At 38.8% G+C, this 57,671-nt stretch carries 51 protein-coding genes (1 of these 51 running past the window's edge); 30 read left to right on the plus strand and 21 right to left on the minus strand.

What is annotated here, in order from left to right; all coding sequences use genetic code 11:
- Positions 1–113: 113 nt before the first annotated feature.
- The 10 genes from H5968_RS10710 to H5968_RS10755 form a co-directional block, all read right to left on the minus strand.
- Positions 114–2,021 carry an FAD/NAD(P)-binding protein gene (locus tag H5968_RS10710; protein ID WP_222620644.1) on the minus strand — a complete coding sequence of 636 codons (1,908 nt, stop codon included), beginning with the start codon at positions 2,019–2,021 and terminating at the stop codon, positions 114–116.
- A 94-nt stretch (positions 2,022–2,115) separates the two neighbouring features.
- On the minus strand, positions 2,116–2,679 hold the full coding sequence (gene ssuE / locus H5968_RS10715; RefSeq protein ID WP_187039945.1) for an NADPH-dependent FMN reductase: 564 nt from the start codon (positions 2,677–2,679) through the stop codon (positions 2,116–2,118).
- Between the two features lie 34 nt (positions 2,680–2,713).
- Entirely contained in the window at positions 2,714–3,883 is a 1,170-nt protein-coding gene (gene ssuD, locus H5968_RS10720) for an FMNH2-dependent alkanesulfonate monooxygenase (protein WP_187039946.1), read from the minus strand.
- 166 nt (positions 3,884–4,049) lie between these two features.
- Positions 4,050–4,889: an aliphatic sulfonate ABC transporter permease SsuC gene (ssuC, locus tag H5968_RS10725; protein ID WP_096572905.1), complete on the minus strand. Its 840-nt coding sequence runs from the start codon at positions 4,887–4,889 to the stop codon at positions 4,050–4,052.
- Between the two features lie 137 nt (positions 4,890–5,026).
- Positions 5,027–6,070, minus strand: a complete 1,044-nt coding sequence (locus tag H5968_RS10730; RefSeq protein WP_096572491.1) for a sulfonate ABC transporter substrate-binding protein — start codon at positions 6,068–6,070, stop codon at positions 5,027–5,029.
- 61 nt (positions 6,071–6,131) lie between these two features.
- The gene (locus tag H5968_RS10735; RefSeq protein ID WP_187039947.1) at positions 6,132–6,995 is read right to left on the minus strand and encodes a TauD/TfdA family dioxygenase; all 864 of its coding nucleotides are present in this window, start codon (positions 6,993–6,995) and stop codon (positions 6,132–6,134) included.
- 34 nt (positions 6,996–7,029) lie between these two features.
- On the minus strand, positions 7,030–8,136 hold the full coding sequence (locus H5968_RS10740) for an aliphatic sulfonate ABC transporter substrate-binding protein (protein ID WP_187039948.1): 1,107 nt from the start codon (positions 8,134–8,136) through the stop codon (positions 7,030–7,032).
- Between the two features lie 186 nt (positions 8,137–8,322).
- Positions 8,323–9,120, minus strand: coding sequence for an ATP-binding cassette domain-containing protein (locus H5968_RS10745; RefSeq protein WP_096572488.1), 798 nt, complete (start codon positions 9,118–9,120; stop codon positions 8,323–8,325).
- A gap of 516 nt (positions 9,121–9,636) precedes the next feature.
- The gene (locus tag H5968_RS10750) at positions 9,637–10,458 is read right to left on the minus strand and encodes an NADPH-dependent oxidoreductase (protein WP_096572487.1); all 822 of its coding nucleotides are present in this window, start codon (positions 10,456–10,458) and stop codon (positions 9,637–9,639) included.
- Positions 10,459–10,636: 178 nt separating this feature from the next.
- Positions 10,637–12,382 (minus strand): iron uptake porin, encoded by a 1,746-nt coding sequence (locus H5968_RS10755; RefSeq protein WP_187039949.1) that lies wholly within the window; start codon positions 12,380–12,382, stop codon positions 10,637–10,639.
- 455 nt (positions 12,383–12,837) lie between these two features.
- On the opposite strand from H5968_RS10755, the gene H5968_RS10760 reads away from it, so the two are divergent.
- The 10 genes from H5968_RS10760 to chrA all read left to right on the plus strand — a co-directional run bounded on the left by H5968_RS10760 (position 12,838) and on the right by chrA (position 23,148).
- On the plus strand, positions 12,838–13,878 hold the full coding sequence (locus H5968_RS10760; protein WP_137666499.1) for an NADP(H)-dependent aldo-keto reductase: 1,041 nt from the start codon (positions 12,838–12,840) through the stop codon (positions 13,876–13,878).
- An 82-nt stretch (positions 13,879–13,960) separates the two neighbouring features.
- Entirely contained in the window at positions 13,961–14,932 is a 972-nt protein-coding gene (locus H5968_RS10765) for a threo-3-hydroxy-L-aspartate ammonia-lyase (protein WP_187039950.1), read from the plus strand.
- Between the two features lie 183 nt (positions 14,933–15,115).
- Positions 15,116–15,772, plus strand: a complete 657-nt coding sequence (locus tag H5968_RS10770) for a class I SAM-dependent methyltransferase family protein (protein WP_187039951.1) — start codon at positions 15,116–15,118, stop codon at positions 15,770–15,772.
- Positions 15,773–15,775: 3 nt separating this feature from the next.
- Positions 15,776–16,987, plus strand: a complete 1,212-nt coding sequence (locus tag H5968_RS10775) for a glutathione S-transferase family protein (RefSeq protein WP_187039952.1) — start codon at positions 15,776–15,778, stop codon at positions 16,985–16,987.
- A 22-nt stretch (positions 16,988–17,009) separates the two neighbouring features.
- Entirely contained in the window at positions 17,010–17,450 is a 441-nt protein-coding gene (locus H5968_RS10780) for a beta-lactamase hydrolase domain-containing protein (RefSeq protein ID WP_096572481.1), read from the plus strand.
- Between the two features lie 134 nt (positions 17,451–17,584).
- Positions 17,585–18,385, plus strand: a complete 801-nt coding sequence (locus H5968_RS10785; RefSeq protein ID WP_187039953.1) for an SDR family oxidoreductase — start codon at positions 17,585–17,587, stop codon at positions 18,383–18,385.
- Between the two features lie 170 nt (positions 18,386–18,555).
- Complete coding sequence (locus H5968_RS10790; RefSeq protein ID WP_187039954.1) at positions 18,556–20,181, plus strand: FAD-dependent oxidoreductase; 1,626 nt, start codon at positions 18,556–18,558, stop codon at positions 20,179–20,181.
- A 211-nt stretch (positions 20,182–20,392) separates the two neighbouring features.
- Positions 20,393–20,722, plus strand: coding sequence for a 4Fe-4S binding protein (locus H5968_RS10795; protein WP_187039955.1), 330 nt, complete (start codon positions 20,393–20,395; stop codon positions 20,720–20,722).
- Positions 20,723–20,920: 198 nt separating this feature from the next.
- On the plus strand, positions 20,921–21,868 hold the full coding sequence (locus H5968_RS10800; protein WP_187039956.1) for a D-2-hydroxyacid dehydrogenase: 948 nt from the start codon (positions 20,921–20,923) through the stop codon (positions 21,866–21,868).
- A 74-nt stretch (positions 21,869–21,942) separates the two neighbouring features.
- Positions 21,943–23,148 carry a chromate efflux transporter gene (chrA, locus tag H5968_RS10805; protein WP_096572474.1) on the plus strand — a complete coding sequence of 402 codons (1,206 nt, stop codon included), beginning with the start codon at positions 21,943–21,945 and terminating at the stop codon, positions 23,146–23,148.
- A 472-nt stretch (positions 23,149–23,620) separates the two neighbouring features.
- On the opposite strand, the gene H5968_RS10815 is transcribed toward chrA, so the two are convergent.
- On the minus strand, positions 23,621–24,673 hold the full coding sequence (locus H5968_RS10815; protein ID WP_236103992.1) for an Mrp/NBP35 family ATP-binding protein: 1,053 nt from the start codon (positions 24,671–24,673) through the stop codon (positions 23,621–23,623).
- 214 nt (positions 24,674–24,887) lie between these two features.
- On the opposite strand from H5968_RS10815, the gene H5968_RS10820 reads away from it, so the two are divergent.
- The 7 genes from H5968_RS10820 (at position 24,888) to H5968_RS10850 (ending at position 32,208) form a co-directional block, all read left to right on the plus strand.
- Complete coding sequence (locus tag H5968_RS10820; RefSeq protein ID WP_187039957.1) at positions 24,888–25,961, plus strand: sulfonate ABC transporter substrate-binding protein; 1,074 nt, start codon at positions 24,888–24,890, stop codon at positions 25,959–25,961.
- Positions 25,962–26,081: 120 nt separating this feature from the next.
- A complete protein-coding gene (locus H5968_RS10825) occupies positions 26,082–27,797 on the plus strand; it encodes a fumarate reductase/succinate dehydrogenase flavoprotein subunit (protein WP_187039958.1) in 1,716 nt (571 codons plus the stop codon).
- An 82-nt stretch (positions 27,798–27,879) separates the two neighbouring features.
- Positions 27,880–29,190, plus strand: a complete 1,311-nt coding sequence (locus H5968_RS10830; RefSeq protein ID WP_187039959.1) for an O-acetylhomoserine aminocarboxypropyltransferase/cysteine synthase family protein — start codon at positions 27,880–27,882, stop codon at positions 29,188–29,190.
- Positions 29,191–29,310: 120 nt separating this feature from the next.
- The gene (gene metX, locus H5968_RS10835; protein ID WP_187039960.1) at positions 29,311–30,372 is read left to right on the plus strand and encodes a homoserine O-acetyltransferase; all 1,062 of its coding nucleotides are present in this window, start codon (positions 29,311–29,313) and stop codon (positions 30,370–30,372) included.
- Between the two features lie 39 nt (positions 30,373–30,411).
- Positions 30,412–30,639, plus strand: a complete 228-nt coding sequence (locus H5968_RS10840; RefSeq protein ID WP_027401230.1) for a ferredoxin family protein — start codon at positions 30,412–30,414, stop codon at positions 30,637–30,639.
- A gap of 10 nt (positions 30,640–30,649) precedes the next feature.
- Positions 30,650–31,624, plus strand: coding sequence for a HEAT repeat domain-containing protein (locus H5968_RS10845; RefSeq protein ID WP_187039961.1), 975 nt, complete (start codon positions 30,650–30,652; stop codon positions 31,622–31,624).
- Between the two features lie 53 nt (positions 31,625–31,677).
- A complete protein-coding gene (locus H5968_RS10850) occupies positions 31,678–32,208 on the plus strand; it encodes a dual specificity protein phosphatase family protein (protein ID WP_187039962.1) in 531 nt (176 codons plus the stop codon).
- Positions 32,209–32,254: 46 nt separating this feature from the next.
- On the opposite strand, the gene H5968_RS10855 is transcribed toward H5968_RS10850, so the two are convergent.
- Together H5968_RS10855 and H5968_RS10860 are read right to left on the minus strand one after the other, a co-directional pair.
- The gene (locus tag H5968_RS10855) at positions 32,255–32,809 is read right to left on the minus strand and encodes a DUF2808 domain-containing protein (RefSeq protein ID WP_187039963.1); all 555 of its coding nucleotides are present in this window, start codon (positions 32,807–32,809) and stop codon (positions 32,255–32,257) included.
- 403 nt (positions 32,810–33,212) lie between these two features.
- Positions 33,213–34,994: a tetratricopeptide repeat protein gene (locus tag H5968_RS10860; protein ID WP_187039964.1), complete on the minus strand. Its 1,782-nt coding sequence runs from the start codon at positions 34,992–34,994 to the stop codon at positions 33,213–33,215.
- 214 nt (positions 34,995–35,208) lie between these two features.
- Between H5968_RS10860 and H5968_RS10865 the strand changes: the two genes are divergently transcribed.
- The 6 genes from H5968_RS10865 to H5968_RS10890 all read left to right on the plus strand — a co-directional run bounded on the left by H5968_RS10865 (position 35,209) and on the right by H5968_RS10890 (position 39,292).
- Positions 35,209–35,430: a hypothetical protein gene (locus H5968_RS10865; RefSeq protein ID WP_187039965.1), complete on the plus strand. Its 222-nt coding sequence runs from the start codon at positions 35,209–35,211 to the stop codon at positions 35,428–35,430.
- Positions 35,427–35,846, plus strand: coding sequence for a type II toxin-antitoxin system VapC family toxin (locus tag H5968_RS10870; protein ID WP_187039966.1), 420 nt, complete (start codon positions 35,427–35,429; stop codon positions 35,844–35,846). Before H5968_RS10865 ends, H5968_RS10870 begins: the two co-directional genes overlap by 4 nt.
- A 71-nt stretch (positions 35,847–35,917) precedes the next feature.
- Positions 35,918–36,772, plus strand: a complete 855-nt coding sequence (locus H5968_RS10875; protein ID WP_187039967.1) for an ATP-binding cassette domain-containing protein — start codon at positions 35,918–35,920, stop codon at positions 36,770–36,772.
- On the plus strand, positions 36,729–37,583 hold the full coding sequence (locus H5968_RS10880) for an ABC transporter permease (protein WP_187039968.1): 855 nt from the start codon (positions 36,729–36,731) through the stop codon (positions 37,581–37,583). The genes H5968_RS10875 and H5968_RS10880 overlap by 44 nt, the downstream gene beginning before the upstream one ends.
- Before the next feature lie 19 nt (positions 37,584–37,602).
- Positions 37,603–38,061, plus strand: coding sequence for a MarR family winged helix-turn-helix transcriptional regulator (locus H5968_RS10885; RefSeq protein WP_187039969.1), 459 nt, complete (start codon positions 37,603–37,605; stop codon positions 38,059–38,061).
- Positions 38,027–39,292, plus strand: a complete 1,266-nt coding sequence (locus tag H5968_RS10890; RefSeq protein ID WP_187039970.1) for an MFS transporter — start codon at positions 38,027–38,029, stop codon at positions 39,290–39,292. The genes H5968_RS10885 and H5968_RS10890 overlap by 35 nt, the downstream gene beginning before the upstream one ends.
- 678 nt (positions 39,293–39,970) lie before the next feature.
- Here H5968_RS10890 and H5968_RS10895 read toward each other — a convergent pair.
- Both H5968_RS10895 and H5968_RS10900 read right to left on the minus strand, forming a co-directional pair.
- Positions 39,971–40,570: a thioredoxin family protein gene (locus H5968_RS10895; protein WP_096572456.1), complete on the minus strand. Its 600-nt coding sequence runs from the start codon at positions 40,568–40,570 to the stop codon at positions 39,971–39,973.
- 148 nt (positions 40,571–40,718) lie between these two features.
- Entirely contained in the window at positions 40,719–40,907 is a 189-nt protein-coding gene (locus H5968_RS10900; RefSeq protein ID WP_255427105.1) for a glutathione S-transferase N-terminal domain-containing protein, read from the minus strand.
- Positions 40,908–41,270: 363 nt separating this feature from the next.
- On the opposite strand from H5968_RS10900, the gene H5968_RS10905 reads away from it, so the two are divergent.
- From H5968_RS10905 to H5968_RS10935, 7 genes are all read left to right on the plus strand, one after another.
- Entirely contained in the window at positions 41,271–41,624 is a 354-nt protein-coding gene (locus H5968_RS10905; RefSeq protein ID WP_187039971.1) for a DOPA 4,5-dioxygenase family protein, read from the plus strand.
- 10 nt (positions 41,625–41,634) lie between these two features.
- Positions 41,635–41,991, plus strand: a complete 357-nt coding sequence (locus H5968_RS25640; protein WP_255427106.1) for an HAD hydrolase-like protein — start codon at positions 41,635–41,637, stop codon at positions 41,989–41,991.
- A 301-nt stretch (positions 41,992–42,292) separates the two neighbouring features.
- Positions 42,293–43,636, plus strand: a complete 1,344-nt coding sequence (locus H5968_RS10915; RefSeq protein ID WP_187039972.1) for an LLM class flavin-dependent oxidoreductase — start codon at positions 42,293–42,295, stop codon at positions 43,634–43,636.
- A 346-nt stretch (positions 43,637–43,982) separates the two neighbouring features.
- A complete protein-coding gene (locus H5968_RS10920) occupies positions 43,983–45,521 on the plus strand; it encodes an amidohydrolase family protein (RefSeq protein WP_187039973.1) in 1,539 nt (512 codons plus the stop codon).
- A gap of 783 nt (positions 45,522–46,304) precedes the next feature.
- Positions 46,305–46,967, plus strand: a complete 663-nt coding sequence (locus H5968_RS10925) for a DUF4255 domain-containing protein (protein ID WP_255427107.1) — start codon at positions 46,305–46,307, stop codon at positions 46,965–46,967.
- Positions 46,964–48,964, plus strand: coding sequence for an ATP-binding protein (locus tag H5968_RS10930; protein ID WP_187039974.1), 2,001 nt, complete (start codon positions 46,964–46,966; stop codon positions 48,962–48,964). The genes H5968_RS10925 and H5968_RS10930 overlap by 4 nt, the downstream gene beginning before the upstream one ends.
- A gap of 534 nt (positions 48,965–49,498) precedes the next feature.
- Positions 49,499–50,779, plus strand: a complete 1,281-nt coding sequence (locus tag H5968_RS10935; RefSeq protein WP_187039975.1) for a hypothetical protein — start codon at positions 49,499–49,501, stop codon at positions 50,777–50,779.
- A gap of 246 nt (positions 50,780–51,025) precedes the next feature.
- Here the strand turns inward: H5968_RS10935 and H5968_RS10940 are convergent, their stop codons facing one another.
- The 6 genes from H5968_RS10940 to H5968_RS10965 all read right to left on the minus strand — a co-directional run.
- On the minus strand, positions 51,026–52,225 hold the full coding sequence (locus H5968_RS10940; RefSeq protein ID WP_187039976.1) for a DUF4159 domain-containing protein: 1,200 nt from the start codon (positions 52,223–52,225) through the stop codon (positions 51,026–51,028).
- 54 nt (positions 52,226–52,279) lie between these two features.
- Positions 52,280–53,314, minus strand: coding sequence for a phage tail protein (locus H5968_RS10945; RefSeq protein WP_187039977.1), 1,035 nt, complete (start codon positions 53,312–53,314; stop codon positions 52,280–52,282).
- 26 nt (positions 53,315–53,340) lie between these two features.
- Positions 53,341–55,539, minus strand: a complete 2,199-nt coding sequence (locus tag H5968_RS10950; RefSeq protein WP_187039978.1) for a putative baseplate assembly protein — start codon at positions 55,537–55,539, stop codon at positions 53,341–53,343.
- A gap of 99 nt (positions 55,540–55,638) precedes the next feature.
- On the minus strand, positions 55,639–56,052 hold the full coding sequence (locus H5968_RS10955; RefSeq protein ID WP_187039979.1) for a GPW/gp25 family protein: 414 nt from the start codon (positions 56,050–56,052) through the stop codon (positions 55,639–55,641).
- Between the two features lie 241 nt (positions 56,053–56,293).
- Complete coding sequence (locus tag H5968_RS10960; protein WP_187039980.1) at positions 56,294–56,806, minus strand: PAAR domain-containing protein; 513 nt, start codon at positions 56,804–56,806, stop codon at positions 56,294–56,296.
- Positions 56,807–56,944: 138 nt separating this feature from the next.
- Positions 56,945–57,671, minus strand: partial view of a VgrG-related protein gene (locus H5968_RS10965; RefSeq protein ID WP_187039981.1) — the 3' portion only. It continues 1,064 nt past the right edge of the window; the window shows 727 of its 1,791 coding nt (coding positions 1,065–1,791); the start codon falls outside the window, past its right edge; the stop codon is at positions 56,945–56,947.

A 57,671-nucleotide genomic window follows, 5' to 3' on the forward strand; every position in this document is an offset into this window, starting at 1 on the left:
TCAGAAAAGTATTCCCAAATGCTTTTGCAAATGGGATAGCGAGTGTCGCCGTTACACCAGTAAAGGTTCTGCCTTTTAAAGTGCCATTCTAAACAGATGGATATTTGTTCAGTTTAGCACGAACGGTTGAGACGTTTTTCTTCCCCAATGGTGGAAACTGTACGCCCTTTGTAGTCATGGGCAGGATATACTAAGGTATCATCTGGTAAGGTAAATAGGCGTTGTGTCACCACATCATAGAGAGTTCCCGCATCACCACCCTGAAAATCTGTACGTCCACAACCACGAATAAATAAAGCATCACCGGTTAACAAGTGAGTTTTATTCACCAAATAGGTTATGTGACTGGCAGTATGTCCAGGTGTAGAAATTGCTTCAATAGTTACTGATCCCAGTTCTATAATTTCCCCACCTACAAAAGAGCGATCTGCTTTTGTTACCGCAGGATTTTCAGGAACGATGATCTCACAGCCTGTTTGTTGTCTGAGTTTTCCTGCTCCTGTAATATGGTCAGCGTGGAGATGGGTTTCCAAGCAATAGCGTAGTTTTAATCCTAGTTCTTCTAATGATTGCAAATCCCGGTCAACTTGTTCTAATACAGGATCAACTAAAATGCCATCTCCTAACTGTTGATCCGCAATAAGGTAGGTATAGCTACTGGTTTCAGGGTCGAAAAATTGGCGAAATAGAAAGGTTGGCTGTGGTATTCCTGTACTGGTATTGCTCAAAGCTATGGCAGGAAGAGGACGCACACGCAATGGTAGAGACTGCAACAACTCCTGGGATAATGCCTGTGCTTGTCCTCGTAGCTCTGGAACAGCTATAGTTTCCCACAGATCGCCTTTGCGGGGTGTTCCCAAGGTATAAAGTAGGGAAGAAATTGTACCATCTGCTTGATATAAAGCACCCTGGGAGTTAGTATCTAGCCCTAAACCCAGGACATTCGGACGAATTAATCCTTGGCTTCGCAAATTAGTAACCAGAGGATGATTTGAATGCCGATAATCTCCTGCTACTCCGGTACAATTCACTATTCGACGCACTGGCAAAATCTGATTAGTCTGGGTTTTGCGTTCAGATATGGTGACAGCTACACCACCAGGAACAGCTTGATATTCTCTAATTCTGCCAGCAGAAATAGTTAGTTGACCAGAATTGAGTATTTCTGTGATTACATCTCCCACTTGTGGGGCAATGCGGTGACGATGGATGTCCCAATAAGGTGTTAAATGACGTAGAAATCGCCGTTGTTCCTCTTTTGGTAGTTTTTGCCAAATTTTCTGAGTGTGGGGACGTAGAGAGTCAATGAGCGATCGCCAACCATAACCAGCATAAATTTTACCCCGGTGTTGGCGACTGTGCAGAGATAACACCATATCTACCATTGTTAATCCCGTACCAATCAGTAGTATAGGGGCATCAGGATCAAGATCATCTAGGGCATCGGCTGACCAAGCATTGCGGAGATAATTACTATCTGTATTCTCAATTTCTGAAGGTGTAGAAAGGGAATTTCCCAAAGCCAAGACAACTTTATCGGCATTAAAATAGCGGCCACTACGGAGAGCAATAGCTGCCCTTTTTGCTTCCGGTTGTATCCCCACCACCTCATCAGTCACCCTTTCCAGACGCACATCACTGGGTGCTGTGGCTTCTGCTTCTGCTAAAACTGACTGAATGTACAAACCATAAACTTTGCGGGGAATGAAGGTACTAGCATTGACTTCTTCGGCAAAAAATGATTCTAACTCGCTGCGGTTGTACTGAAGCCAACGTAACAGATGTCCCGGGTCATGAGGAAACGCGCTCATGTTACCTGCTGAGACATTGAGTAAATGACAGTTAGTCTCCGTACTATAAGCAATTCCCTTGCCAATTTGACGACTGCGCTCAATCAACTTAATGATCAGGGGTTGACTAGCAGTTTTTAATAGATGGGTAGCCACTAGAGTACCACTAAAGCCTCCGCCAACTATAGTGATCGTAGTTGGAGTGTGAGTAGTCAAAAAACTAGAAGTCATGGCATTGTCAGTTAAAATCACTAGTAACGCTGATTTAATCAACAGAACTTACCCATAGGCTAGGAAAATTCAGAGTTTTGATTCATAGATGCCTTTAGTTGCTATATGCTAATTCTTTAACATCAGGGTGAAATTTATTAACAGCTTGCACAAATTCTATTAAAACTTCTTGCAGACGTTGATCAATTTCTTCATCCAACTGCAAACTTCCATCAGCTTGAATTTGAATTTGCTTATCTACTGCGTAAACTGTACTTAAAATATGCCTTGCACCTAATTCACCTAAAACTGGTTTTAAGGCATATTCTATTGATAATAAATGGGCAATTGTACCACCGGTGGCTAAAGGTAATATAACCTTATCTTTTAAGGCTTTTTGTGGTAATAAATCTAAGAAAGATTTGAGTACCCCAGTATAAGCGGCTTTGTAAATTGGAGTGGCAATAATTACGCCACTTGCTTTTTCTAACAATGCTTTTGGTTTTTCTAAAGCAGGGCTATTATAACGTCCAAAAACTAAATCTTCCGCAGGTAAATCTCGCACAGAAATAATATCTGTTTCTAATTGTTGGGAAACAATTTGAGTCGCATATTCTAAAATTCCGTAGGTTCTGGAAGGATGAGAAGGACTACCAGCGATCGCTAAAATATTAGTCATGTGATCTAAACCTCTTGATTTAATTAATTTTTAACTAATCTACAGTTGCTACTGTTGTTTCTCTAAGTTGTTCTTGAAGCTGCTGGGGAAATTCCCGGTTAGCAACAATCTCACCAAAAGGACTCAATAACTGCGGTTCTACTGTTGGTAAATTATTCAAAGGTAAACGAGGAAAAAGTAATTCTGCTACCCGATAAGCTTCTTCTAAATGGGGATAACCAGAGAAGATAAAAGTATCAATTCCTAAATCTGCATACTCTTGCATTCTTAGAGCAACAGTATCAGGATCGCCTACTAATGCAGTTCCAGCACCACCACGCACTAAACCAATTCCTGCCCATAAATTGGGGCTAATTTCTAATGCTTCCCGACTACCATTATGTAATTCCTTCATCAACTGTTGTCCAACGGAATCCATGCGAGAATAAGCTTGTTGGGCTTTATTAATAGCCTCATCATCTACATAGCGAATCAAATTATTAGCCGCATCCCAAGCTTGACTTTCAGTTTCTCTAACAATGACATGAAGACGAATCCCAAACCGTAAGGTTCTACCTTGTGGTTCTGCTAAACGTTTTACAGAAGCGATTTTTTCTGCTACTTTTTCAGGTGGTTCACCCCAAGTTAAATATACATCAACGTGCTTGGCAGCAATTTCTTGGGCAATCGCAGAAGAACCACCAAACCACAAAGGTGGATAAGGTTTCTGCACATTAGGAAATAGTATTTTCCCTTCTTTAATATTGAGATAATCACCTTCAAAGTTAGAAGTTTCACCACCTGCTATTTGTCGCCAAACTGTTAAAAATTCATCTGTCAGTTTATAGCGATCATCATGACTAAGATGCAAACCATCACCAGCTAATTCAACAGGATCACCACCAGTAACGACATTAATTAATAGTCGTCCGCCAGAAATTCTATCAAAAGTTGCTGCCATTCTTGCCGCTACCCCTGGTGACATCAATCCTGGACGGATTGCTACTAAAAATCGCATTTTTTTAGTGTGACTTACCAAAGTTGAAGCTAAAATCCAGGCATCTTCACAGGAACGACCTGTAGGTAATAAAGCTCCTGTAAATCCTAATTGATCAACTGCTTGGGCAATTTGTCGCCAATAATCAAAGTTGACTGAACGACCACCTATAGCAGTTCCTAGATAGCGTCCATCGCCATGTGTGGGAATAAACCAAAGAACTTGCATGATGTTTAAGTGTAAAACTTTGTAATCAAAAACTCAATCAATAACTACGGTAATTCTATCGATGAACCGTACTATTGAGGTAATGTTTAAGAGTATTGCACAAATGAATCAAGAAAAGCAATACTTTTACAAAAAAAACACTGTAACTTTATCGAGTATTAGTAGATTAACCCTTTAAATAACTGGGATTCCACTGCAACCAGTAGTTTTCCAAAGCTTTAGCAACTATATCAGCCAGCTTGCCGAACAAGGCATAGATTAGAATGCTTAACACAACAACATCCGTTTGCATAAATTCTCTAGCATTTGTTGCCATATATCCAATTCCAGAATCAGCAGCAATTGTTTCTGCCACAATAAGTGTTAACCACATAATCCCCAAAGAAAACCGCACACCAACTAAAATTGAAGACATTGCTCCTGGGAGAATAATTCGCCAAAATAAACCCCAAGTATTTAAACCATAAATTTTACCCATTTCAATCAATCCATGATCAACACTACGAATCCCATGAAAAGTGTTTAAATAAATGGGAAACATTACACCCAAAGATACTAGAAATAATCTCGCTTCATCACCAATGCCAAACCATAAAATTACTAGAGGAATTAATGCTAAATTAGGAATATTCCGCAACATTTGCAGTGATGTATCTAGTAATTTTTCCGCAATCCGAGAAACACCATTAAGTAAACCTAAACTAAATCCAATACTTCCCCCAATTAAAAACCCGGATATCGCTCGTAAGGCACTAATACCAATATTTCTGAAAAGTTCACCTGTCTGAGCTAATTTAATAGCAGCAATAAGAACTGCCAAAGGTGCGGGTAATATTCTTGTAGGAATAACACCAATAGAGGATAACAACTGCCACACTACAATTATTGTAATTGGTACAACCCAGGGTATAAATGATTGAAAATAGCGGTTTTTCAGAAATTTAAAATAGAACTTATTTTTTCTTGTTGAATACTTTGATGAAAAATCAGTAGAAGAAAGTTTCATGACCATTTATTTATTAAGTGATGATGAGAATGATTACAAGCAGAGTTTATTTGTTCCTAGACACAAATATTCTGACTCCTGAATTCTTACCAACCAATTATGATTTGTTCTCAGAAATCAGGAATCTCAATTAGTAGTTATTTTCTACTAATTCTTCGCGGTGTAATAGCTGCATACTGCTGAGAAGTGAGAACTGAATCTTTGATAGCAATTCGCCTAGGAATCACTTTTTCGTTGTAGAATAGATCCGCAATGCGTTGTTGCTCGGCAATCAGAGATGAGTTAATTGGACGTAAACGAAATGTACGTCTACGAACTACCACAGATAAAAGCGCTGGATCAAGTTTCAATTCAGGAGCAAGAATTTTCACAACTTCATTAGGATTAGATTCTGCCCATTCCCCTAACTTATCCACTTCTTCTAAAACTATACGCACAACTTCTGGATTTTCAACGGCAAAACTACGTCTAGCCATATAAAAACCACCTTGGTTAGCAATTCCTGAAGCATTTCTCAAAACACGAGCATTAGCATTTTTCTGGACAAAAGCAATAAAAGGATCCCAAGCTACCCAAGCATCAATCTTTTTTTGAATAAAGGCATCACGGGCTTCAGCAGGAGTTAAACTCACTGCTTGAATATCACTAATTTTTAACCCGACTTCACCTAATGCTCTAAGCAGTAAATAATGTGCAGCAGATCCTTTTTGAAAAACAACTTTTTTACCTTTAAGATCCTTAACTGTTTTAATAGGAGAATTTTGTTGAACAACAATAGCACTACCTTCACCCTTACTGGGTTTACGTCCAGCAATATAGGCAAGTTGAGCGCCAGCAGCTTGAGCAAATATAGGTGGTGTTTCTCCCACAGAACCAATATCAACTCTGTTAGCATTCATCGCTTCCATAAGTTGGGGTCCAGCAGGAAATGGAGACCATTCTACTTTGATACCCAAAGGTTCAAGACGTTTATCTACTACTCCTTTGATCTTTACAATATCGCCAGAAGTTTGATAAGCCAGTCGGACTACTTTGGTGTTAATGCCTGTTTTATTAGTTGTATTTTGGGCTTCGACTATTTTACTGGAAATTGGTACAGAAAGAGTAACTAAAGCTAATGCTGATATTGAGTATTGAAGGAATTTCTGTAAAAATATGCGTCGTGGTAAGTTAAGCTTCATGCTTCTGTCTCCTCAATAAATTTCAATTCAAATTTTTTTATGACTGTTTTTATTACAAAACCTAAAATGGGCGACTACCCGCTAAACTAATCCGTTTCAAAACTCGACGTTCACTAGGATCAAAAGCTTGACGATAATGTAATGTAGATTGATTATCCCAATAAACAATATCGCCCACAGACCATTTATGTTGATAATAAAATTGACGCTGGTGCAGATGATATCGCAACTGTGCTATTAATTCTTGACCCTCTTGGGGATCTAAACCAACGACTTCAACTTCTGTGGCGTAGTCTAAATATAAAATCTTCTTGCCACTTTCTGGATGTGTTCTGACTAATGGATGGGGAAATACAGGACTAATGAGAGGAATACTTTTATCCTCACGATATTTTCTTCTGGGTTCTCCTGGTTTATTTAAAAACGGATTATAAGTAATCAACTGTAAATTAGCAATTCGTTTTTTTGTTGATTCATCCAAAGTTTCATAAGCTAAATTTAGATTTAACCAGGAAGTATCCCCCCCTTGGGATGGAACTTCTAAAGCATAAAGCAAAGAACCACTGGAAGGAAAAGGAGTCCATTTATGGTCAGAATGAAAAGGTATCTCACCTGTTCCTGTATAACCGTTATCGACATTAGAAACAGGAATTATCAATGGTGTTACTCCGGGCTGAGAAGCTAAAACTGGAATATTATCTGGAGGAACAAAAAGAGAACCAAAGTAAAAACTAAAGTTTAAAAATTGCTCATCAGTCAAATTTTGATTTTTGAAGATGAGAATATGATAATCCCGCAATGCTTGTTTTAATTGTAAAATGACTTCAGGTGCAATGGTTTGACTAGCATCTAGTCCAGTAACTACTGCTCCCAAGGGTGCATCAAGAGGAGTAATTTGAAATTTGGTTAAAGTTAGAGTCGTCATAGTTGAGATTTTCAGATCAATAAATTACAAATTTTTATTTACTTGCTAACACTTCTTTGGGAGTAATTTCCGCATATTGTTCCGGTGTTAAAAACCCGTCTTTAACATTAACTTTCTTGGGTATTAGTCCCAGGCTGTACCATTTATCTGCAACTTCTTGTTGCTTGTTGATCACTGCATCGGTAATAGGCACTAATGCAAAATCATATTTGCTGTGCATTTTTTCTAATGTGGGTGCATCAAGCTGAGTTGTTGCACTGAGCAATTCAGCAATTTCTTTACGATTATTCTTTGCCCAAACTTGTTCTTTTTGTAATTCTTCCAAAAATATTTTAATCACTTGAGGATTTTCTTGATAGAATTTACGGTTTGTAGAAATAAAATTATTAGTATCTCTTAAACCATTACTACCATCTATCAACACACGACCAACTTTGTTCTGTACATTTCTGGTAACGAATGGCTCCCAAATAAACCACGCATCAACTTTACCTTGACTGAATGCTACATTTGCATCAGGAGGTGCTAGGAAAACTGACTCGACATCACCCAGTTTTAGACCTTCTTTTTCTAATGCTCTAACTGTCAGATAATGACCAATAGATGCTTTTTGAAAGGCAACTTTTTTACCTTTTAAATCTTGGACACTTTTAACAGGTGAATTAGCTGGAACTAAAAGAGAAACTGATTGACCATCAGAAGAATTAGCAGCTAAATAAACCAGGGGTGCGCCAGCAGCTTGGGAGAAAATAGGAGGTGATTCAGCAGTGTAAGCAATATCAAGTCCACCTGCATTTAAAGCTTCTAACTGTTGTGGACCTGCGGCAAATTCAGGCCATTCAACTTTATAACCTAGAGGTTCTAATCGTTTTTCTAAAGTACCTTTTTTTTCTATAACTGCTAAGGCTGTCAGTTGTTTAGAACGGACTATCCTGACTACTTTTTGGGTAGCCGTAGAACTATTTCCAGGATCAGGTGTAGTAGTTGTATTAGATGCTGTATTACTTGGAGATTCTTGCAGACCGTTGCAACTAAATAGTATAGTTGATATAACTAAACTATAACCAAAAGCAAATAAAGTATGACGACGAGTAATACGTCGGTGCTTCAAGGATTCAATTTTATCTTTCCAATTTACCATGATCAAATTACCTCTAATTAAATTAAGAAAATTAATTTAAGAAAGTGAGGTGGGAAAGGAACACCCACCCCATTAAGGTGCGAGAAAAACTAACTGACACTGACTGAGAAGAAAACTGAGTAATACTAGATGACAAGTCCTAAATTTATGGCTGTACAGAGTTGTGTAGAGTAAAGTTGTGGAAATTTAGGCGATCGCAGAACTAGAACTAAAAACGTATTCCACTTCTGACTTTTGATATTCTGGTTGACCCATGACTCGGTTTAAAATCTTCTCCACAGTCTTAGCAAACTTTGCATCTCCTCTAGCTCTTGGACGTGGGAGATCAATTTTCACATCCATACTAATTTGACCATCTTCAATCAAAACTATTCGGTCTGCTAAAACTACGGCTTCTTCTACATCATGAGTAATTAACAATGCTGTAAATCCTTGTTCTGTCCACAAACGTTCTAATAATTGTTGCATTTCAATTCTAGTTAGGGCATCCAACGCTCCCAAAGGCTCATCTAGCAACAGTAAAGACGGTTTACTTACCAATGCCCTGGCTAAAGCCACCCGTTGTCTTTGTCCACCGGAAAGAACGGAAGGCCATTCGTGGGCGCGGTCTTCTAACCCCACATCACGAAGCACTTGTAAAGCTGTTTGTCGAGCATAAACTTTAGAATTAGCACCTATTAAACCTAATTCTACGTTTGCCAATACTCGCTGCCAAGGTAACAGACGAGAATCCTGAAACATCATCCGAACGGCTGGATTAATAGGTTTATCAGAATATTTACCGTTTAACAAGACATTGCCATCACTGGGCGCATCTAGCCCAGCCACTAGACGCAACATTGTACTTTTACCACAGCCACTCCGACCAACAATAGCCACAAATTCTCCTGGCTGAATCTCTAAATCAATTCCTTGTAAAACAGTTTTGTTGCCAAAGGACTTTCTCAGTCCTTCAAGATTTAATTGCATTCCTTTATTAGTCATGTTCAAAACCTCTTACTTTTGGATTGTTTACTTGTCATGGGAGTAAAGCTGTCAAATAAAAATAGGCAATGCTTATGTAACAGTTTTCTGAGCCGAAATCCTTAGAAAATCAACATATTTATGCTCAGGCTTTAAGAGATATGTAAGATTGACAGCAATTCATCTCTTTTATTAGGTTGAGTATCACATTTCTGGACAACAAGCTTTAGTAAAGAAGCATCTGGTATTAATACCAGTATGCTTGTTTCCGTGCCATTGAGTAGAATCTCCGATAACTTTGTAGGAATACCGTAGTTTTATCTTAGTATTTCACAATTATCTAAAAATTGCAAGCATATTTGAGAAAAAAATATTAAAAATAGACATAAAAAAATCCCCACTTACTTATGAGGATTTATTCCATACAAAAATTTTGCAATTAATCTATTAATTGCCTACATCAAACAATAACAGAAATTTATTTTTGAGTATTTTTTAACAAATTATTGTGATTTATACCCTGATTACAAAACTTAATTATCCTAATTCAAACCCCAAATTATTCAGAATTTCTTTTAACCTATGCCGACCAGATAAAGATTCAGCCGATGCTACCCTTTTACTAGAATGTTCCGACCAATCACCAGGAATATTCATATGTTGTGAATTGTAGAAATTTTCCATGATTTGGTTATATTCTAATATTCCTTGCTCTTGTTCTGCAAGGTTATATATTTCTCGATGTAAAACTACAGATTGCGGTAAACGTGGTTTAATTGCTACTTTAACAACGGGATCTGCATAGCCCACACACAAACCAAAAACAGCAACTACATGAGGAGGTAAATTCAAAATTTGGGCTACCTCTTGTGGTTTATTTCGCAATGCACCGATATACACAGTTCCTAATCCCAGAGATTCAGCTGCTACTACAGCATTTTGCGCTGCTAAAGCTGCATCTATAGCCGCCATCAAAAACATTTCTAAATAATCTAAACCTTCGTGAGGTAGTCCACGACTTTCAGCAATATTTGTTAGTCTAGCTAAATCTGCTAACCATACTAAAAAGAGAGGACTTTGGCGAATGTGCGCTTGATTATTAGCTAGTTTTGATAATTCTTCTTTACGATTTCCATCTTCAACTGCTACCACACTCCAAGTTTGAAGATTAGAGGAAGTAGAGGCAGATTGGGCAGCAGCGATTAAAACTTCTAAAGTTCCTGGGGGTAAAGCATCAGGTAAATAAGCGCGAATTGAACGATGAGATAGCAAAGTTGCTAATGTGTCACTCCAGGGAATATCTGGATTAAATTTGTCATTACCATACCTATAATTTAGTAATTCAGTTAGGTTAGTCATAACTTTTAACTTTCAGAAAAATAATGATAGCAAAGAATGAAAATGTCTGAATCAGGATGTCCAGGATTAAAGGATTAACAGGATTAAAGAATTTTAATAAATACGAAACCCTGCAAATCCTCGAATCATGTAAATCTTGATATGGCTTGCGCTATATTATCAGAGGTACTTTACTAGGTTAAAACCTGAAAGTTGTACGCAGCCAACCGACTACACTAGCAGGATTACTAGCATCTGAGTCTGGTGCTGTTACCCAAATAAATCCAGGTGTAATCTCAATATTATCAGTGAGTTTATATTTATACCATCCCTCAATGTGCAGTGAAGTATCTTTGTCTGCTTGACCCTTACCTGCTCCTAAATCTACATTTGAACTTAAACGAGTCAGTGTTGGTGCTTGACCCACAAAGAGAGCGCCTAAGCTACCTTTTTTACCTAAATCGGGAAATGTTATTCCTGCTCCCCAGTTCCAGACTTGACCATCTCCATGCCCTAAATAACGATGGGCTGAATACCCCACAAAACCATTGACTGTTAATTTTGGATTTAGTCTATATAATGCCCCAATTCCATAAAGGTTTCCCACGGTTCCCGCACCAGGTACGGTACTATTTGCTAAGTTACTACCAGCAGCAGGTCCAAAGTTTGTTCCTCCTTGACCAATTGCACCTGGTGGACTGTAGGTATTAGCGTAACTTAAACCAAGGCGAAAATTCTTTTTGGGGCTAAAGTAAGTTAATTGTCCAAAAGCCACATATCTGCCTGTAAACAAACCATTATTAGGCGAGGGGTCATTGCCATTAGGGGCGCTATAGGATGCTCCTAATTGCCACTGCTCACTTAGATTATGAAGAATAGCAATTCCCGGTCCGGTATCTCCATAGTTGTACACCATATTCCGTCGGGAAAATCGTGTTATCCCATTAGTGAAAGAACCTTCAAAGGGGTTAGTTGGTCCACTTAAACCTATTTCATTAGCTCCATCTGACTGAGCAAAAATATTAAATTGGGTCTTTTTACCAATAGGAAAACGATAACGAATACCACTAACAAAAACCTGATTGGGTTGAGCAGGATTAGGTCTACGATTATCGGCCGTTCTGCCATCAAATGTTCCCAAAAGTCCAGTCCTAGTTTGTCCCAAAGATTCAATATTTCCACCTGAAAGGACTAATCGCAGTTGATCTTTACCAGTAAAACTTGTGTTTAGTGCTAATTGAACTGCATTTTGAAATGTGATGATATTAGGTGCTGGTTTTTTGGTGATCACGTTATTGCCCGCTAAAACACCTCCCAGTACGAACTGAGCCTGACCGCTCAGTATAGTTGTTGTCGAAAACTGATTGGACTCTATTTCTGCTGTTCTTGCTTCTAACTTATCTAGTCTCCCGCGTAATTGAGCAAGTTCGCTACTAAATTCTTCAGTTAGACGTTGTATGCCTTCCAAATCTTCTTTTACAGCTAAATCTGATGTGGATGATGCAATAAGTTTATTTACTTGATCTAAGCAAGCGTTTAATCCTGCGGCAAATTCATAGCGACTCAAGGCACGATTACCTTTAAATGTACTATCTGGATAACCAGCAATACAACCATAACGTTCTACTAAAGATTGCAAAGCTTGAAAAGCCCAATCTGTTGGTTGGACATCTGAAAGTTGGGATACAGATGTAAGTTGTGACTCACTATCTTGAAACTCATTAGATGAAAAGAAAAGTTCTGAGTTAGTTTCTTTTTGGGTAATTATTTGATTAACGTTGTCAGAGTCAGGGATATTTATACTGACGGTTGATAAGGTCTCTTTACCTGTCGTTTCCTTTTCTTGCCCTCTTTCACTAGCAGAAGATTTTGTACTAGCTGCTAAGACCAAGAGGAATATAGACATTGGTAAAGTAAGCAATAAATTCCAAGCAGTTTTTTTCATTTTGGTTGATAACCCCACACACACAGAATTAGAGCCGACACGAAATTACGTAGAATTTCACACTGAATCACAGGAAAAAATCGAACTTCTCAGATAGAACTTTCTTGTAGGTCTATCTAGGTTAGTTTTGTATTATTAATGACATAAAAGCCTAGAGTAATGACACAATTACCTTATGTATAAAATTAATATACGGTAATTCTATCAAGATACTGTAGTTAATGATTGATAAGTAGCACTATTTCATAAAAAAACTAAAATGTGAGTATTCATGGATACATTTTTTAGAATTTTAAATTAATTTTTACAAAGGCTTGTCCATCTAGTTTGGGTATGATAGTATAGTTGTCAAGCTATTAACTCCGATAAATCGGTAGATTTAGTGTATGTTTAAAAGATAGCGATATTATTAGTTTTTGTAACAAAATGGAATTAAGGAGCATTATTCAAACATTATGAAATACAACCAACTTCCTGGAAGCGACCTCAAGGTTTCAGAAATTTGCTTGGGAACGATGACCTATGGACATCAAAATACTATTGAGGAGGCGCATCAACAACTTGACTATGCTGTTGCCCAAGGGATAAATTTCTTGGATACTGCGGAAATGTATCCAGTTCCCCCTCGTGGTGAAACCCAAGGAAAAACTGAGGCTTATATTGGGGAATGGTTAAAGAAACAGCAACGAGATCAACTAATAGTTGCGACTAAAATTGCAGGTCCTGGTCGTCCTTTTTCCTGGTTGAGAGGTGGAAATAATAAAGTTGACCGTGAGAATATTACACAGGCGGTAAATGATAGTTTGCAGAGATTACAAACTGATTATATAGATTTGTATCAAATTCATTGGCCTGATCGTTATGTTCCTACATTTGGACAGACAAGTTATAATCCAGAATTAGAAAGGGAAACTGTGCCTATTGCGGAACAGTTACAGGCGTTTGCTGATGTGATTAAAGCTGGAAAGATTCGTTATTTGGGTTTAAGTAATGAAACACCTTGGGGAGTAAGTGAGTTTGTTCGCATTGCTAATGATTTGGGATTACCTAAAGTTCTGACAACTCAAAATGCTTACAATTTACTCAATCGTAATTTTGAATCAGGTTTAGCTGAAGTTTATCGTTATACAGATGTGGGTTTATTGGCTTATAGTCCTCTTGGGTTTGGGTTTTTAACTGGTAAATACATAGAAAATCAACAGTTAGAAAATACAAGAATATCTCTGTTTCCTGGTTTTGGGCAACGTTATTTGAAACCCAATGTACAAGAAGCGGTTAAGGCTTATGTGGAGATTGCTAAAAAGTATAATCTTTCAGCGACTCAGTTAGCGATCGCATTTGTCAAAAGTCGCTGGTTTGTGAAAAGTACAATTATTGGGGCAACAACTTTGGCACAATTGCAGGAAAATATAGATAGTGTCAATGTGGTTTTGGATAAAGAGATTTTCGCAGAAATAGATGCAATTCATACTCGTTATCCTAATCCAGCACCTTAACCGAGTTTTGTAAAAAAATACAAAGCGAAATTCTCACCTCACTTAATATTAGTGGTGGTGAGAGTTACTTTATGAAAAAATAATGTTATTATCTGATTTTGTTACTATTACTGATGTAGAAGCCGCCCAAAAACGGCTTGTGGGTATTGCTCATCAAACACCAGTAATTACCTCTGGTACTGTCAATGAACTGACTCAAAGCCAAGTATTTTTTAAATGCGAAAATTTTCAACGGACGGGAGCATTTAAGTTTCGTGGTGCTTATAATGCCCTAGTCCAATTATCAGTAGAACAGAAAATAAAAGGCGTTATTACCTATTCTTCAGGAAATCATGCCCAAGCGATCGCTTTAGCCGGGAAATTACTCAATATTCCCACCATTGTAGTTATGCCTGATGATGCACCAATAGTCAAACAAACTGCAACTCGCAGCTATGGTGCAGAAGTCATTTTGTACAACCGTGATACAACTAACCGGGAAGAATTAACCAAAAATCTCGCAGCAGAACGCCAATTAACTTTAATTCCACCTTATGATTATCCTCATATCATTGCTGGACAAGGTACAACTGCATTAGAACTAATTCAAGAAGTGGGACAACTAGACTACTTATTGGTATGTTGCGGTGGTGGTGGATTAATTTCTGGTTGTGCGATCGCAACAAAAGCACTTTTACCTAATTGTAAAATAATTGGTGTAGAACCAGAATTAGCTGATGACGCTACTCGCTCTTTTTACAGCAAAACCCTGCAAACTGTCCATAATCCCCAGACCATTGCTGATGGTGTCAGGACTCCCAGTTTAGGTAAAATCACCTTTCCCCTAGTCTTAGAATACGTAGATGATATGGTGACTGTATCGGAAGCAGCCATCATTCGCACCATGTTCTTTATTTGGGAACGCTTAAAAATCGTTGTTGAACCCACTGGAGTCATAGCCGCAGCCGCATTATTAGAAGGTAGCGTTAAAGCACCAGCAGCGAGAATTGGCGTAATTATCAGTGGTGGAAATGTAGACTTAGCGCAAGTTAGTCAATTATTACAAACCACTTAATCATTTTTCGTATTACTAGCTAGAGAGCTAATTATTTAACTACTTGATTTTCTGTAAATTGATATGTTAATCTGTATTTATCCTTAAACTACTAATTCTCGATAGGTTTACCGTATATTAAAATTGGAGTGATAAAAAACACACTCCAAAATCTAAGTTTTTAGCAATCGGGGAATCTTTTTTATGCCAAAAGATTGGTTAGAATGGCACGATCTTTACAACACTGAACCCAAATTACAGCAGCGTTTAGAAATCGTGCAGGAATATATTTTTTATAGTTTAGATCACTCCCCAATAGGAGCTATTCGGGTAGTTAGTGTTTGCGCTGGTGATGGACGAGATTTATTAGGAACATTAGCAAATCATCCCCGTACTAAAGATGTATATGCAAGATTAGTAGAAATCAATCCTGGGTTAGTTGAACGGGGACGTGCGACTATAGAATCATTGGGTCTAACAAAACAAATTGAGTTTATCAATGGTGATGCAACTGCTGCTGATAACTATGTAGGAGCAGTACCAGCAGATATTGTCATTGTCTGTGGTATTTTTGGCAATTTAGCTGATGAAAATGAACTCAATCGTTTATTAGGAAATCTCAGTTTTCTGAGTAAAAAAGGCACATTTGTGCTTTGGACTCGTGGACATTCTAACGGTATTGCTTATTCAGAAACCGTGCGTAAATACTTCCGTGATTTTGGATTTGAGGAAGTTAACTTTAAACTCACAGCAACAGGAGATATGGGAGTAGGAATTCATCGTTATTTAGGTGAACATCTACCTACACCAAAAGAAGAAGAATTATTTGTATTTTCCGGCGTTCCAAATAAAGCGAGATAAGAAATGGCCATTGCAAGCACTACCATATCCAGTTGGGAACAATTATTAGAAAAAGCTCGACAAAATACCCCCGCCCGTCGAGTTAAAAGACCAGGACAAGCACCTTCTACTACTCCTATTCCTAGTAGTCTGTATAAACTTCCCCCTGAGAGAAAACCACCAGTATTGTTATATAGAGATAGTAACTCTTGGTGTCCTTTCTGCGAAAGAGTTTGGTTTGCGTTAGAAGAAAAACAAATTCCCTTTGAAACAGAATTTATTGATCTGAGTAATAAACCGAAATGGTACACAGATTTAGTGCCAACAACTCTTGTACCTGCTGCTAAAATTGAGGGTAAGTTAGTTTATGAATCTAAAGATATTCTTTTAGAATTGGAAGAGCATTTTGGGGAAACGTTATTACCAGAAGATCCAGAAGAAAATGCGATCGCCAGACAATGGGTTGAAGATGCAGAAACCAATGGTTTTCGGGATATTGCCTATAAATTCTTGAGACAACCTCCAGAAGATGCCAAAGAATTAGCAAATTTACAAGCAGAATTTGAAGCTAAATTAGATGAAATTGAAAAGACTTTAGGGAGATATCCAAAACCCTATTTTTTATCAACATTTAGCCTGGTAGATATTATGTATAGTCCCCATTTAGATAGATTGGCGGCTAATTTACCAGTATATAGAGGATATCACATCAAAGGAAATCCTCGTTTTCCTCTCATCAATGTTTGGTTTGCAGCACTTAAAAAACGTCCTGCTTACAACAGAGTTAAATCAGACAACATTACTAATAATTTACTTTTAAGGCGGAGATTTGGCATAGAACCTATTGGTAATCCCTTACCTTTAGATTTAGCTGAGGCTGAATTTATTGAATATCGTGCAGAAGCGGCTGAAAGATTAAGTGATAATCGAGAAGTTGCTATTAGCGATATTCTCAAAAATTCTGGAATTCAATCTTTAGGTGATATCTCAATCATTAAAGACGCTGTGGATTTTCACCTACGATTATTAGCTGATTATCTCCTGAATGGTAATAACGAATTATTACCAGGCGGTAGAACTGGAGGTAAAGAAAGTATAGATCCAATTATCGCTGCTACAGGGGCTATTACGCTGGCTTATATCAGAAATAGAATTTGTGCGCCACGAGATATGAGTGCTGGTGCTGCTACTGCATTACGAGCAGCAGCAGATAAAGTTTTTGCATCTATTTATTGATTTGATAACAAGAGGAATTAAAATGACTGATTTTAAAAAGGTGAGCAATGATTTGAGTATTGCCGGACAAATTTCATCCGATGAATTAAAACAATTGTCAATAGAAGGTTTCAAATCAGTTTTAAATTTACGTTCTCCTGATGAAAATGGTTTTGTTCACGATGAAAAGCAGGAAGCACAAATTGTAGGACTGGAATATACAAACATTCCCTTAAATTCTCAAGCGGCAAATCAAAAATTAACAGCAGAAGCAATTCAAGCTATTGAGAAATTGCCGAAACCAATTTTAATTCACTGTGCTGGTGGTGCAAGAGCCGGAGGAATAGCCTTAATAGCAGAAGCAATTCAAGCAGATTTAACCTATGAACAAATTGCTCAAAAAGCTAATGAATTGGGCATTAATTTAGAACAGCCACATCTCAAGCAATTTTTATTAGAAAAATTTGCAGCCAGACAAAATTAAATTTTCATCTCAGGAGCAAATAAAAATTCAAAATCTAAAACTTAAAATCTAAAACTTTGTGTCTTTGCTCCTTTACCTCTTGGCGCGAAATACATTAACGAATCCACTGGGTAAATTTATCGGGTACAACTGTTATGAGTTTAGAACTAAATCTATCAGGTAAAACAGCAATTGTTACAGGTGGTAGTGCCGGAATTGGATTAGCTACCGCCAAAGGTTTATATAGTGAAGGTGTGAATGTCGTTATTGCTGCTCGCAACCAAAAAAGACTTGATCAAGCAGTAATTGATATTCAATCCTTAGATGATACAAATGCTAAAGTTATTGGTGTGAGTGCCGATTTAACTAAAGCAGAAGATATTGAAAAAGTTGTTTCTACAACATTAGAACAATTTGGAAAAATTGATGTCTTGATTAATAATGCTGGTTCAGCCCGTGCAGGGTCATTTTTAGAATTAAGTGATGAAGCATTTCTAAATGCTTGGAATTTAAAACTTTTGGGTTATATTCGCTTTGTGAGAGCCGTTGTACCTCATCTAAAAAAACAGGGTGATGGACGTATTGTTAACATTATCGGTGGTGCTGGACGTACACCCCGTCCTAATTTCCTACCAGGAGGAACGACAAATGCAGCATTGCTCAACTTTACACGAGGCATTTCTAAAGAATTAGCCCTAGATAATATTAAAATTAATGCCATTTCTCCTGGTTTAACAGACACAGAAAGAGCGAAAACTTTAGCAGTGCAAAATGCAGAGAGTTTGAGTATTACTGTGGATGAATATCAAGCCCAAGCAGTAAAATCAATACCTTTAGGAAAAATAGTTCAACCTGAAGAAATTGCTGCACTAGCTTTATTTTTAGTTTCTGATTTAGCTAGTTCTATTACTGGTGCAGAAATTCAAGTTGATGGTGGAACTACACCGGGAGTCTAAGTTATTACGTAGGTTGGGTTAAGCGACAGCGCAACCCAACATTTTCAGAATTTTGTTGAGTTTCCTTACGTCAAACGCCATTCGTTTCAAGCCGGGAAACCCGTCCACAACGGTGGCTTCCCAACCTACGGTTTTTCAATAAATTAACCTTACAAAAGAGAGGAATTTCCATGACTCAAAAACAACTATTTTCGCAAGATAGCGATTTTGATCAAACCTTATTAGCTGATGTGTTAGTAATTGGTGGTGGTCCTGCTGGTACTTGGTCGGCTTGGAGTGCTGCTAATACTGGTGCAAAAGTGGTTTTAGTAGATAAAGGCTATTGTGGTACAAGTGGCTGTGCTGCTGCATCAGGTAACGGTGTGTGGTATGTCCCACCAGAACCCGACAGTAGAGAAGCAGCAATGGCTTCCAGGGAGGCTTTAGGAGGTTTTTTATCTAGCCGTGATTGGATGCAACGGGTACTAGATCAAACTTATGCGAACGTCAACCAACTAGCTGAATGGGGTTATCCCTTTCCTAGAGATGAAGACGGTAGACTCTATCGGCGCAGTCTCCAAGGTCCAGAATATATGCGTTTGATGCGGCAACAGATAAAACGGGCAGGGGTGAAAATTTTAGATCACAGTCCGGCTTTGCAGTTGTTGGTAGATGCAGAAGGGGCTGTAGCTGGGGCGACAGGGGTTAACCGTCAGACTGGTGAAAAGTGGGTTGTGCGATCGCATTCAGTGATCATTGCTACCGGAGGCTGTGCTTTCTTGAGTAAAGCCTTGGGTTGCAATGTGCTAACAGGGGATGGATACCTGATGGCAGCCGAAGCGGGTGCAGATATGTCAGGAATGGAATTTTCCAACGCCTATGGCATCGCACCTGCTTTTTCTTCTGTAACTAAAACCCTATTCTATAATTGGGCAACTTTCACCTACGAAGATGGTACACCTATCCCCGGCGCTGGTTCGCAAAAAGGGCGTTCTGTCATTGCCGAAACTTTGCTAACTCAGCCTGTTTACGCCATCATTGACAAAGCATCAGAAGAAATGCGGGTGACAATGCGTTTATCTCAACCCAATTTCTTCCTACCTTTTGATCGTGCAGGTATTGATCCCTTTACTCAACGTTTCCCTGTCACCTTGCGTTTAGAGGGGACTGTTCGAGGCACAGGTGGCATTAGAATTACTGATTATACTTGTGCTACTTCAGTCCGTGGACTCTATGCCGCCGGTGATGCCGCAACCAGAGAATTAATTTGTGGTGGCTTTACCGGTGGTGGTAGTCATAACGCAGCTTGGGCGCTATCTTCAGGATATTGGGCAGGACAGTCTGCGGCTACATACTCCCATAATTTAGGTATGCAAGCCAACCAAAGACCAGTTCAAGCTGTAGGTGGTGTAGGATTTATCTCTGGTAGTGAGAAGCAAATTCACAGTGAAGACATCATTAAAGCTACTCAAGCGGAAGTTTTCCCATACAATCACAATTATTTCCGTAATGAAAAAACTTTAACGGAATCATTGCAAAGATTACATTTCCTTTGGCATAAAATTCGTCATAGTGAAGTTGCAGATAATAGTAATATTGTCCGCACAAGGGAAGCTGCGGGAATGGTAGCCACAGCTAGATGGATGTATAGCAGTGCCTTGGAACGGAAAGAAACTCGCGGAATGCACAAACATTTAGATTATCCACAACCGGATGCTAACCAACATCATTATTTAATTAGTGGTGGTTTGGATCAAGTATGGGTAAAAGCTGCACCTATCCAGGAAACAAAAGCGAAAGAACTCGTAACTGTTTAATTGTAGGTTGGAGAGCCATCGCCTTGGACGGGTTTCCCGTCTTGTGGCGAATGGCGTTTGACGCAAGGAAACCCAACATGATTACAACTTAAATTGAACGCAGATGAACGCAGATAAAGATGGATTAATTAAGGGATTTCAGGATTATGTGCAGCCTCACATAAAATTGGCTTAACCCAACCTACATCAATATTAATTTTGGTTTTTTATTATGATTGAATTAGTTAGTGAATCCCGGTGCATTCAATGTAATCTCTGTGTGAAAGTTTGCCCAACAAATGTTTTCGATAAAGTACCAGATGCACCTCCAAAAATTGCCAGACAAAGCGATTGTCAAACCTGCTTTATGTGTGAATTATATTGTCCAGTTGATGCGCTGTATGTTGCCCCAGACGTAGACCCATTAACAGGAATCAACGAAGAATCATTAGCAGAATCTCAACTTTTAGGCAGTTATCGTAAAAATATTGGTTGGGGAAAATCTGTTACAACCACAGCTAAAGAAGACTCAACATATAAATTGTTGGAGAAGATGAAATAGAATATCAAAAATAATCGAAGTTATCAATTATGAAACGGGAGCATCCCAATTTTGAAAAAATAATTGTAGCAACACTAAAAAATCTCTTAAACTCTCTTAGCTTTGAGTCATTTGTGTCCTGTGCGGTTCAATCATATCAAGTCTTTAGAACATTTTGACCTTAGATAAAAATAAATTTACACATTTGGGAGACTCCCTATGAAACTGATTTTACCAGTAGAAATTGCCCATGAGATTGAGCCGCATTTACCTAAAAATACTATTGTATTGCGTGTAGATAGTGAGGGTAATATAGATGGTGATGCCACAGATGCAGAAGTTTATTTTAGTTGGTTTTATCTCAAACCAACTACTTTACATCGAGTATTATATGCAGCGCCTTCATTACGTTGGCATCATGCCCCAAATGCAGGTGTAAATCATATTTTGACACCAAAATATTTAGAAAGAGATTTAATTTTAACTAATGGTGCAGGGGTTCATGGTATCCCTATTGCTGAATTTGTGATTACTTATCTACTGGCTTATTCTAAACGATTACCAAGTTTATATAAACTACAAAATGAGCATGATTGGCAAAGAGGTTTACCAATTCAAGAATTATTCGAGAAAACTTTATTAATTATCGGCGCTGGTGGAATTGGTCAAGAAATTGCGGTTCGTGCTAAAGCATTTGGAATGCGTATTTTTGGTAGTTGTCGTCATCCAAAACCATTACCAAACTTTGATAAAGTAGTTGGTGCTAATGATTGGAAAGAACTACTTCCAGCAGCAGATTTTGTGGTGATTGCTACTCCTTTAACAGCAGAAACAAAGGGAATAATTGATGTGGAAACCCTGCGTTTATTCCGCCCAGATTCCTATTTAATTAATATTGCACGAGGGGCAATTGTTGATGAATCAGCACTTATACAGGCTTTACAGGAAGGTTTGATTGCTGGGGCGGCTTTAGATACAGTATTTATAGAACCATTACCAGCAGAAAGTCCTTTGTGGACATTGCCAAATGTGTTTATTACACCCCATTGTTCTGGAAATTCTCCTAGAGTCAAAGAGAGAACACTTGCTTTATTTCTTGACAATTTCAACCGCTATTGTCAAGGTAAGTCTTTACGCAATGTGGTAGATAAAACTGCTGGTTATTAAATAATAATAAATATAAAATAAGTAGGGATAAACGTAAGTTTGCTTTTACATTTTTAACGTAGATTACGCAGGCTATGCAGTATAACTTATTTAGTCGGTTGGGTGAAATAGCTACACTATTTTTTAAATTGGGTGTTATTGGCTTTGGTGGACCAGTTGCCCATATTGCCATGATTGAAGATGAAGTAGTGAAGCGTCGTCGGTGGTTGACACAAGACCATTTTCTGGATTTACTAGGTGCAACTAATTTGATTCCTGGTCCCAATTCCACTGAAATGGCAATTCATGTCGGATATATTTATGCAGGATGGCCAGGGTTAATTGTCTCAGGTGTTTGTTTTATATTACCTGCGGTTTTAATAACAGGGATATTTGCCTGGATTTATGTTAATTATGGTAGTTTACCTCAAATTTCACCTTTACTTTATGGTATCAAACCTGCTGTTTTAGCGGTTATTGTAAATTCCCTTTGGGGTTTAGCAAAAAAAGCGGTTAAAAACCGTCAATTACTGATTATTGCTATAGCTGTAGGATTATTGGTATTAATTCGGCAAGTGAATGAAGTAATTGCCTTATTGTTTGGAGGATTACTAGGTATGATTTGGTTACATCCTAGAAATCAAGACAAACCACCAGGAAATAAACCTAACTTATTGATTGCTGTCTTAACTACAGGGGCAACTTTACAGACAACATCTACAATTAGCACTGTGGCAGGTACATCTATTCCTTTATGGCAATTAGGTTGGTTTTTTCTGAAAGTTGGTAGTGTTTTGTTTGGTGGTGGCTATGTGCTAATTGCATTTTTGCAGGGGGGATTAGTTCAAGAATATGGCTGGTTAACACAACAGCAGCTACTAGATGCGATCGCTATTGGTCAATTTACCCCTGGTCCAGTGCTGTCTACTGCCACTTTTATCGGCTATGTCTTAGCTGGTATACCTGGTGCGATAGTAGCTACCATTGGTATTTTTCTACCATCTTTTCTCTTTGTTGCTGCCTTAAATCCGATTATTCCCCGTTTACGCAGTTCTGCTTGGATAAGATCATTTTTAGATGCTGTGAATGCCAGTGCTGTAGCACTGATGGTAGTAGCTACCTTGCAACTGGGAATAGCTACTTTAAAAATAGCAAAACCACCCTATGTAGATATTTTGGGGATAGCGATCGCACTCATCTCCACAGTTTTGATTACTCGTTACCGCATTAATGCTGCTTGGCTAGTTTTAGGTAGTAGTTTAATTGGTTATGGTGCTATGGCTTTAGGCTATATCAAATAAAAAATTGTTGAATATTTTAGCAGAGAAAATTCACGGAAAGGATTTTTCAGCAACCCCTAATTAGAGAAATATTTTTTTTACAGCAGATTGGAGATTATGAAGTACATTAGCCTATTGAACTTCAAGTTTTAAAACTATCTTCTAAAATTGACGTACCTCATTTACTCCAAAAGTGCTGTCATTATTTACTGTTAATCATCATCAGCAGGAGCATTTAGCTGTGAAGCAATTGGTTGATTATTTTGACCAATTAAAAATCTAAAAAAACGATTAAGTCGCTTCATACCACTCAAAGTAATTAAAGTCAAAAATCCTCTGCTAATGAAATAGCCGTAGCTTTACCAATTCCCGAAGATGCTCCCGTAATAATAGCCACCTTACCATCTAATTTACCTGCCATAGTAAACACCCATTGATTAATTTTAAAGTACGGTATCTTGATAAAATTACTGTAGATTTAAAATTAACGATATCACAGATCATTAGAAAAAGCAAAAAAAGTAGCTTCTAATGCCGTAGCAATGTGTATAAATATTTGACTTGTAATTGTGCTAGAGTCAGCAAGAGTAAGAGGTTGTCCAGTATCACCACCATTACAAATACGCGGATCGAGGGGAATTTTACCTAAAAGCGGTGCTTGGAGTTCATTAGACAATTTTTCACCGCCACCACTACCAAAAATCGGAGTTTCTTCGCCATTTACGCCCATAAAATAGCTCATATTTTCGATAATACCGAGAACAGGAACACCCACTTGACGAAACATATAGATACTGCGACGCACATCAGAAATCGCCACTTCTTGAGGTGTTGTTACTAATATGACTCCACAAATCGGGCTTTCTTGCACAATCGTGATTTGAGCATCACCAGTACCGGGAGGTAAATCTATTAACAAATAGTCCAATTCTCCCCATTCAACATCATGTATAAATTGAGTAATGATTTTATGTAATACTGGTCCACGCCATGCTAGAGGATGATCTGGTTCTGCCAACAATCCTACAGACATGACTTTGATACCATGAGCTTGTAACGGTAAAAATTTCTGACCATTAACAGTATCAATAACTGTAACTTCCGATTGTCCTAACCCTAACATCTGAGGAACATTAGGACCATAAACATCAGCATCTAATAACCCAACTTTTGCTCCTTTTAACCTCAAAGCTGCTGCTAAATTAACTGCGGTTGTGGATTTACCTACACCTCCTTTACCGCTAGATATGGCTAATGTCGTTTTCACTCCTGGAATTGTACAAATTTGAATATAGATTTTTTTACACCAAGATAATGATGATAATACCGCTTTAATCTCTGCTTCTAAATGCTGTTGACGAGAACCTATATACAAGCGCAAATAAATATATTGATCAACTATCCGTAGATTTCGCACCATTCCCAAACTAACGATATCGTTTTTCAGACTGGGTTCAATTACTTGTTTGAGGAGTTGGATAACTTCTTCTTGTGGGAGATGGGAAGAATCTCTTTGTAGTTCTTCTTGCAAAAGGCCATTGTTCAAATCTGATTTTTTCAACATTTTACGGTTATCTGGTATAGAAAATTACAAAACTAATAACTAGGTAACAGGATAATTACTTTTTTTAAAGAAAAGCTTGCATTTCAATTACCTTTATGTGATATATTAAAAAATACGGTAACTTGATTGGTATACTGTATTTTATCATAAATTGACCTAAAGTCTGAATAATATATTGACCTTTAGCACTAGAGTTATGTTGAGTAAATTCTCTCTATTCCGATTATTTGAAGTTGGAATCACTTTTCTTAAAAAATCTAATATTCGCAATTTTTCCTTATTGTTTGCAGTTGGACTAAGCCTAACTTTAGCTATTTCTGCTTGTTCTCCCAACGCCAGCGAAAACACGGGAACAACTCAGACACCTAATTCAAGTCCAACTTCTCAAGCAACAAATAGCAGTGTCGTAGTTCGCATTGGTTACCAAAAAGCTGCAACCGTTCTTTACGCATTAAAGGCAAAACGGGAATTAGAAGAAGCGTTAAAAGGCTCTGGTAATTCTGTGACATGGACTGAATTTCCCGCAGGTCCTCCAATGTTAGAAGCTTTAAATGCTGGTAGTATTGATTTTGGTTATACGGGAGAAGCGCCACCAATTTTTGCCCAAGCGGCAGGTACACCTTTTGTTTATGTTGCCTATGATCCTTGGACTCCCAAAGCAGAAGCGATTATTGTTCATAAGGATTCACCTATTAAAAACGTAGCTGATCTTAAAGGTAAAAAAGTTGCTTTTGTAAAAGGATCAAATACCAATTATTTAGTAATCAAAGCCCTAGAAAAAGCCGGATTAAAATACACCGACATCAAGCCAATTTTCCTGAATCCTTCTGATGGACGTGCTGCTTTTGAAGGAAAAAATGTTGATGCTTGGGCAATTTGGGATCCATTTTTAGCTGCGGCAGAAAAAGCTACTGGCACACGCACTCTCACAGATGCAACTGGACTAGCACCCAATTTAGGTTATTATTTAGCTGCTCAATCTTTTGTAGAGAAAAATCCAGAAGTGTTAAAAACTGTTTTAGATGGAGTGAATAAAGTCAGCGATTGGGCAAAAAATAATCCTACTGAAGTTGCTAAATTACTCTCACCTGTTTTGGGTATAGATGCGGCCGTTCTAGAAACAGCAGAAAAGCGGCGTGATTATGGTGTATTACCTCTGACAGAGGAAGTAATTACCAAACAGCAAGAAATTGCAGATGCTTTCTACAAAATTCAATTGATTCCTAAAGAGATCAAGGTTAAAGAAGTAGTTTGGCAAGGCAATAAATAGGTTAGTAATTGGTAATTGGTGATTGGTGATAAGAAAATTGCTAATCATCAATTATTTCTAAAAATCTTCCTTGACTTTCTCTGGGTGAGAAAAAATTTTAAATTATTGCAAGAGTTGTATATGGTAACAAACATTAATACACAGTGGCTAAAAACCGATGTTTTAGTAATTGGTGGTGGTACAGCAGGGACAATGGCAGGGATTAAAGCCAAACAGGCAAATCCTAATGCGGAGGTATTGATTTTAGAGAAAGCGAATATTCGCCGCAGTGGGGCGATCGCAATGGGTATGGATGGAGTTAATACAGCCGTCATTCCTGGCAATTCTACCCCAGAACAATACACCCGTGAAGTCACCATTGCTAACGATGGTATTCTACACCAAAAAGCCGTTTATCAAACAGGTAAATTAGGTTTTGAAACCATTCAAGAATTAGAAAGTTGGGGTGTTAAATTCCAAAAAGATCCTCAAGGAAATTACGACGTTAAACAAGTGCATCGAGTAGGAAAATATGTCTTACCCATGCCAGAAGGCAAAGATTTAAAAACCATTCTTACTCGTCAAGTTAAACGCCATAAAGTGAAAGTTACAAATCGCGTTATGGCAACTAGAATACTAGTAAAAAATAGTAGAGCGATTGGTGCAGTTGGATTTGATGTGCGTGGTGGTGATTTTGTAGTTATTCAAGCTAAAGCCGTGATACTTTGTACAGGTGCTTGTGGCAGATTAGGACTACCTGCATCTGGTTATCTTTATGGAACTTATGAAAACCCCACAAATGCCGGAGATGGTTATTCAATGGCTTATCATGCAGGAGCAGAATTAAGCAATATTGAATGTTTCCAAATCAACCCATTAATTAAAGATTATAATGGTCCAGCCTGTGCGTATGTTGCTGGTCCCTATGGAGCATATACCGCCAACGCTGAAGGAAACCGCTTCATTAATTGTGATTATTGGAGTGGGCAAATGATGCTAGAGATTTGGAAAGAATTAAACTCTGGTAAAGGACCAATTCAAATGAAAATGACTCATTTGGATGAGGATACAATTTCGGAAATTGAGTCTGTTTTATGGGCAAATGAACGACCGAGTAGAGAACGTTTTCATGAAGGTAGAGGCGAAAACTACCGGACTCATGGGGTTGAGATGAATATCTCAGAAATAGGATTATGTAGTGGACATAGTGCGTCTGGTGTGTGGGTGAATGAAAAAGCAGAAACTACAGTACCAGGATTATATGCAGCCGGAGATATGGCCAGTGTTCCTCATAATTATATGATTGGTGCATTTGTCTTTGGTCGGTTAGCAGGAGAAAATGCGATAAATTATATTCAAAATTTAGAATATTTAGAACCAGATGTTGATTTTTTAGAAGCTGAAAAAGCGAGAATTTACGCACCATTAAATCAACCTAATGCTATTCCCCATACTCAAGTTGAATATAAATTACGCCGACTGGTGAATGATTATTTACAACCACCAAAATCCGGGAATAAAATGGAAATTGGACTAAATAATTTTCTTCGCTATCATGAAGTATTAGACCAAATGGGAGCGCGTGATCCCCATGAATTGATGCGATGTATGGAAGTACATTTTATTCGTGATTGTGCAGAAATGGCAGCACGATCATCTTTATATCGTCGGGAAAGTCGTTGGGGTTTATATCATTATCGCTTGGATTTTCCAGATAAGAATAATGAAGAGTGGTTTTGTCATGTGAATTTGAAAAAAGACGAATCAGAAGAAATGATTTTGTTTAAACGTCCCGTTGAGCCTTATGTTGTAGAGGTGGATTTACAGCAAGAAGTTTATAATGTTGCAGTTAGATAACTAGATAATTAGTAAATCAAAAACTAATTAAAAACCTCCTTATTTTTTGATAGTCAGTCTACTTGAATAACTAGAACTACCTATGTCAGAAAATTATCGTTTTGAAACCCTACAAGTCCATGCTGGACAAGAACCTGCACCTGGTAATAACGCCCGCGCTGTACCAATTTATCAAACTACTTCCTACGTTTTTGATGATGCTGAACATGGAGCGCGGTTATTTGCTCTCCAGGAATTTGGCAATATTTATACTCGCATCATGAATCCGACAACGGATGTATTTGAAAAAAGGATTGCCGCATTAGAAGGTGGTGTAGCAGCTTTAGCTACTGCAAGCGGTCAAGCAGCACAATTTTTAGCAATAAGTACGATCGCTCAAGCAGGAGATAATATTGTTTCCACCAGTTTCCTCTATGGAGGAACTTATAACCAATTCAAAGTTACTCTTCCACGATTAGGGATCAATGTCAAATTTGTGGAAGGAGATGATCCAGAAAACTTCCGTCAAGCAATTGATCAAAATACCAAAGCTTTGTATGTTGAAACAATTGGTAATCCCCAATTTAACATTCCTGATTTTGCAGCTTTAGCCCACATTGCCCATGAAAATGGTATTCCTTTAATTGTAGATAATACCTTCGGTGCAGGTGGATATTTAGCACGACCAATAGAACATGGTGCTGATATTGTGGTCGAGTCTGCAACTAAATGGATTGGAGGACATGGTACATCCATTGGCGGCGTAATAGTTGATTCTGGTAAATTTGATTGGGGTAACGGCAAATTTCCCCTCTTTACCGAACCTTCCCCCGCTTATCATGGATTGAATTTTCAAGAAGTATTTGGCAAAGGTAGTCAATTTGGTAATATTGCTTTTATTATTCGCGCCAGAGTGGAAGGATTACGAGATTTAGGAGCAGCATTAAGTCCATTTAATGCTTTTCTATTACTACAAGGATTAGAAACTCTTTCCCTGCGTGTAGATCGTCATGTAAATAATGCTTTAGAATTGGCTAAATGGTTAGAACAACAAGAGCAGGTAGCATGGGTTAATTATCCAGGACTTCCCAATCATCCCTATCATGAACGAGCTAAAAAATATCTTCGACATGGTTTTGGTGGAGTTCTTAATTTTGGTATTAAAGGGGGATTAGAAGCTGGTAAAGCCTTTATTAGTAATGTTAAATTAGCCAGTCATTTAGCAAATGTTGGTGATGCGAAAACCCTTGTTATTCATCCCGCTTCTACAACCCATCAACAGCTAAGTGAGAGTGAACAAATTTCGGCTGGTGTAACACCAGATTTAGTACGGGTATCTGTGGGAATTGAACATATTGATGATATTAAGGAGGACTTTGAACAGGCATTTAAGAAGGTGACAGGTGACAGGTGACAGTAAAAGAAAGTAAGGGTACAGAGGAAAAATTGTCTATTCCCTATTCCCTATTCCCTATTCCCTATTCCCTATTCCCTATTCCCTATTCCCTATTCCCTATTCCCTATTCCCTACTATATGAAATACCTAGACTTCATTTCACCAAAAACTCAGTTTTATCAACTTTCAAAACCATTTTCATTAGAATCTGGTAAAGTATTAATTGGTGTTCAGGTTGCTTATCGTACCTGGGGAAGATTAAACGCCAACGGTGATAATGGAGTCTTAATTTGTCATGCTTTAACTGGCTCTGCTGACGCTGACGACTGGTGGAAACCTTTATTTGGTGCTGGGAAATCCTTTGATCCTGATCAGGATTTTCTTGTATGCAGCAACATTTTAGGAAGTTGTTACGGTACAAATGGAGCAACTTCTATTAACCCAAATACAGCAAGAATTTATGGTGCATCTTTTCCTAGAATTACAATTAGGGATATGGTGAATTTGCAAGCCGCACTATTAGAATATCTGGATGTTAAATTTCTGCGATTGGTAATAGGTGGTTCACTGGGTGGGATGCAAGTTTTAGAATGGGCATTATTATATCCAGAAAAGGTGAGAGCGATCGCACCAATAGCCGCACCTGGAAGACATTCAGCATGGTCTATTGGTTTAAGTGAAGCACAAAGACAGGCAATTTATACAGATCCAAATTGGCAAGGGGGAAACTATACAAGTGATGCACCTCCGAACCAAGGGTTAGCCGTAGCGCGGATGATGGCAATGATTACTTATCGTTATTGGGAGAGTTTTACAAATCGTTTTGGAAGGGAGAAGGATGAATTTAATCAATTTGCCATATCTAGTTATTTACAATATCAAGGTCAAAAACTCATAGAACGTTTTGATGCTAATACTTATATTACATTAACTCATGCAATGGATAGTCATGATGTTAGTTGGCATAGGAAAAATTATCAATCTGTTTTGCAAAGTATCAAACAACCAACTTTAGTTGTAGCGATTGATTCTGATGTTCTTTATCCCCCAGTAGAACAACAAGAATTAGTAGATTTAATTCCTAATGCTCAATTAGGATTAATCAAATCACCTCATGGACATGATGCTTTTTTAATTGATATGGAGGAATTGAATGAAATAGTAGTTTCTTTTAGGAAAGGATTAAAATTTTGTGTTTAATTTGTTTAATTTTCAATCAAATTAGGGAGTTAAAAAATTATGGCTTTAATTAATCAAAGAGTAGATGTTCCTGTAATTGTGGATGAATCTAAATGTTTAGAAAAATGTGTTGCTTGTATTGAAGTTTGTCCTTTAGATGTGTTAGCAAAAAATCCAGAGACGGGAAAAGCTTATATGAAATATGATGAATGTTGGTTCTGTTTACCCTGTGAAAAAGAATGTCCAACAAATGCGATTACAGTCCAAATTCCTTTTTTATTGCGGTAGAGGTGCAGAAATGTTTACAGATACAGATTCAGAGTTAAATCAATGGTTGGAAATGTTGCGATCGCCTGATGTGAGCGATCGCCTAGTTGCGGTAAAATCTCTACAGCATCTCGGAGAAGATGCAGCACTTGATGCTTTAATTATCGCACTGGAAGACGAAAGCACCCCAGTCCAAAAAATAGCTGTATCCGCACTTTGGGAAATTGCCAATCCTCAAGCAGTTCCAGCTTTATTAAAAACCCTCGCTTCCCCAGATGAAGAAATTCGCACCGAAGCATTATCAGCTTTAGGTGAATTAATAAATGCAGATGATTTACTGTTATTGTTAGATGCACTAAATCAAGAAAATATCAACCTGCAAATTAATATTTTAATCTTATTGCGGAAGATACATGATGTTCAATCTTTACCTGCGGTGTTATCTTTCTTTGATTCCAAATATCCAGAACTACGAGAAGCTGCTATTACAACTTTGCGCTATTTAAACCAAGTCCAAATCTGTCCACCAGCTTTATCATTAATCAATGATCCTGATGATAATGTCCGTCGTGCAACAGCATTAACTTTAGGACATTTAGCAGATCAAGAAATTGTAGATTTATTAACTAAAGCACTAATTTCTGATTTTGATTGGCAAGTACGACGCAATGCAGCTAAATCTCTAGCAATTCATGCTAATTCAGCAGCAATTCCCGCTTTAAAAATTGCGCTAAAAGATGAACATTGGCAGGTGCGAAAATTCACGCTTCAAGTATTACAAAAAACGACAGATCAAAATTTATTACCTGATTTGATTAAAGCATTAATAGACGAATATTCTGATGTGAGAAAAGAAGCAGCTATAGCACTTGGTAATTTAGAAAATGCTGATGCTTTAAATGCACTACAACAAGCACTAGATGATCCTGATCGAGATGTTTGTATTTACGCAGAAAGAGCAATTAAAACAATAATAGGGGCGAAGGATTCGGAAAATAAATTTTGACAAGAACCGATAATTAACAGACCGAATGCTTCGCCCTTACAACTTCGCTAAATATGTACAAATTTGCTCCTGCTTGGGAACAAGAAACAATAGTATTTGGTGCTTCTCAACCTGGATATACTGATAATCAGGTATATGATTGGATTGAGTTTATGAAATCACAAAATATCAAGCGAGTTTGCTGTTTACTTAGTGATAAACAACTAGCTAATTATGCTCATCTTTTAGATACATATCGGCAAGAATTTGGTAATCAACAAATTTGTTGGACACCAATTGAAGATTTTCATTTATCTGATTTACAAACACTCACACAAAAAATACTGCCTTTTTTAATCACAGCAAATCAACAAAATGAAAAAGTAGTTGTGCATTGTGCTGGTGGAATTGGCCGGACTGGACATATATTAGCGGCTTGGTTAGTGAGTGTGCGGGGATTTTCTAACAAAGATGCAATTTCTGCTGTTATAAGAACAGGGAGAAATCCTCATGAAGCTGTAATGTTAAGTGAAAATCCGTTACAAGTTGCACAAGAATTGAATTTGTTACTTAATAATTGTCGCCTAGCATTCTTAACTAATTGAATACTATTGCTGATTTTTCAGACAAATTCAGCAATTTATAAACACTTTACCATTGATAAAATAGGTGATCATCAAAACTATTATAAAATTGGAATCTAGCAGTTCCTACAACTAAATTATTTGCCTTTTCATCGGAGGAAATAACATGAACTCGAAATAGATAAATACCTTCGCTGGTGGGATTATAAAAAGGTTTTAAAACGATAATAATTGTTTGATTTGCAGAAACTGGTTTATCAAAAGTAGCAATGATAGTTTGTGGTTGAGTTGAACTTTTGGTTAGGGTAATACCTACCTTTTCTTTTTGTCCACTTGCTTCTACAAAAGCAAAACTGTTTTTCTGATCAAATTCAATATTTTCTACACCTTCTATTTGTGTTAAAACAACCTGTTGCAGTTGCCAATTAGCTAGAGATTCTGGTAATTTGATTGTAAAATAATAAGTTGCGTCCCAAGAACCTGTTTGATTATAGGTTGTTTTGGCAGTTAACAACGGTTTTGATGGTATCCCGTAGGTAGTATGTACAGATAATAAAAAGATTCCTGTACTAATAGCTAAGGTTTTACAAAGAGTTTTACCAAGAGTTTTAAAGTTGTTCATGTTTTGAGGATTTGATATTTTAAATAGGTTTTTCTATTGAATTACACCCTTTTAGTTTAGCAAGTATAAGTTACCAATAATTACACATATTAGTTAATTTTAATCGTCCTAATTCCTATCTGATTAGGTGGATTAAATGAGAGGTTATATTGCAATACTGCTAAGTTAACTAAATTAGATCAGATTCTCTCATTGTTGTTTGGGTAATTTTATTAATAAATGTTAAGTAATTTTATGTTTTTTATCTCACGCAAAGACGCAGAGACGCAAAGAAAGAGAGAAGAACAGAAGGAAATGAAAGCATCAAATTTAGATCCCTGACTTCTTTGAATGATCTTCATTATTTACAAAAAATCTAATTAAGAAGTCGGGGATATTTCGTACCTGGCTTAACTCATATTCATTATTTGTTAATTTTTCTGATTTGTTGCATAGTATCTTGATAGTCTGTTTCTTTACCTTCTTTTTTATAGATATTGGCGGCTGTTTGAAAATCTTTAATTGCACCCTGCTGATCTCCTAATTCCTTACGGACAATTCCCCGGTTGTAGTAAGCATTGGCATCGTTAGGATTAATCTTGATAGCTTGGTTGTAATCATTTATAGCACCTTGCTTATCTCCTAATTCATTACGGACAATTCCCCGGTTGTAGTAAGCATCGGCAAAGTTAGGATTAATCTTGATAGCTTGGTTGTAATCATCTATAGCACCTTGCTTATCTCCTAAATCATCACGGATAACTCCCCGGTTGTTGTAGGCATCGGCATAGTTAGGATTAATCTTGATAGCTTGGTTGAAATCATCTATAGCACCTTGCTTATCTCCTAAATCACTACGGATAACTCCCCGGTTGTTGTAGGCATTGGCATAGTTAGGATTAATCTTGATAGCTTGGTTGTAATCATCTATAGCACCTTGCTTATCTCCTAAATAATAACGGACATTTCCCCGGCCGATGTAGGCATTGGCATAGTTAGGATTAATCTTGATAGCTTGGGTGTAATCATCTATAGCACCTTGCTTATCTCCTAATTCATCACGGACATTTCCCCGGTTGTAGTAGGCATTGGCATAGTTAGGATTAAACTTGATAGCTTGGGTGTAATCATCTATAGCACCTTGCTTATCTCCTAATTCATTACGGACAATTCCCCGGCCGTAGTAAGCATTGGCATAGTTAGGATTAATCTTGATAGCTTGGGTGTAATCATCTATAGCACCTTGCTTATCTCCTAATTCATTACGGACAATTCCCCGGCCGTAGTAGGCTAGGGCATAGTTAGGATTAATCTTGATAGCTTGGTTGTAATCATCTATAGCACCTTGCTTATCTCCTAATTCATTACGGACAATTCCCCGGTTGTAGTAGGCTTGGGCATCGTTAGGATTAAACTTGATAACCTGAGTGTAATCATCAATTGCACCCTGTTTATCTCCTAAATAATAACGGGCTTTTGCTCTGTAAAAATAAGCATCTTCATTATTTGGTTTCAGTTGCAATACTTGACTATAATAACCGAAAGCACCTTGATAATCTTCTTTCTCAAGACACTCATAACCCAAGCGCATATATTCATCAACTTCAGAAGATGTCAAACTTTCTAAATAGCTGCGTAAACCCCCAGAATAAAGCAATTCATCTATTTCCACCAAGGCTTTACCAGTATTCGAGTTAATCATATTTGTTGGTAAAAATCCCGCCAAAATCAGATTGTATTCAGCCTGAGCTTCGCTAACTTCCTCTTGAATTAAAATACAAACTAGAACAGCATTTTTTTCAATTTCTTCTCGACTAATTGACCATTGAATTTTATCAAAATTGCCATTCCGGGCTTTAACCTGAATACCAATTGATGAGTCAGAAGTTAAGGTAAAATCAACTTTTCCATCACCACCAACGCGCTTTTCATAGTCAACTTCCGTGACAAAATCAGCTAAACGGGATTTAACAACTTCCTCACCCAGTTTCCCCTTCATGTTGTTGATAAAGTAATTTTTGGGGTCGGTTGGTTTATACTTTTTCACCATTTCCCAGCAAAAATCCCGTAATTGGTCTAACCTTTGACCAGAAATGACAGTTAATTCACTATGTTGGCCTTTTTCGTCACAGTGGAGTAATTTAGCAGATTTAAGTCTTTGAATAAAATCAGTCTGTTGTGCCTTGAGTGGTGTTGTCCAGTCCATATTGGTTTAAATTTACTCTAGCGATATTTTTAAATAGAATGTTAATGGGAAAATTTCAGCTTAACACCTCAAGATATCGGACAGGTAATTGCTCAAGTAGGGTAAATTTGTAAGAGCTAAAATCTATCCATAATAATAGTATAGCGATCGCTCTGCTTTAGTCTAAACTCCAGGCTGAAAGTACAATAAAATTATCCTTCATTTAAACTTCATCATGGTTATCCCAGAACTCGAACAACAACTCCTTCAGCTTTCGCATAACGATAAACTGTATATTATTCAACTCCTTGCCCAAAGCCTAACTACAAGCAATACCAACTCAGAACAACCTACTAAAATCTCAGAATTTTTCCGTCAATCCCCCCTAGCTGAACTCACTGAAGAACTCGACTTGAACCGCGATCGCAGTCTACCCCGCGATACCTTCAACCCATGACCTACCTTCTTGATACTTGTCTAATTTCTGAACTTGTTGCCAAACAACCAAATCAAAAAGTTTTAGATTGGGTAGATGCCCAAATTCCAGAAACACTTTACCTCAGTGTAATTACTATTGGCGAAATCGCTAGAGGCATCTGTAAACTTACTCCATCTAAGAGAAAAGAATCTCTCACAACTTGGCTAAATGAAACCCTACCCAATCGCTTTGAACACAGAATCTTAACTCTAGATGTCTCCACAATGGTGTTATGGGGAAATTTAATCTGTCAACTAGAACAGAATGTCCGACCTCTACCCGCTATGGATTCTTTAATTGCCGCTATCGCACTTCAACACTCTCTATCACTTGTTACTCGTAACGAAAAAGATTTTGCTGGGACTGGGGTTATCATCGTTAATCCTTGGTCTTGACTTTTAGAAAAAATATGCCACACTAATATTTAGATAAACTAAACATTTGAAAAAGGAAGTGTCTCCCCATCGTGACTAGACTAACGGGAAACATAGACTCTTCGGTAACATCTGCGCGAGTCCCACAATCAGTAATATTGCAAACCCTGGAACTGACGCGCCGCTTTGAAAAATTTACAGCCGTTGATAATTTGAATATCTCCGTTGCATCGGGAGAAGTTTTTGGTTTACTCGGTCCCAACGGTGCTGGTAAAAGTACGGTAATTAAAATGCTAACTACTTTACTGCCCCTCAATAGTGGTAAAGCATACTTAGGTGGTTATGATGTGACTCGTCAACCGGATGCAGTCAGAAGGGTGATAGGTTACGTACCCCAAGCTTTATCAGCAGATGGTAGCCTGACAGGTTATGAAAATCTTTTAATATTCGCTAAATTATACGATATACCCGCTAGAAAACGACAACAGCAGATTAAAGATGTGTTGGAATTTATGGGTTTAGAGGATGCAGCACATCGCTTAGTCAGAAATTACTCTGGGGGAATGATTCGTAAGTTAGAAATTGCCCAGGCTATTTTACATCAACCGCAGATTTTATTTCTCGATGAGCCGACAGTGGGATTAGATCCCGTAGCGCGATCGCAAGTTTGGCAGCTAATGGAACAACTGCGTATAGAATTTGGCACAACCATCTTTTTAACTACCCACTTTTTAGAAGAAGCAGATACTCTGTGTCACCGAGTAGTAATCATGAATCAAGGTAAAGAAATTATCACTGGTTCACCCACAGAGTTAAAAGCAGCCATCGGCAAACCAGATGCAACCTTAGATGATGTCTTCATCCACTACGCAGGTAATCAATTAATATCAGGAGTGAGCTACAGTGAAACTGCAAGAACCAGACGTACCTCTCAACAATTGGGTTGAAACCAGATATAATCGCCCAAAAGGAATTTTTTCTGCCATCAAAGAATTATTTACCAAAACCCTGGTAGTTAGTGAGTTAGAGGTAAGAAAACTGCGTCATGATCCCAGTGATTTAGTAATCAGGGCTGTACAACCAGCTTTATGGCTGATCATTTTTGGGCAAGTCTTTACTCGCACTCGTGCTATACCCACAGGTGATATACCTTACCTAGATTTTATGACTCCGGGTATTTTGGCTCAAAGTGCGCTGTTTGTCGCTATTTTTACTGGGGGAATGACATTAATTTGGGAACGGGATTTAGGAGTTGTGCATAAATTTCTGGCTGCACCCATACCCCGCGCTGCCATTGTTTTGGGTAAAGGAATTGGTTCTGGTGTACGTTGCTTTTCCCAGGTGGTATTTATTTACCTGTTGGCTTTTTTGTTAGGTGTAAACCTAAATCACCATCCTTTGGCTTTCTTGCAGGTAGTTTTGATTGTGTTTTTGGGTGCTGGTTGTTTTTGCACTTTTTCATTAATCATTGGCTGTTTAGTGAAATCACGGGAGAGGTTTACGGGAATTGGGCAATTAATCACCATGCCGTTATTTTTTGCCAGCAATGCGATCTATCCTATTTCATTGATGCCAAGTTGGTTAAAGGTCATTTCTCACATTAATCCTTTGACGTATGAAGTGGATGCTCTGCGGGGTGCGATGCTGGCCAATGGCTCAAGTATTTATGGGTTCGGGTTAGATTGTACAATTCTCTTGCTAACATTAATAGGTTTAACCTACATCTGTGGACGACTTTATCCACGGGTGGCGATGTAATCTGGAGAAAAACGGTCTTATGAGTTTGGATAAACCCTCTAAAGAATGTGCCGCTAGGGTGATGGAAACTGTTCCCTTATTGATGCGGTTTATCCGAGCCGAAATGCGATCGCACAGTGCAGACTCTTTATCTATACCACAGTTGCGATCGCTCGCTTTTCTCAATCGCAATCCTGGAGCTTCTTTATCGGAGGTAGCAGATCACTTAGGTGTCACTTGCGCTACAGCATCAACAACTATAGAAAAATTAGTTCAACGAAATCTGGTGCAACGTACAGATAACCCTCAAGAACGACGACGAGTAGTCCTGAATTTGACGAGAGAGGGAAAATTGCTTTTAGAACAATCTCAGGAAAAAACTCGTGGGGAAATTGCGGAAATTCTGGAGACTTTAACACCAGAGCAAGTATCAAAAATTGAACAAGGGTTAAGTCTACTAAAAAATGTCTTCGAGCAAACAGAAACAAATCCCCCTTAATACCAAGGCTGGACATGATCCTTTTGCAGCCATGAGATTTCGAGATTATCGGTTATTTACTATTGGGCGTGTTCTCTTGTTTACAGGGGGACAAATGCAGACTGTCGCCATTGGTTGGGAACTTTATGAACGGACAAATTCCCCGATGGCCTTAGGTGGGGTAGGACTGGCACAGGTTCTACCGATGATTTTACTGACATTCATAGCAGGTCATGTGGCAGATAAGTATAACCGCCAGCGTACTACCTTACTGGCAATTTTCATGCTGGCACTTTGTTCACTGGGTTTAGGAGTTATTTCTTACAGCAAAGGGGCAATTTTCCTAGTTTATGCCTGTTTAGCGTTTATGGGTGTAGCGAGGGCATTTTTGAAGCCTGCCAGTGATGCGCTGATGTGGCAGTTGATACCGACTCATGTGTTTGCGAATGCAGCAACTTGGGTAAGTAGTAGTTTTCAGTTAGCGTCAGTGATTGGACCTGCTTTGGGAGGATTTGCGATCGCTCTTTTCAAGAGTGCTACCCCAGTTTATATAGTAGCGGCGATCGCCTGTCTATTATGTTTCGCCTCTGTTGCAGCTATTAAACCTCAAAAAACCGACTTTGCCAAAGAACCAATATCTATAAAATCTTTAGCTGCGGGCGCGGAGTTTGTTTGGAATAATCAAATTATCCTGGCTGCTATTACCTTAGATTTATTTGCAGTTTTATTAGGTGGTGCAGTGGCATTATTACCCGTCTATGCCAAAGATATTTTACAAGTTGGTCCAGTGGAATTAGGCTATTTACAAGCTGCCCCATCCATAGGTGCATTGATCATGGCCGCATTGTTGGTATATTTGCCACCTATCCGCAAAGCCGGACCTGCGTTACTGTGGTCAGTTGCCGGGTTTGGGGTGGTAACAATTATCTTTGGGTTGTCTCGTTGGGTGTGGTTGTCGTTGTTGATGTTGGCATTAAGTGGGGCGTTAGATAGTATTAGTGTGGTAATTCGTCATACTTTGGTGCAAATTAAAACCCCTGATCATTTACGGGGAAGAGTTGCGGCTATCAATAGTGTATTTATTAGTGCGTCTAATGAGTTGGGCGGTTTTGAATCTGGCGCGGTTGCTGCTTTATTTGGACCTGTTTTCTCTGTGGTTAGTGGGGGAATAGGTACGATTTTGGTGGTGGTTGTGACGGCGATGATTTGGCCGGAGATTAGGAAGTTGGGCGCGTTGCATGAGGATTTATAGTCAGAATCAGGATTTATAGGATTTACAGGATTTGATTATCTTAGGACTTGTGGACAAGTCACGAAATAATGAACCACGAAGATACGAAGGACACGAAGTTAAGAGGGTTTTAAAGAGATTTTGGGTAAGTCCTGTAGCTGTATTTTTTTCATCCTGTTAATCCTTTAATCCTGGGTATCCTGATATGGCTTGCGCCACGCTACGCTATCAGACATTTTCATCTATCTAGGGGTTGCTGAGAAAGTCTTTCCGTGAGGGCATAGGAGTCAGGAGTCAGGAGGAGATTGGAAAATTTCTTTGCCATCTCTTGAAATCCCAAAAAATGCACACTTTTTCCGGTATACCCTTCAAAACCCTTGCACTAATTTCTGTGTTTATCAGCCTCTAACCTTTGATATATCAAGGTTTTAGGTTTATTCAGCAAACCCTATCTAATTTTCCAACCAGTTCTCCAATTGTAAGTTAGGAATATTACAGCAGTTTTCATGTCTTTAGACCACAGTAAGGGCGAAGCATTCGGATAATAGTCTTAGGTAAAAACCGATAATTAATTATCCGAATGCTTCGCCCCTACTAAATTTTAAAAAAAGCAAATTATATTTAAGAAAAGGCAAGAGATGATCCTCTCCTGCCTTCGGCATATTCTTGCTGTATCAAATGCCACTTATTATTGATTGATTACCCAACCGCTACAGGAACTTTATAATAAACCGGCTCATTCCCTGCTTTCCATTTAATATTACAACCAATACTCGGCTTTTGTTCCCAAATAATTTCCTGATCAGCTAAAACATAATTAATTGCTTTCCGTAAATCTTGTCCAGTTACAGGTAAACCATTTTTCGGACGACTATCATCTAATTGTCCCCGATAAGCCAGCTTTCTATTAGCATTAAATACAAAAAAGTCTGGAGTACAAGCTGCAAAAAAATCTTTAGCTGCTTTTTGACTTTCATCATAAAGCAAAGGATAGGATAAATCTATTTCTTGGGCAAAATCTTTAAGTAATTCTGGTGCATCATCAGGATGAGTGTTAATATCATTAGAACTAATGGCGACAATACCCACATTTTTATTTTTGTAATCTTGTCCTAACTTTGCTAGTTCAAATTTGATATGTTGCACAAAAGGACAATGACGACTAACAAAGATAACTACCAATACTTTCTTATCAGCAAAATTCGCCAATGAAATCGTTTTACCTGTTACTATATCTGGGAGATTAAATTTAGGTGCTAAAGTTCCCAAAGGTAACATTGTTGAAGGTGTTAAAGGCATAAAATCCAATTCCTTTAATTTTCCAATTACAATTATTTAATGCTTTTAAACCTAAAACCTCTCTCCAAACCTCTCTCCTTGTAAGAGAGAGGCTTTGATTTCCCCCCTTCCCTAAAAGGGAAGGGGGTTAGGGGGTTAGGTTAAGCTGCTACAAGATTGGGAATATATGCGGAAGAATCTCCTTTAATGGCTTGACTGAAACTTTTGTAAAACCTTCTGGTTTATTCTGTAAATCAATTTCAATCAAATCAAAATCAATCCCCTTTTCTTGAAGTACCAAGCGGGTACGGTGAGCATAAGGACAAACAACCGCACTATAAATTTTAATGTCAGCCATGTTTAAATTCCTTAGTAAATTAGGATTTGTGTTTGGGAAATTTGTTGACATGAAAAACCCAAATCTTAAATAGTCAGTAGTTACTTGCAATACCGAAACTGACGCAGACATAACTATCGCCAGTTATCTGTGCATCACCCTTGAGGGGGTTGAATAATTTATTGATGACTTGAGAGAAATCAGAAACTACAAATTGTTGACCGATTTATCGGGGATTGTGTTAGTAGTATTGCATGACTAAAAAGAAATTTCAAGTGGTTTTACAAAAAATCTGTGTTTGACTAAATTTATGGCTTACGAATGATTAGTATATCTAAATAATGGTTAAGTTATACTTGAGAGCAAGAGGTGAAATCAAGAACAATGAATACAAATACTGAGATTACTGGGTTTCATGCACATATTTATTTTGATACCGTCAGTCGTGAAGCGGCTGCTCGTGTCAGAGAAGGTTTAGGTGCTAAATTTGATGTAAGATTAGGGCGTTGGCATGAACAACCTATAGGACCACACCCGAAATCAATGTATCAAGTGGCTTTTTTACCACATCAGTTTGGTGAAGTTGTGACTTGGTTAATGCTTAACCGTGAAGATTTGGATGTTTTAGTTCACCCAGAAACGGGAGATGATGTCAAAGATCATACCGATAATGCTCTGTGGTTGGGAGAAAAACTACAGTTAAATATTGAGTTTCTGCAAAGGTTGAAAAATATTTAAACTTACCAAAATGCTTTGTCGCACAGTCATTTTTGACCTAGATGAAACCCTAACTGATCCTAAATCGGGGATTACTCGCTGTATTCAGTATGCTTTATCGGAACTTGGTTATCAACCACCAGATGCTAATGAATTACTTTGGTGTATTGGACAACCTCTAAAAAGCATCGTAAGTTGGGAAAATTATTTTCATTTATTTACTACCTGTACTCTGGAGTTTTTATACCTATATTTTAAGCTACTTTTATTTTACCCAGTAGTTAATACGAGTATAATTGTACTATATATTTTTCAAATTGAGCGATCTGCTTGCAGCAGCGCTTCGCTATCGCCCACTCTGCACACTCTAGAACCGTCAAATATTTAGAATCTCTAAGAATTAGCCGCTAATAAATTTAGTTCACCATATTTTTTATAAAAAGGTACTTGCTTTTTCATGAGAGTTATGAGATTCTACTATTAATCTACGATAAATCAGTCGAGATACAGTAGTTTTATCAACAACCTAACGCTAATGCCTATAACTATAGCTAAGGAGTTGAAAAAGCTTTCCCAACAAATAAATATCAAATATGCGGCAGTCACATTGACATATCTGACAACTGCTATCCCAGAAAATTTTTATCATCCTATATTCATTGAGTAAACAATATTACTTGGAGTCTGATATGGGTAAACAACAAAAACAACTAAGACTAGGTGCATTTTTACCCGGAGCAGGTCAGCACGTAGCAGCTTGGCGACATCCTCAAGCACGGAGTAATGGCGCTCTCAACTTTGAGCATTATAAACAGATAGCCCAGACAGCCGAGCGCGGTAAATTCGACGCATTTTTTCTAGCTGATGGTTTAGCCTTACAACATCGTCCCGGTGCAGAAGGCCGGACAGCCTTTGGTGGAGACTTTGAACCTGTAACCCTATTTTCAGCCTTGTCTGCGGTGACAGAAAAGATTGGTTTTATCGCTACAGCCTCTACCACCTATGAAGATCCCTATATTCTCGCACGCAAATTTGCTTCCTTAGATCATATCTCCGGGGGGAGAGCCGGCTGGAATGTAGTGACAACAGGAAGTAGTGAAGCTGCTGGGAATTTCGGTTTAGAAGCCCATCCTATTCACGCAGAACGCTACATCCGCGCCCACGAATTTATTGATGTGGTTAAAGGTCTTTGGGATAGCTGGGAAGACGACGCTTTTGTTCGTGATAAAGAAACAGCTTTTTACTACGACCCCAATAAAATACATCCACTGAACCATAAAGGCAGATTTTTTTCCGTGCGCGGACCATTAAACATTGCCCGTCCGCCCCAAGGTCATCCTGTAATTGTGCAAGCCGGTTCTTCTGAAGATGGTAAAGAATTAGCTGGTAAAACCGCCGAAGTTATATTTACTGCTCAACAAACCTTAGAAGATGCTCAAGCCTTCTACGCAGATGTTAAAGGTAGATTAGCAAAATATGGACGTACTCCGGATCAACTCAAAGTTATGCCTGGTGTTTTTCCAGTGGTGGGACTAACAGAAGCAGACGCACAAGCCAAATATCAAGAACTGCAAGATTTAATTCATCCCCAGGTTGGTTTGGCTTTATTACAAGGACTGATAGGGACGGATCTTTCCGCTTATCCTCTGGATGAACCACTGCCAGATTTACCAGAAACCAATGATAACAAAAGCCGCCAAGCATTATTAATTGATATTGCTCGTAGACACAATTTTACCATTCGGGAACTGTATCAATGGATTGCAGGAGCGCGTGGTCATTGGACAATTATCGGTACACCAGTACAAATTGCAGATCAACTAGAAAGCTGGTTTCTCAATGACGCTGCTGATGGCTTTAATATTATGCCTCCTTATCTTCCTGGTGGATTAGATGATTTTGTTGATTTAGTAATTCCTGAATTACAACGCCGGGGCTTATTCCGCACTGAGTATGAAGGTACAACTCTGCGGGAAAATCTGGGTTTATCTCGTCCTGTTAATCAATTTCAAAAGGTATTAGCAGCAGTTTAAATAATTGGGTTTCGCGCAAAGACGCAAAGGAGCAAAGGCGCAAAGTTTTAGATTTTAAATCCAAGGTTGAGCGAATTTGCAATTACACCAAACTAAAGAAAATTTATTGTTCCCTTAGATCCCGTCAGCACAGACGTTAAAAGCCTACCGAAGTCCATGCAACTATCGGAAAGTTAGGCTTGTCCAAAAGACAAGAATGTTCAATCTCACGTATTAAACCCAAGTCAAAATCAACAGCATGATCTCCCACAGATCCCCGATTTTTTGAAAATTCATAACTTTTAAATTCTGCAATTGTTTGAGAAGTCAGGGATCTAAGTTGTCTTGTAACTTTTCTAAGGAAAATATGACTAAATATAGCAAATTGAAAAGCTCTCCCTCCGCCGCAGTTAGAGCCAATCTGGATTATCCTGTCATTGATACTGATGTTCACACTAATGATTTTACTCCTGCCCTTGAGGATTATATTGCTCACTACGGCGGTGTGAAGCTGGTAGATGAATTACGCAAGGCTGAATCTTCTCGTCTTAATCCTAAGAGTGAAGGTAAAGACTGGTATCAACAAACTCCAGAAGAACGTCAATATAACCGCACATTAAGATCGCCTTGGTGGGCTAGAGTTACTCGTAATACTTTAGATTTGGCTACCTACACTCTCCCTGCATTACTCTATGAACGTCAAGCGGAGCAAGGCTCAGACTATTCGGTGTTATTTCCCAATAATGCCTTAGCTGCGGCTGGTGCAAGTAAGGAGAATCGGCAATTATTGCAACGGGCAATTAATCACTATCATGCTGATATTTACCGCAAATATAGCGATCGCCTAACAGTAGTAGCTGGTATCCCCATGACTACCCCCCAAGAAGCGATTGAAGAGTTGGAGTTTGCTGTAAAAACACTGGGGCTGAAAGTGGCAAATATCCCTGGTGGTGTGAGACGGCCAATTAAGGCGATCGCAGATAAATACCCAGCCGATCAATTCCCAGAAATTGGCAAATATGCCTCTTACATTGACTTTTTCGGGCTAGATAGCGAATATGACTATGATCCCTTCTGGGCTAAAGCCGTTGAATTAGGTGTACCTCTCACCACCCATTACGGTAGTCAAGGATGGACTGGACGCTCCTCCATTAGTAACTACATGAACAACCACATCGGTCACTTTGCTGATGGTTCACAAGCATTTGCCAAAGCATTGTTCTTTGGTGGTGTAACTAGACGCTTCCCCCAATTGCGTATCGGTATGTTGGAAGGTGGGGCAGATTGGGGCGCTCACGTCTACATTCATTTAGTAGACCGTTTCTCCAAGCGCAATTTAGAAGGACTGCAAAACTATAACCCAGATTTAGCTAATCCTGATGAGTTGTTTGAGTTGTTTGCACAGTATGGTGGAGAAATTACTCAAGGACATTCCCTCAGCAAAGAGGAATTGACTAAAAGTGTACTAGGAGCTTCCTTCAACCGTCACAGTCGTTCACCAGTGGGTAGCGAATTGGAAGATTTTGGTGCAGCAGGGATTCAATCAATTGAAGATATACGCGATCGCTGGGTGAATAGTTTCTTCTTTGGTTCTGAATCTGATGATCGTACTATTGCTGCGGCATTCAACGATAAAGCCAACCCCTTGGGAGTCAAAATTAACGCTATTTACTCCTCTGATGTTGGTCACTGGGATGTACCGGATCTCACTGCACCTTTAGCTGAAAGCTGGGATTTGGTCAGAGAAGGCGTAATTTCTGAAGCTGACTTCAAAGCTTATGTATTTGGCAATCCCTATAAATTCTACACCCAAGCCAACCCTGATTTCTTCAAAGGTACAGCCGTAGAATCTAAACTACCTAAGACCGAATCTCAAGTAGAGAACAAAACCTTGGTGGGTGTGTAAATGACCTGGTGAGGTTGCGCCAAAAAAAAAGAGTATCCAATCTTCTGGGATGGGCATCCTGCCCGTCCTTGATAATTAGCTTTTCGTCCCGCACCACCAGAAATTTTTGGATGTTAGCACCAATATAGGGTTTACTGAGGCTTATACTAACTCATCAACAAACAAGACAACGTAGAATTCGCTATCCTATCGTTAAAAAGCGTACTTCACCTTCACGTAAAGCCCAGCCAAAAACTGATTGATTTCTCATTTTTTGAATTTTTTACTTTGCTTTTTTTCAACTCAGCTTTCCTGAGTCATTTTGTGTTTTTAGTCTAAAGTTCAGTCATTACCTACGTCAAGCCAAATTTTTAGTTTTCATAGGAACTTTTCATGATTACAACATCTTCTCAGAGGGTTGTAAGTAAGTCGGCATGAAAAAACCGATGTACGTAAAGAAATGTAAAACTGCTTAAAATCTCTTTCTTCCTAACTCCTACCTCTTACTTTGTCATAAGGACAGTCTTTAACGCCTACCTACTGAAATATTCAGCATTCAGCCATTAGCTAATGGCACACTATGCGTTAGTGAAGCTTTCGCTTTAGCATACAGCAATACCAGTCTGTGAATGTCTCTTGTGGAATTAGGTAAAATACGGATTTGATATTATTTGCAAGTACAAGTATAAACTTCTTATAAAATTTATGTTATTGATACTATGCTGAATGTTAAAGTTTTAGCACAAAGCCTGAAAAATATTTGGTGAGGTGTATAGTGATCAACTTGTGCTGGTGCTGTGAGGAATGATGATGAGTAACGCGCTCTCTATAGTTGCTGTCACCGCAGTGCTGAAAGACTTACTGGAAAATGGGCTAGTCAGTGATTCAATTACTGCTAGTGTTGGTGATGTGCTGGTTACTGCCATACCACCGGATTTAATTAAAGTGGGAAGTGATGAGCGGGCGCAACTCAATTTGTTTCTTTATCAAGTTACCCAGAATCGCAATGTTGATTGGATATCTCAGGAATTTCGTACTAGACACTCTAGTATTAATAGTATAAATAAAAGTCCGCGTTATGTAAATCCACCACTGGCTTTAAACTTACACTACCTATTAACCGCTTATGGTGCTAAGGATTTTCAGGCAGAATTGCTACTGGGTTATGCGATGCAATTATTACACAGAACAACTGTTATTTCCTCAGAATTGATTGGAAATGCATTAAAAACCGCAGCTACAAGTAACAGCACAAGTCTGATTTCGCAAGCTTTGGCTGGGGTATCTGTATCTGCTCTGGTGGAACAACTGGGACAGATTAAACTTTCTCCTGAATTTTTGAATATGGAAGACAGTTCTAAGATATGGTCAGCTTTACAAACCCACTATCGACCGTCAATTAGTTATCAAGCTTCGATGGTATTAATTGAGAGCAGTAACGCAAATCAATCTGAGGCTGTGCAATGAAAGCAACAAAAATCAGTCACAATTGGCAACAGTGGTATGAAGGTAACGAATCTTACTTATTAGCGGCCTTGGGGATGGTGCGTGGTGCGATAGAAGCATCTGCTCAAAAAACACAGCCATCTGAACCTAGAGAACAACAGCAGTTGGGAGAACAAGCGTTACAAGCTGCTAGGGCGGGAATGTCAGCACCACCAGCACTAGAGCAGATATGTAAATTGTTTGGTCTGACTAGCTTTGAGAGGGATATACTGCTGATGTGCGCCTGTATGGAGTTTTATGGAGACTTTGCAGCTGTCTGTGCTTTAGCTCAAGGAGACTCACAGCGAGTTTATCCTACTTTGAGTTTGGCTTTAGCAACATTACCAAATTCCCATTGGGATGCGATCGCCCCTGATAGTAAATTACGATATTGGCGGTTAATTGAGTTAGGTGAAGGTAGAGCGTTAACTCTTAGTCCTCTGCGAATTGATGAAAGAATTTTACACTATCTTATCGGTACACAATACCTGGATGAAAGATTGGCGGGAATTGTTGAACCTTTACCAGAGGCAGGAGAATTAGTCGCTTCACAGCAACAAATCGCCGAACAAATAGCAGCCGTCTGGATGCAAGCATCTCAAAAAGAAAAGTTACCAATTTTACAGTTATGTGGCATTGAACCTACTAGCAAACGAGCGATCGCTGCCACAGTCTGTAAAATGCTAGGAATGACAATACATATCATGTCTGCTCAAGTTATTCCTTCTGCTCCAATGGAGATGGAAACTTTGTTGCGGTTGTGGGAAAGAGAGGCTATTCTCAGTCAAAGTGCTTTATTGATTGACTGTGATAAAGTTGACATTACAGAAGGCGATCGCACTCATCATATCGGACGTTTTCTAGAACGGATTAATGGTTTTGTGTTGGTGACAAGTCGGGAACGAATGGCAATACAGCAACGCCCAGTAGTCAGTTTTGATGTTCACAAACCCACCACCGAAGAACAAACCATACTCTGGCAAAAAACCCTATCCCATCTAGAACCGCAATTAAACGGACAAGTCAAAAAATTAGTAGCACAATTTAACCTTAGTCCTACCACCATTCGCGCTGCTTATGCAGAAGCGTCCGGAAAATTAGCCCAGGAGCAAGAAAAAGATATCAGCAGGATTTTATGGGATGCTTGCCGCAAACAAGCCCGCCCCCGGTTAGATGAACTAGCACAGCGTATTCCCCCCAGTGCCAGATGGGAAGATTTAGTATTACCTCCAGCCCAAGCCGAAATGTTAAGAGAAATAGCGGCTCACGTCCGTCAACGAGCTACAGTATATCAAACCTGGGGATTTGCAGCTAAAAATACTCGCGGTTTAGGGATTAGTGCCTTATTTTTTGGGGGTAGTGGTACAGGAAAAACCCTAGCAGCGGAAGTATTGGCTCATGAATTACACTTAGATTTATATCGTATTGATTTATCATCAGTTGTCAGTAAATATATAGGGGAAACAGAGAAAAATCTGCGGCGGGTATTTGATGCAGCAGAAGAAGGGGGAGTGATCCTATTATTTGATGAAGCGGATGCTTTGTTTGGTAAACGTAGCGAAGTTAAAGATAGCCATGATCGCCATGCCAACATAGAAGTTAGCTATTTGCTGCAACGGATGGAAAGTTATCCAGGGTTAGCAATTCTAACCACAAACCTGAAAAATTCTCTAGATACAGCTTTTCAAAGACGAATTCGGTTTGCAATTCAATTTCCTTTTCCAGATGCAGTGCAACGTGCGGAAATTTGGCGACGGGTTTACCCAAAAAGTACACCAACTCATGATTTAGATGCCAAGAAATTAGCGCAGTTAAGTGTGACTGGGGGCAATATTCGTAATATAGCCTTAAATGCCGCTTTTTTGGCGGCTGATGCGGGTGAGCCAGTGCAGATGAAACATTTATTACGAGCAGCGCGGACAGAATACGCTAAGTTAGAGAAATCTTTAACAGAGGTAGAAATTGGTGGTTGGGTTTGAGGAGAGAAAATTACACTTAGGTCGAAAGCGATCGCACCTTTGCCCGTAAGAAAACAGCCACATCAACTTTTTACCATTCGTCCCTTGTCTCACCCACAACTCCGACGCTGGCAAATCCAGTGCGGGGCTTTGGTTTGACAACAAATAATGTCATGCAAACAGCAACTGAAGTATCAACTCAACAGCAACCAGAACAGTCTGAACAACAAGCCATCAACGAACAGCCCATTACTCACGACAAAAAATAATTAATAATCAAATAAATAAACTAGAATCTACCTTGCTGAATCAAGAAATCAAAGAAGATATAAAAAAAATATTGATGATTTTTTAAAGAGTTGAGAATGATCAAGGAACGGGAATAAATAATGTCAGGTGAACAGTGCGATCGCCTATCTGTTGTAGGAGGTGTTACTGCGATCGCCAGCTATTCCATCTCAACCCCAAAAACTAGACTAAAGTCGAAACTGTCATACCTGTAGCTAAGTGAGATAATATTTAATTGATTACCTATGTCAATCTGTGAGGTGAGCGATGAAACAAAGGTTGCAAATTTCCAAAAAAGCTGACTCCTTGGCTATCCAGTCAGAAGAAACTCAGTTTCAGTCACGCCCATCTACTAACAAAACTCAACAGCACACAAATAAAACCCTGTCACAAACAGACATTGAAAATCAAGAATTTCAACAAAATCAAATAGAAGCGACAAAATTACAACTGCAAGCTAAACATGGCACCATCACCCCAGAAGGACAAACACAACTGACCCTGTTACAAGCCAAAATGAATGATGTGTTATATAGTCGCGTTCAACAAGGGTATGGTTTTGGTCACAACCTGGGACAAATAGCTTTTCGTCATCCTGAAAAAATATCATCTTCTGGTTCACCATCACTGGTACAGGCAAAGTTAAATATTAGTCAACCAGGAGACCAATATGAACAAGAAGCAGATACAGTTGCCTCGAATGTAGTTAATCAAATTAATCAAGATACCATCCAAAAACAGCAAACTTCACAGACTGCAACTAGCCAAAATGAAGCTGGCAATGTGGCAACAGCAGATAACAGCGCCGCTAATCCCAAACAACAGTTTTTGAATAATCATGTAGTAGGGAAGGAATTAGTTAAAGGCATAGATGAAAATTCACCACAGGAAAAAATCCTAGAACAATTGTTGAATAATTTCAAAAACATATCATTTAAATACACAATGACTTATAAACAGGGGACAACTCTGTTAACAGGAACAAGAGAAGGAGATTGTAGAACCTTAGCTGAAGCATTTCAAACAGTAGCGCAAGAATATTTTGGTATTCCAAATGTGACGATTGAACAAATTAAGAAACCCTGTTTAAGTGAAGCGGACGAAACTGTTTACCAAGGCAGAAAGCGCAATTGTGATCATGGTAAGAGGTGGTTCTTCCAAAATCATTATTGGGCTAGTTGGAATGGCAAAATTTATGATGTCTTATTCCTAAGTAATAAACCCCTCCAAGTAGACATGGCAAGGCAAGAAAACCCGCTAAAATCAATGTTGATGCCTGAAGGTGAATATTACGAGACAGAAAAAGGCAAGGTTGTATATCCCCGTGGTAATGAATATTTAACTGTCGAACTGAGTATGTTTGAGAAGTTGAAAAACCTTGTGAAAAGTCTAAGTAGTTTAATGTCTAGAAATTTGGATTCTATCACTAATAGAATTAGGGATTTATTGACTAGAGGTGGTAATAATAATAGTGATTTTGAATCACTGATTACAGAAGTACAGAAGAACAGGACTAGCGTAGTGACACAAAATAATCAAAATCAATGATTTCATAAGCTGTTACATCCTAATATTCTGGAGTATTATGGAACAGGCAAGATGGCTGTTCCACTTGTAGGATTTACCAAAAAGGGTGAGGTGCAGAGTTTTTGGGTCTTAGAGGATGTTTTAAAAGTAGTATTCCGTAACTTTTATCACATTGTTACTTCCCACGTAGAGGTGGCATCAAAAAGTTATCTGTGAAGACTAGGGAAAAGGGAACAGAATACAAAATACCATCGATCCCTCTCAAAACTACCACTTTCCTGAACTGTCCTCTTGTTGCAAACCTATCAACTTTCTTCTTTGACAAGCATAGTTAAGTATATTAATTCCTAATTCCTGGGCTGTGCGAATAGTTAACCGGGGTAAATTAAATTCTCTATCTATTCCCCATGCAGATGCTAAATCACCAACTACTAAAATTATTCCCCCACCTAAGAATAATTGAATTAACTGTTGATTGATGATCGGTAAAGCCGCAAATAAAAAAGGTTTTGTCCTTAAAGGGTGACTTCTTCGTAACTCTGTTAATGGTCTTAAAGGACTTTCTAATTGTTGTGCTAAGGCCTGGATACTTTCAATTAAAGCATTAGCATCTAAAGGGGCATCAATTAACAATGTGCCACCTAAATTTAAATAATTCCTTAGTGATTCTAACTCAACATTATTCAAAGATAGTGACTCTCTACCTGTAAGATAAAGTAAATCATATTCTTGGATATTTTCTGATAGGGAAACGTCACTAGGTTCATCAGCACCGCGCAAATTTGGGTATAAAGGTTCTACGGATTGCAGTAAATAAGCAAGGTTGAAAAAATTGCGGGCATATTCACCATCACTATGAGAAACTTGTGCTATTCTCACTAAGGCTTGAGGACGTGCCTGGGCATGACGACGATAACGTAAATCAATATTATTATAACCAGGATAAAAAGCATCCGCTGGCTGACTAATTGAATTTTGTCCTGGTTCTAAAAGTATGCGACAAATTTCTATTTCGGAAACATCTGGTGTAGAGTTTCTTTGATCAATACGATAGGTTTCTTGGACAACATCTCTTTGCTGTCCACGCCGTAATTCATTAGGATCTACATAGCTGACTACTAAGTAAATCATCAGCGGTTCAGAAGTAGCTACTTCTAAATCAATGGGAAAGTCATAAGATGTAGGTACAACTATCAAATTGCCATTCATATCAATAGCAATTCCTGGTTGAATTTGTACCCAACGTCCATCTCGATATTTAGCTTCTACTTGACGGGGTGCAGGAATTGGCCGCACACCTAAACCACAAACAATTCCTGGTTGATTTAAACTTTGATAGTGGGTATTTTGACGCAGACGATGATATTCATGAGCTTTACTCCAACGTTCTGCATTAATCAGTAAACCATCAGTTGGTTGTAACCTTTCTAAAGGTTGGATGTGTGGAGGTGGAAAAGGATGAGTCATTTGATTTTGGATTTTGGATTTTGGATTAACAAAAAACAAATGGAATTTAGATATTCAATTACTAAAATTTCCTATCACTAAATCATAAGTACAAAAAGCGGGTTTTTCTTGCTCAATTATTCGGCGAATTAATTGTTCATTGAGGTTCATATTCCGGTGATGGGGGCGCAAACAAACTAGAAAATGAAATGGTTCACCACCTGCTAAAACTGCACTACCTAATTGTGCTGTACCCAAAACAAAACTTGGTCCGAAGGGTTCGGTAATACTAATATGTTTATCAGTTTCATTAGGTATGTCCTCATCTAAAGGTAAACCTGTATAAAGATGTAAATATAACCGCAAACCTTTACGAGTTCCTCGCCAACGATAAAGCTCAACTGCACGACGAATTAAACGCCGTTGTTGATGTAAATTCCAGACTGAATCTACTTCCCAAGCCACCCAGTGAGCTAAAAATGGTAATAGTGCTTTTGGTGCTGTTAAGGGGTCAAGATTTGCCCATAAGACGTTAAAACTATCAATGGCTGGTTGATAAGCCTGTTCAAATATTTTCATGAAGCGACCAATCAAGTCTACTTCCCGATATAAAACAGGTAAAAATTCCATGTAGGAACTGTAGGGACGAACATATAAATCAAAGTAATCGCTGTGTTGAATTTGTTCTCTCTCTGTTCCTGAGTCAATATTAATAACAACTAAGCTGCGAAAATTCAGATTTAATTTATCTTGTTGTCCGGGAACAATTGCCTGTTGATCTTCAAAAAAGCTGGCAGGAACAGAAAAATAAAGTACAGCATCCATTTGTCCCCGTGGGGGAATTTCACTGCCTTCTGTGCCACCTATTTGACACCAATCAGCAGGAAAGTTACCTTCAACTTTTAAACTTACCCTCACAGGCCGTTGTTCTAAGTTCTGTACTTGCACAACCATTTCGCTGGGTTCTCCTGGATGCAAGACTAAACTCTGTGCTGCTGCATCCATGCTTTCTGTCCCTGCAAATGTTAAACCTGCTCCTGGTACTGCTTCAGGAATTTGCATTGGGGTTAAGTGAATGCGAATAGCAGGACTGGAACGACTTTGCACCATAAAATCTTTCCTTAAAGTTTGTTGATTTAAAGATTACTGATTTGGATATCATGCCCAGAACGCAGGTTATTATCAGCCCAAGAACAGATTAAACCTTGTGCGCCGGGATCTATTACTTGTTCTGGGGAAGATTGCCGCCTCCATGTATCTCCTTCTTTGCGGATAGCAAATAGCAAGACTCGCCCTAAATAACGGACACCGGGGGTTTGCTGCATTAAGGCGATAATATCTGAGGTGTAAACTGGTCTTCCAAAAGGCCAACCTTTGCCTTCTAAGCCTCCAGTTAAGGGGTTGAGATATTTATACAGGGATACTCTCAGATGACGAAGGATTTCTGCTCTGGCTAGAGGGTTGTTATAGGCAGGTTCTAAAATTACCTCTGTTTGTACAGAAACACCTACGTATTGTGGTTCTTGCAGTTGGATTTGTACACCTAATAATTTTCTCTCATCCAAGTATTGCAGAATTTGTTCTTGTAGTGCGGGACTCAGAGCAAATTGTTGTGGTGCAATACCTTCGCCAAATTCAATTCCGTCTGTATTGGCATAGGGAACAATCAGTAAACCTACTGTACCTGCTTGTCTGGTAGCATTGGCTGGTAAACACCGCACCCTGGCGATCGCTCCTGCTCCTGCTTGTTGTGTTAAAACTTCAAAATCTTCTGCTGTGACTGCTCGATCACGGGTACGCAGGATGCGCGGCGCTCTGATGACTGCTTGTTCTAGAGATTCCCCATCTGCACCATTAATGGCTGGCGGATAATTTATGACACTACCCACATAGGGAAATGCGGACTTTAAAAATTGGAGTGCGCCACTTTTGACGTTACCTTCTCTACCACCTCCTGTGCGATAAGTCAGCATTCTGATTTCTGCACCCCGTGGCGGTACGGCTCCATATTGATGTTCTTGGGCGTTATCAATATCACTGAATTGTACAACGGTGTCTTCTGTGCTGGATTGTTGAATGCGCGATCGCTGTTTTGTTTGGCGTTTGAGTTGTCCTGGTTCTCGAATCAATGGACCAAACTGCACAGCACCAGTAATAGAATCAATGGTGTAATGGCGGTCTTGGGGTCCAGAATCAGCGAAATCTCTCACTTCCTGCCAAGTTTGGGGTAAACCGCCAGGGGGAGTGACAACAATATACTCATTTTCTCGACGTTCTAACACTGGTGTCATGAGTAATTGAAAACTTTGCCCTGGTTTACCGTTACTTATACCCAAGCGTTCATCTTGAACTAGGGTACTATGGGTAGCTCTAACAGTACCACCTATAGACCGCACTCCTAACCCAGTGATTTGCGGTGGACGATTATAAACCCCTTGATTGCTACCTGGTGTAGTATACCGACAGCGTAGCCAGCGTCCACGATACACGGTAAAAGTCGTTACAGGCCAAGTTTGGGGTAAATGCAGCCGCACATCAGCACCTTGGGCAGCATTACTACCTTGTTGTTCAATTTCGTAAAAACTGAAACCTCTGGTATGGTCGTCTGTTTCTTTGAATAACACTGGTTGCCAATTTTCCCCATCCCAAGCTTCCCAGTATCGGGGCGGTTGATTGGGATCAATTCCTGTCGGTGTGGCTGCTGCTCCCTGGAAAGTAATTTCTAACACATTACCATCCAAAGCTGCATCACCATTAATTACTAAATAAAAACAGTTTCCCGGTTGGGGTTGTTCGTTAAATATAGCTTGTTCATTACCAGTCCAGAAACCGTTGTTTTGACGAGTCCAGGAGTTTACCAGTCTTTCTCGCAGAGATTGGGGGGTGTCTTCTGTCGTTTGGGCTGTTAAAAAATGCTGAATGTAGGGTTTACCAATAATTAAAGGTGAATCTGTACTAAAGGTAATAGCTGGTGTAGTTTCAGTGCGTACCGTGGAAACTTCCAGACCTGCGGGAATGGTGTATGCTTGAGGTAGATCAGAACTTAAATAAAAAGTTAATTCTGTATGGGCTGGGGCTGGTGGTTGCAGCCGAATACCTAATAATTCTAAAAAAGCGACATAATTTTTACGTGGGACTTGGTTAAACCTGAGTAACATTTGGTCAGTTAACCAAGCAAATACTTCTATCAGCGTAATCCCTGGATCGCTCAAATTGTGGTCTGTCCATTCGGGACAGTAGCGCGGGATACGCATGAGACTTTCTTCCACCAAGTCATCAAAGGTGCGATCGTCTAAGTTAGAAGTAGGTAATTGTGGTAAAAAGTCAAATTTCATATCATGTCTATTTGAATAGTTATCATATCTGTTTGGATGGGGAACAGGGAACAGGGAACAAGAGAATTATTAGTAATTAACAGGGCTTAATATTACAAGTTACTCCCCAGCAGCCAGCAAATAGAATGGATAAACAAAGCTCTGAATATCAGCATAATCCTTGAGCCGATAGTTGATAATGATCTCTACTTTGCCCAGCACAGGGTCAGGTTCGGTCAACACCTCATCTACAATAATTCTGGGTTCCCAAACTTCCAAAGCTTCTAAAACATAGAGACGTATTCGCAGTAAAGTATCAGTATTCAATGGCGCAAAGGCCAACTCTGACAAGCGCGAACCGAAATTAGGCCGATAAACTCGTTCACCCACCCCTGTACGAAGGATAATCCAGATAGACTCTTTAACTTTTTGAGCGTCACTGCTGAGTTTTATTCCCCCTTGCAAGTTCAACTGCAACGGGAAAGCCCAACCAGTACCTAAATAATCTCTTTCGTTTTGTTGGCTATAGACCATAACTGTCAGAATCAGGTGGTTATCGAGTTTGGACTACGCTCAACTACCGCGACTTGTACTGAGTGGTTAGTGAGCGTAGTCGAACTATGTCGAAGTAAGTCGAGATAATATCCAGGATTTCAGGATTTATTAGATCTTTAATTCTCTAAGATACCGACATTACAGGTATAAGCCTATTCGCCAAAAGTCGAGTAATTCATTGGGAATTGGGAATTGGGAATTGGGAATTGGGAATAGATAATTATCCACCGATCAAAACTGTCATCTCTCCTTTGACAATTTTATTAGTCGGACCCAATGCTTCTAGAATGGTATCGCCCATACGACAGGCGGGTAAACCATTGATTAATACTGTTTTACTACCATCAATAACTACACCTGGTCCGTGGGGTGGTATGGGTAAGGGTGTAGCACATTGATGAATATCTGCCATTCCCGGAGGTGAGGATGCAGCAGCAGCGGAAATCATGCTACTCATTGTCGCCGAGGCGGTGGCTTTGGCAGCTTGTTCAGCAGCTAGGGCCGCTGGTGCGCCTGGTGTACCTGCTGCGGCTTTGGTGGCAGCTTCAGCGGCTTGGATGGCTGTATCGCTTGCTTGTTTGGCAGACTGTAAAGCGGCAACTGCGGCCGCTGGTATCCCCCTCCATGCTGGTAAGTTGCCTATCAGTACATTAGGGCTACCGGGTCCGCCTGTTAATACTGGGGGTAAGGGATGGGCTACGTTATCGGTAATTCGGGCTGCTGGTTTGGACATAATTAGAGTTAGGAGTCAGGAGTCAGGAGTCAGGAGTCAGGAGAATAGAATTACACAAAATATCTCTAAAACTCTTATTTCTCTGTGATCTCTGTGCCTCTGTGGTTCGTTATTCCGTGACTTGTGCATAAGTCATTATTAATTTAATTTAATTAATGAACCTTTGACAGTTATTACGCCATTAGCTTTAATGTCAAGATTTCCCTGGGCTTCTATTGACATATTGCCTGTTGACTTAATAGTAACTGATTTACTAGCGTCACTCATTTTAATGCTATGCTTCCCAGAGGTTTCTATTGAAATTGTTTTACCTCTGTCATCCATTTTAATAGTATGACCGCCTTTTGTTTTAATCTCAATAAATTGTTCACTATCATTGAGATAAATTTTGTGTCCTTTTGTGGTTTCTAAACGAATACCTGTTTTACTTCCTCCTTTATCTTCTTCTACAAATTGCATGGTGTGTCCTGTGCGGGTTTTAAAAGTACGTAATCGCACACCTTTAACAACTGAATCATCTACTTTTTCTGGTGGTGCATCTTTTCCATTCCACACATTACCAATAATGTAAGGACGGTGAATATCTCCATGTTCAAACCCTACTAAAACTTCATCATTTACTTCTGGTAAACAATCAAAACCTCGATTGGGTCCTGCACCCGCAGTTACAACTCTAGCCCAGTGACTTTCATGTTCTTCACTGAGTGTAGGAAACTTTACTTTTACTCTTCCCCAACCTTTGGGATCTTTATTATTGGTGACTATTCCTATGAGAAAAGTTTGTCCTGGTTGTAGGTGTATTTGTGTTGATAAAGTAGAAAATAAGTTACCTGATCGTAACCCCCGCACACTAAAATTTGTGGTG

It is taken from the genome of Sphaerospermopsis sp. LEGE 00249, from assembly GCF_014299995.1.
GTDB lineage: Bacteria > Cyanobacteriota > Cyanobacteriia > Cyanobacteriales > Nostocaceae > Sphaerospermopsis > Sphaerospermopsis kisseleviana.

What these genes read in the sequence shown, in the direction of transcription:
- H5968_RS10710 (WP_222620644.1), bottom strand. Translation starts at nt 2,021, where the DNA reads ATGACTTCTAGTTTTTTGACTACTCACACTCCAACTACGATCACTATA.
- ssuE (WP_187039945.1), bottom strand. Translation starts at nt 2,679, where the DNA reads ATGACTAATATTTTAGCGATCGCTGGTAGTCCTTCTCATCCTTCCAGA.
- ssuD (WP_187039946.1), bottom strand. Translation starts at nt 3,883, where the DNA reads ATGCAAGTTCTTTGGTTTATTCCCACACATGGCGATGGACGCTATCTA.
- ssuC (WP_096572905.1), bottom strand. Translation starts at nt 4,889, where the DNA reads ATGAAACTTTCTTCTACTGATTTTTCATCAAAGTATTCAACAAGAAAA.
- H5968_RS10730 (WP_096572491.1), bottom strand. Translation starts at nt 6,070, where the DNA reads ATGAAGCTTAACTTACCACGACGCATATTTTTACAGAAATTCCTTCAA.
- H5968_RS10735 (WP_187039947.1), bottom strand. Translation starts at nt 6,995, where the DNA reads ATGACGACTCTAACTTTAACCAAATTTCAAATTACTCCTCTTGATGCA.
- H5968_RS10740 (WP_187039948.1), bottom strand. Translation starts at nt 8,136, where the DNA reads ATGGTAAATTGGAAAGATAAAATTGAATCCTTGAAGCACCGACGTATT.
- H5968_RS10745 (WP_096572488.1), bottom strand. Translation starts at nt 9,120, where the DNA reads ATGACTAATAAAGGAATGCAATTAAATCTTGAAGGACTGAGAAAGTCC.
- H5968_RS10750 (WP_096572487.1), bottom strand. Translation starts at nt 10,458, where the DNA reads ATGACTAACCTAACTGAATTACTAAATTATAGGTATGGTAATGACAAA.
- H5968_RS10755 (WP_187039949.1), bottom strand. Translation starts at nt 12,382, where the DNA reads ATGAAAAAAACTGCTTGGAATTTATTGCTTACTTTACCAATGTCTATA.
- H5968_RS10760 (WP_137666499.1), top strand. Translation starts at nt 12,838, where the DNA reads ATGAAATACAACCAACTTCCTGGAAGCGACCTCAAGGTTTCAGAAATT.
- H5968_RS10765 (WP_187039950.1), top strand. Translation starts at nt 13,961, where the DNA reads ATGTTATTATCTGATTTTGTTACTATTACTGATGTAGAAGCCGCCCAA.
- H5968_RS10770 (WP_187039951.1), top strand. Translation starts at nt 15,116, where the DNA reads ATGCCAAAAGATTGGTTAGAATGGCACGATCTTTACAACACTGAACCC.
- H5968_RS10775 (WP_187039952.1), top strand. Translation starts at nt 15,776, where the DNA reads ATGGCCATTGCAAGCACTACCATATCCAGTTGGGAACAATTATTAGAA.
- H5968_RS10780 (WP_096572481.1), top strand. Translation starts at nt 17,010, where the DNA reads ATGACTGATTTTAAAAAGGTGAGCAATGATTTGAGTATTGCCGGACAA.
- H5968_RS10785 (WP_187039953.1), top strand. Translation starts at nt 17,585, where the DNA reads ATGAGTTTAGAACTAAATCTATCAGGTAAAACAGCAATTGTTACAGGT.
- H5968_RS10790 (WP_187039954.1), top strand. Translation starts at nt 18,556, where the DNA reads ATGACTCAAAAACAACTATTTTCGCAAGATAGCGATTTTGATCAAACC.
- H5968_RS10795 (WP_187039955.1), top strand. Translation starts at nt 20,393, where the DNA reads ATGATTGAATTAGTTAGTGAATCCCGGTGCATTCAATGTAATCTCTGT.
- H5968_RS10800 (WP_187039956.1), top strand. Translation starts at nt 20,921, where the DNA reads ATGAAACTGATTTTACCAGTAGAAATTGCCCATGAGATTGAGCCGCAT.
- chrA (WP_096572474.1), top strand. Translation starts at nt 21,943, where the DNA reads ATGCAGTATAACTTATTTAGTCGGTTGGGTGAAATAGCTACACTATTT.
- H5968_RS10820 (WP_187039957.1), top strand. Translation starts at nt 24,888, where the DNA reads ATGTTGAGTAAATTCTCTCTATTCCGATTATTTGAAGTTGGAATCACT.
- H5968_RS10825 (WP_187039958.1), top strand. Translation starts at nt 26,082, where the DNA reads ATGGTAACAAACATTAATACACAGTGGCTAAAAACCGATGTTTTAGTA.
- H5968_RS10830 (WP_187039959.1), top strand. Translation starts at nt 27,880, where the DNA reads ATGTCAGAAAATTATCGTTTTGAAACCCTACAAGTCCATGCTGGACAA.
- metX (WP_187039960.1), top strand. Translation starts at nt 29,311, where the DNA reads ATGAAATACCTAGACTTCATTTCACCAAAAACTCAGTTTTATCAACTT.
- H5968_RS10840 (WP_027401230.1), top strand. Translation starts at nt 30,412, where the DNA reads ATGGCTTTAATTAATCAAAGAGTAGATGTTCCTGTAATTGTGGATGAA.
- H5968_RS10845 (WP_187039961.1), top strand. Translation starts at nt 30,650, where the DNA reads ATGTTTACAGATACAGATTCAGAGTTAAATCAATGGTTGGAAATGTTG.
- H5968_RS10850 (WP_187039962.1), top strand. Translation starts at nt 31,678, where the DNA reads ATGTACAAATTTGCTCCTGCTTGGGAACAAGAAACAATAGTATTTGGT.
- H5968_RS10855 (WP_187039963.1), bottom strand. Translation starts at nt 32,809, where the DNA reads ATGAACAACTTTAAAACTCTTGGTAAAACTCTTTGTAAAACCTTAGCT.
- H5968_RS10860 (WP_187039964.1), bottom strand. Translation starts at nt 34,994, where the DNA reads ATGGACTGGACAACACCACTCAAGGCACAACAGACTGATTTTATTCAA.
- H5968_RS10865 (WP_187039965.1), top strand. Translation starts at nt 35,209, where the DNA reads ATGGTTATCCCAGAACTCGAACAACAACTCCTTCAGCTTTCGCATAAC.
- H5968_RS10870 (WP_187039966.1), top strand. Translation starts at nt 35,427, where the DNA reads ATGACCTACCTTCTTGATACTTGTCTAATTTCTGAACTTGTTGCCAAA.
- H5968_RS10885 (WP_187039969.1), top strand. Translation starts at nt 37,603, where the DNA reads ATGAGTTTGGATAAACCCTCTAAAGAATGTGCCGCTAGGGTGATGGAA.
- H5968_RS10890 (WP_187039970.1), top strand. Translation starts at nt 38,027, where the DNA reads ATGTCTTCGAGCAAACAGAAACAAATCCCCCTTAATACCAAGGCTGGA.
- H5968_RS10895 (WP_096572456.1), bottom strand. Translation starts at nt 40,570, where the DNA reads ATGCCTTTAACACCTTCAACAATGTTACCTTTGGGAACTTTAGCACCT.
- H5968_RS10900 (WP_255427105.1), bottom strand. Translation starts at nt 40,907, where the DNA reads ATGGCTGACATTAAAATTTATAGTGCGGTTGTTTGTCCTTATGCTCAC.
- H5968_RS10905 (WP_187039971.1), top strand. Translation starts at nt 41,271, where the DNA reads ATGAATACAAATACTGAGATTACTGGGTTTCATGCACATATTTATTTT.
- H5968_RS25640 (WP_255427106.1), top strand. Translation starts at nt 41,635, where the DNA reads ATGCTTTGTCGCACAGTCATTTTTGACCTAGATGAAACCCTAACTGAT.
- H5968_RS10915 (WP_187039972.1), top strand. Translation starts at nt 42,293, where the DNA reads ATGGGTAAACAACAAAAACAACTAAGACTAGGTGCATTTTTACCCGGA.
- H5968_RS10920 (WP_187039973.1), top strand. Translation starts at nt 43,983, where the DNA reads ATGACTAAATATAGCAAATTGAAAAGCTCTCCCTCCGCCGCAGTTAGA.
- H5968_RS10925 (WP_255427107.1), top strand. Translation starts at nt 46,305, where the DNA reads ATGATGATGAGTAACGCGCTCTCTATAGTTGCTGTCACCGCAGTGCTG.
- H5968_RS10930 (WP_187039974.1), top strand. Translation starts at nt 46,964, where the DNA reads ATGAAAGCAACAAAAATCAGTCACAATTGGCAACAGTGGTATGAAGGT.
- H5968_RS10935 (WP_187039975.1), top strand. Translation starts at nt 49,499, where the DNA reads ATGAAACAAAGGTTGCAAATTTCCAAAAAAGCTGACTCCTTGGCTATC.
- H5968_RS10940 (WP_187039976.1), bottom strand. Translation starts at nt 52,225, where the DNA reads ATGACTCATCCTTTTCCACCTCCACACATCCAACCTTTAGAAAGGTTA.
- H5968_RS10945 (WP_187039977.1), bottom strand. Translation starts at nt 53,314, where the DNA reads ATGGTGCAAAGTCGTTCCAGTCCTGCTATTCGCATTCACTTAACCCCA.
- H5968_RS10950 (WP_187039978.1), bottom strand. Translation starts at nt 55,539, where the DNA reads ATGAAATTTGACTTTTTACCACAATTACCTACTTCTAACTTAGACGAT.
- H5968_RS10955 (WP_187039979.1), bottom strand. Translation starts at nt 56,052, where the DNA reads ATGGTCTATAGCCAACAAAACGAAAGAGATTATTTAGGTACTGGTTGG.
- H5968_RS10960 (WP_187039980.1), bottom strand. Translation starts at nt 56,806, where the DNA reads ATGTCCAAACCAGCAGCCCGAATTACCGATAACGTAGCCCATCCCTTA.